This is a genomic window from Novosphingobium sp. Gsoil 351 (assembly GCF_009707465.1).
GTDB lineage: Bacteria > Pseudomonadota > Alphaproteobacteria > Sphingomonadales > Sphingomonadaceae > Novosphingobium.
On sequence record NZ_CP046120.1, the window covers coordinates 3,612,202 to 3,668,842 of the forward strand.

Here is a 56,641-nt window from a genome sequence, read left to right on the forward strand (position 1 = left end):
ATGCACAAGGATATGAGCGGGGCGATGAAGCAGTTGCGCAAGATGGGCGGCCTGAAGGGCTTGGGCGCCTTGTTCGGCAAGGGCGGAATTCCCGGCATGGGCGGCGGCGGAATGGGTGGATCGCCCGGCCTCGGCGGAGGAGGCGGCCAGCTGCCCGGCCTGGGTGGCGGCGGGCTTCCCGGCAACCTCAACGATCTTCTCAAGAGATAATCGACTTTAGCGAATTCAACGACCAAGATTTTCAGGAAAGGTAGAATACAATGTCTGTTTCCATGCGTCTGTCGCGCGGCGGTTCCAAGAAGCGTCCTTATTACCGGATCGTGGTGGCCAACAGCCGGGCCCCGCGCGACGGCAACTATCTCGAGCAGATCGGGACCTACAATCCGTTGCTCGCCAAGGACGACGCCAACCGCGTCAAGCTGACTGAGGATCGTGCTCGTTATTGGCTGGGCGTCGGCGCGCAGCCGACCGACCGCGTCGCGCGGATGCTCGACAAGGCCGGGATCAAGGAACGCGCGGCGACCAACAACCCGAAAAAGGCCGAGCCGGGCCAGAAGGCCAAGGATCGGGCCGAGGACCGCGCGACCAAGCTCGCCGAAGCCGAGGAAGCCAAGGCCGCGGCAGCTGCCGCTCCGGCGCCTGAGCCCGAGCCGGAAGTCGAGGTCGCCGCAGAGGAAGCAGCTCCGGAGGCGCCCGCCGAGGAAGCCGCTCCCGAGGCGCCGACTGAAGAGCCCGTCGCCGAAGTCGCCAGCGAGGACGCGCCGTCGGACGCCGCTCCCGAGGCGGCTCAGGAAGCAACCAACGAAGCGACCCCAAACTCCGATGCGGGTGACGATGCCCAAGTAGGCGAGGGCGAAAGCGCTCAAGCTCCGGCCGAGGGCTGACGATTGATCCCGGACAAGCCCGTCACGCTTGCCGCCATCATCGGCGCGCACGGCGTGACGGGCGAAGTCCGGCTCAAGCTGTTCGGCGAGGGCGTAGCGTCTTTGAAGCCGCACAAGGCATTCAACGGCGGTGCGCTGACGATCCTGAAACTCAAGGACGATGGCAAGGGCGGCGCCATCGCCCGCTTCGCTGGAGTGGCCGACCGCACCGCCGCCGAAGCCCTGCGCGGCACCGCACTGACCGTCCCCCGCTCGGCGCTGCCGCCGTTGGGCGAGGGCGAGTACTACCACACCGACCTGATCGGCCTTCCCGCAGTCTCGACCGAGGGCGAGCCGCTCGGGTTGTGCGTCGCGGTCGAGAACTTCGGCGCGGGCGATGTGATCGAAATCGAGAAGGCTGACGGCATGCGCTTCATGGTGCCGATGACCGCCGAGGCCGTGCCGGAATGGGGAGATCGGCTGCTCATCGACGCAGCCTTCGCCGCGGGATGACCTTCTCCGCCGCCGTTCTCACTCTCTATCCGGAGATGTTTCCCGGGCCGCTCGGCATGTCGCTCGCTGGGCGGGCGCTGACCGACGGCGCGTGGTCGCTCGACGCCGTCCACATCCGCGACTTCGCCACCGACAGGCACCGCACCGTCGATGATACCCCAGCGGGTGGCGGGGCGGGGATGGTGCTGCGCGCGGATATCGTCGCGCGAGCGGTCGATCATGCCACGGTGCTCCACCCCGCCAACCCGGTCATCGCGATGACCCCGCGCGGCGCACCGCTGACCCAGGCGCGCATCCGCGAGCTTGCCTCCGGCCCTGGCGTCACCATCCTGTGCGGGCGCTTCGAGGGCTTCGACGAACGCTTGTTCGAGGCCCGCCCCGCCATCGAACAGGTCAGCCTCGGCGACATCGTCTTGTCCGGCGGAGAGCCCGCTGCGATCGCGTTGCTCGACGCTTGCATTCGCCTGCTCCCCGGCGTAATGGGCGCGCCTTCCAGCGGGACCGAGGAATCGTTCGAGGACGGACTTCTCGAGTACCCGCACTATACCCGGCCCCAGCAATGGGAAGGGCGCACGATCCCCGAAGTGCTGCGATCGGGGGATCATGCGAAGATCGCGGCCTGGCGGAAACGGCAGGCGGAGATCGACACACGGTTACGCAGGCCGGACCTTTGGGAGCGCCACACCGGCGCTCGGGACCAGCCTGCCTCTGGCGCGCGGCGTGAAAAGAAGGACCAGGTCGAATGAACCTGATTCAGACCCTCGAGGCCGAGGCCATCGAGGAATTCAAGGGCCGGAAGGACATTCCGGAATTCCGCGCGGGAGACACCGTCCGCGTCGGCGTGCGCGTCGTCGAGGGCGAGCGCACCCGCGTCCAGGCGTTCGAGGGTGTGTGCATCGCGCGTTCGAACCGTGGGCTCGGTTCGAACTTCACCGTGCGCAAGATGTCGTTCGGCGAGGGTGTGGAACGCGTATTCCCGCTGTACTCACCCAACATCGACAGCATCGTCGTGGTCCGCCGCGGCGTGGTCCGTCGCGCCAAGCTCTATTACCTGCGCGGCCGCACCGGCAAGCGCGCGCGTATTGCAGAGCGCAAAGTCATTAAGACTACGACGGCGGCCGCGGAATGAGCTGAAGACCGATCACCATAGCGATCGGGCTGCAACACAGACCGAGACGGCCGGCTTCCCACACAGGAACGCCGGCCGTTCTCGTATTTGAGGAATGAAACGATGGGTTACCGGGTGGTGGTTGTCGGCGCGACGGGGAACGTCGGCCGTGAAATGCTCAACGTCCTGGCGGAACGCGAGTTTCCCGCCGACGAGATCGCCGCTGTCGCCAGCGCGCGCTCGCAGGGCACAGAGGTCGAGTACGGCGAGACCGGGCGGCGCTTCAAGTGCCAGAACATCGCCAACTTCGACTTCACCGGCTGGGACATCGCGTTGTTCGCGGCGGGCTCGGGTCCGGCCAAGGAATACGCGCCCAAGGCCGCGGCGGCGGGCTGCGTGGTGATCGACAACTCGTCGTATTACCGCATGGATCCCGACGTGCCGCTGATCGTGCCCGAGGTGAACCCTGATGCGATCGACGGCTATACCGCGCGCAATATCATCGCCAACCCCAACTGCTCGACCGCGCAGATGGTCGTCGCGCTCAAGCCGTTGCACGACGCCGCGACGATCACGCGCGTGGTGGTCAGCACGTATCAATCGGTCTCGGGCGCGGGCAAGCCGGGGATGGACGAGCTGTTCGAGCAGAGCCGCGCCATTTTCGTGGGCGACCAGGTCTCCATCAACAAGTTCACCAAGCAGATCGCCTTCAACGTGATCCCACACATCGACGTCTTCCTCGACGACGGCTCGACCAAGGAAGAGTGGAAAATGGTGGTCGAGACCAAGAAGATCCTCGATCCCAAGATCAAGGTCGTGGCGACGTGCGTGCGCGTGCCCGTCTTCGTCGGCCATTCGGAGGCGATCAACCTCGAGTTCGCCAACGAGATCGGCGCCGAGCAGGCGCAGGACATTCTGCGCGAGGCGCCCGGCGTGATGCTGATCGACAAGCGCGAGGACGGCGGATACGTGACCCCGATCGAATGCGTCGGTGATGGCGCGACTTACGTCAGCCGCGTCCGCGAGGACTCGACGGTCGAGAACGGCCTCGTGCTGTGGTGCGTTTCGGACAACTTGCGCAAGGGAGCGGCACTAAACGCCGTCCAGATCGCTGAACTCCTCGGAAGGCGTCACCTCAAAAAGGGCTGAGCGCCACAGCGAGGAATTTTCGATGCGCCTTGCCCTGCCGTTCGTCGCGCTCATCGTGCTCGCGGCGTGTGATCGCTCGCCGGAACAACCCGTTCCGGCGGATGCGGCCACCACCGTGCCTGCCTCGGAGGCCAGTGTCTTGCCGATCGCGTCCGCTGCACCGCAAGCTCCGGCCAAAAAGACGCCTCGGGTGACGCTGGCGGCCGACGGCATCATCATGGCTGGCGCGGTCGATGGGCGGGACACCGCCGCCACGCTGAAGTTCGGACGCGATCAGGCGGAAACGTTGGAGGCGATGACCGTCGAATTCGGCAAGCCGAAGTTCGGCAAGCTCGCCGAATGCGGTGCGGGTCCGATGGAGTTCGCCGCGTGGGGGCCGCTGACGCTCAATTTCCTCGGTGGGAAGCTCGTCGGCTGGCGGGCGGAGAAGGGCGCGCCGGTGGTAACCGTCGATGGACTGCAACTGGGCAATACCCTCGCCGAGATTAGCGCCGAACGCTCCGCCCGGCGGGTGCCCGGCACCACCTTGCCCGGCGAGTTCGAGTACGCATCCGGCGACGGCGGGACGATCGGCGGTTTCCTCGATGGCGCAGGCGATGGGGCCAAGGTCGTCAGTTTCCACGCCGGGACGACCTGCTTCTTCCGCTGACCCGAAGTCTCAGCGCCCTTTGGTCAGCGCGCCCGCTTTGTGCGCCGCGCGTTTGCCGTCCTCGGTTTCGACCAGATATTCGGGATTGTCCTTGCTCGCGGCGACGTGGTGGCCCTTGATCTCCATCGGCGCGGTGATCTTTTTCACGACCTTCCCGTGCGCGGTTCCGCCGTGGCTTTTCCAGCTGACGGCATCGCCCTTGGAAAGCGACTTGGGCATGGCTGTTCTCCGATCGGGGTGGCCGTTCAACCGGTGGCGGCGGCGCCAGTTCCGCCTGCCTTCGCCCAACGCTGTACGTGTCGGGCCGAGTTGAGATGCGCTCCGCATTCCAGCCTCGCGCAGCGTCCCTCGACTTCGCTCGGGATGAGCGGCATTGTACCGCAGGGAGACATACGATGGCTCGAATGAAATCCTGGGGGATGCCTGGTCCATGACCCTCGCCGCCGACATCTTCTGGTCGTTCCGCAGCCCTTACAGCTACCTCGCCACGCGCCGCTACCGGGCGCTGGCTGACCAATACGATCTCGCGCTCACCCTGCGGCCGGTCTATCCGTTGGCGATCCGCCAGCCCGATTTCTTTGAGCGCAACCATCCCAGCTGGCTGCGCTACCTGCTCACCGATGTGGTGCGGCTCTCGCAATCTCTGGAGATACCGTTCGCGCCGCCGCGCCCCGATCCGATCGTCCAGGACATCGCCACGCGCCGGATCGCGGATGACCAGCCGCATATCTATCGGCTCACCCGGCTGGGCCAGGCCGCAGCGCGACGGGGGCAAGTCGCTGGCGTTTGCCGACGAGGTTTCGCGGCTGATCTGGGGCGGGACCGCGGGATGGAACGAGGGCGACCACCTTGCCGGGGCGACTCAGCGGGCTGGCCTCGACTTCGCCGAGCTCGAAGCCGAAATCGCCAGCGAGCCCGAGGCGCTGGACGCCGAGATCGCCGCCAACCAGGCTGCGCTCGAAGCCGCCGGGCACTGGGGCGTGCCGACGCTGGTATTCGAGGGCGAGCCTTTCTTCGGCCAGGATCGGATCGATCTGGCGGTATGGCGAATGCAGCAGAAAGGACTGGCCGAACGATGAGCGTGCAGACCGGCGGGTGCCAGTGCGGCAAGGTGCGTTATCGCGTCGAAACCGAGAAGGCGCAGGCGTATCTCTGCCACTGCCGGATGTGCCAGAAGGCGACCGGCGGGTTCGCCGCCGCGTTCGTCCAGGTTCCCGCCGGTGCGTTGACTTGGGAGAGCAAACCCGACTGGTATCAAAGCTCGCCGATCGCGCGGCGGCCGTTCTGTTCGCACTGCGGCACCCCGCTCGGGTTCCACTTCGCCGATGGCAAGGGCAATCCCGACATCACCTTCGGCAGCTTCGACGATCCTTCCGAGTTCACGCCGGAGGCCCACGCGGGGTCGGAGAGCATCCACGAAGCCTGGCTCGATACGCGCGCTCTGCCGCGCCACCACTCCGCGACGACCGAAAGCATCGCCAAGCGCTGGAAGGCGGCCGGGCGCGAGGTTCCCGAGTGAGGGGCGAGTTCTTTGAGGGTTTCGGCGGGGCCAAGCTGGCGCTGCATCGGTTGGGGGCGGGCCGCCCGGTCATACTGCTGCATGGCCTGTTCTCCAGCGCCGAGATGAACTGGATCAGGTTCGGCCATGCCAAGCGCCTCGCCGAGGCGGGGTTCGAGGCGCTGATGCCCGATCTGCGAGCCCACGGAGAGAGCGCCAAGCCGCATGATCCGGCGAGCTATCCGCCCGACGTCCTCGCCAACGATGCCGCCGCGCTGGTCACATACCTTGGCGTGACCGACTACGATCTCGTCGGCTTCTCGCTCGGCTCGCGGACAAGCGTGCGCGCGGTGCTGGCGGGACTCGCGCCGCGCCGTCTGGTGCTGGGCGGGATGGGACTCGAGGGTTTGGCCGGGTGGGCCAGGCGGGCCGCGTTCTTCCTCGACGTGATCGCCCGCTTCGGCTCGATCCGCCCCGGCGACCCGGCCTACATGGCGCAGCAGTTCATGAAATCGATGAAGGTCGATGCCGAGGCGGCGCGGCTGTTGCTGGGGTCGATGGCCGACACCCCGCCCTCCGCGCTGGCCGCGGTGACCATGCCGACACTGGTTCTGTGCGGCGCGCAGGACGATGACAACGGCGATCCCGACGCGCTGGCCGCGGCGCTGCCCGATGCACGCCGCGCGACCGTTCCGGGCACGCACATGGGCTCGGTTACCCAGCCGGAGATGGCTAGCGAGATCGTTTCATTTCTAACCACTTGACGCTGTCCCGGACCGCCGTAACGTGAATTCGCGCCGCGAAGCCTAAGCTTCGGGCACTCTTTGCCGTCACGCCGGAGTCGCTTCCCATGAAAACCATTGCTTCCGCCCTTGCGCTCGCCGCCAGCCTTGCCGCCTCGCCCGCGCTGGCCGAGGATATGGCGCCGCCCGCCACCCCCGCCGAAGTCACGCAATGGGTGAAGTCGGCGGACGCGGCCTATGCCGAGCAAACCGTGGCCCAGGGCCACGCCGACTGGGTCTACCAGACCTATATCAACGACGACTCCGAGTTCGTCTCGGCGCAAGCCGGAGCCACGACGACCAAGATGCAGGTGGCCAACGCCTTGGCCGCGGCGCGTGCCGCCGGCGTGGCCGGGCTGGACAAGGACACCCAGCGCCAGCTCACCATGTTCCGCACGCAGATCACCTCGCCCGCATCGACCAAGCCGGGGGCGGCGGAGGAGGTCGCGCGGCGCACCGCATCGATGCAGGGCGTCTACGGCAAGGGCAAGGGCACGCTGAAGGGTCAGCCGATCAACGGCAGCGACATCGAGGCGGCGATGGGCACCAACCGCAACCCCGACGAGCTCAAGGAGATGTGGGCGAGCTGGCATGACAACGTGGGCAAGCCGATGAAGGCGGACTACGAGCGTACTGCGGCGCTGATGAACGAGGGCGCCAGGGAACTCGGCTTCGCCGACGCAGGCGCGTTGTGGCGGTCCAACTACGACATGGACCCCGACGCCTTCGCCGCGCTGACCGACAAGATCTGGGGTGAGGTCAGGCCGCTCTACGACCAGCTCCACTGCTACACCCGGACCAAGCTCAACGAGAAATACGGCGATGCGGTTCAGGCCAAGACCGGCCCGATCCGCGCCGATCTGCTCGGCAACATGTGGGCGCAGGAATGGGGCAACATCTACGACATCGTCGCTCCTCCGGGCGCGGGCGACATCGGCTACGACACCGGCGAGCTGCTGACCGCCAAGGGCTATGATCCGATCAAGATGGTCAAGGCGGGTGAGGGTTTCTACACCTCGCTCGGCTTCCCCGCGCTGCCCGAGACGTTCTGGCAGCGCTCGCTGTTCGTCAAGCCGGCCGACCGCGAGGTGATCTGCCACGCCAGCGCGTGGGACGTCGACAACAAGGACGACCTGCGGATCAAGATGTGCATCAAGGTCAACGCCGACGACTTCACCACGATCCACCATGAGCTGGGCCACAACTTCTACCAGCGCGCCTACAACCAGCAGCCGCTGCGGATCTATCAGGAGGGCGCCAACGACGGCTTCCACGAGGCGATCGGGGATACGATGGCGCTGTCGATCACGCCCGAATACCTCGTCCAGATTGGCCTGCTCGAACGCAGCCAGGTTCCGCCGGCGAGCAAGGACACCGGGTTGCTGCTGCGCCAGGCGATGGACAAGGTCGCGTTTCTGCCGTTCGGGTTGCTGATCGATAAGTGGCGTTGGGGGGTGTTCTCGGGCAAGATCCAGCCCGCCGACTACAACACTGCGTGGGTCGATCTAAAGCGGCAGTACCAGGGCATCGTCCCGCCGGTCGACCGCCCGGCCGATGCGTTCGATCCGGGAGCGAAGTATCACATCCCGGCCAATGTGCCCTACACGCGCTATTTCCTCGCCCGCGTGCTCCAGTTCCAGTTCTTCGAGGCGGCGTGCAAGATCGCCGGGTGGAAAGGGCCGCTCCACCGCTGCTCGTTCTATGGCAACAAGGCGGTCGGCGCGAAGCTCAACGCGATGCTCGCGATGGGCGCGTCGAAGCCGTGGCCCGATGCGCTGCAGGCCTTCACCGGCAGCCGCGAGATGAGCGGCAAGTCCATGGTCCGCTATTTCGCCCCGTTGACGAAGTGGCTGCAAACGCAGAACAAGGGCAGGACGTGCGGCTGGTAGCTGGCGGATGGTGAGGGCAAGCTGACATGCGATTGGGGCGGGCGATTTCGATAGCGGTGGCTATGGGGCTCGCCGCCCCGGCCATGGCCGCCACGGTTGCGGCGCAGAAGCCCGAATCGCTAGCCGAGGCGCTCAAATCCGCAGGTTACGACGTGACCACCGGCGTCGACGACACCGGCGATCCGGTGCTCGACCTCGTGATGAACGGGTTCAAGGCGCGGCTGCTGTTCCTCGATTGCGACGAGGCGCGGCACGACCAGTGCGGCTCGGTCCAGTTCTTCTCCGCGTTCGATGCCGAGGGCGCGGGGATGAGCCTGGAGGACGCCAACCTGTTCGCACGGCGATATCGCTACGGCGCGGTGAGTGTCACCGCCAACGGCGATCCCCGCCTGCGCTGGGATATCGAGACCGGCGACGGCATCCCGCGCGAGGTGTTCCTGGCCAGCGCGGCGCGCTTCGCCACGACCGTCCAGGCGATGGCGGCGACGCTGTTTCCAAAGGTTGCGGCGGGGCAACAGCCCCGAAGTTGATTGACGCCGATTGCCGATCGCGGATTCGAGCGCTATGGAAGAATTCTTCCCTGGAATGGAAGAATAGATCATGAACCTCAATATCAAGAGCGCCGAAACGCACCGTCTTGCCGTTCAACTCGCCAAGGAGACGGGCGACAGCATCACCGGGGCGGTCACCAAGGCGATCCGGGCCGAGCTTCGCAAGCGCGAAGACAAGCAAGCCAAGCTTGCAAGGATCGAGAAAATTCTCGAGTACACTTCCAAGGCGCTGCGTGGCGGGCCGGGCTCCGCCGATATCGACGCGCTGCTCTATGATGAGGCGGGGCTGCCCAAGTGATCGTCGATTCATCGGCGCTTATCGCGATGTTGAACAAAGAGGCGGGCTACCAGCGATTGGCGAGAGCTTTGGTTGATTCCGAGGCGCTGCCCCAGATTGCTAGCGGCAATTTTCTAGAGACGGCGATCGTGGCCGACGGCCGACGCGATCCAGTACTAAGCCGACGATTCGACGATCTTCTCGACCAGTTCGATATCGAGATTGTCTCCTTCACCCCCGAGCTCGCCGAAATCGCACGGCAAGCCTATCGTGATTTCGGCAAGGGCAGCGGGCATCCGGCAAAGCTCAACTTCGGCGACTGCATGGCCTATGCTCTGGCACGAAGCGAGGGAAAGCCATTGCTCTACGTCGGCAACGATTTCACCCACACCGACATCGAAGCGGCGTGATCACCTGAACGGCGGCTCGTTGAACGCCCTTAGCTTGCGGCTGTGCAGCCTTGGGCCCTCGGCACGCAGTAGTTCGCAGGCCTGCGTCCCGATCGCCAAATGCCCGGCGATGGCTTCCTCGTAGAACTGGTTGGCCTGGCCGGGCAGCTTGATCTCGCCGTGCAGCGGCTTGTCCGAAACGCACAGCAGCGTCCCGTAAGGCACCCGGAAGCGATAGCCTTGCGCGGCGATGGTCGCGCTTTCCATGTCGATCCCGACCGCGCGGCTCAGGCTCAGGCGGCGGGCCGAATGAGTGTAGCGCAGCTCCCAGTTGCGATCGTCGGTGGTGACCACGGTGCCGGTCCGCATCCGCCGCTTGAGGTCGGCGCCGCCCTGGCCGCTGACCAGCTCGGCCGCCTTCTGCAGCGCGACCTGGACTTCGGCGATGGCGGGAATCGGGATTTCCGGCGGCAGCACCGGATCGAGCACGTGGTCGTCGCGCAGATAGGCGTGGGCCAGCACATAGTCGCCGATCTTCTGGGTTGGCCGCAGCCCGCCGCAGTGCCCGATCATCAGCCATGCCTCTGGCCGCAGGACGGCGAGGTGATCGGTGATTGTCTTGGCATTGGACGGGCCGACCCCGATGTTGACCAGGGTGATCCCGCTGCGGTCTGGCGCGCACAGGTGATAGGCGGGCATCTGGTGCCGCCGCCACGCCGTGTCCGCAACCAGCCCGCGCGCGTCGGCGGTATGGTCGGTGACCAGCAGCCCGCCCGCACCGACCAGTTGCGAATATCTACCGTTGCCGAGCTGCTGCCCGGCCCACAGCACGAACTCGTCGACATAGCGGTGGTAGTTGGTGAACAGGATATAGCGCTGGACGTGCTCGGGCGCGGTGCCGGTGTAGTGCGCCAGCCGGGCCAGGCTGAAATCGGTGCGCAAGCCATCGAACAGGCTCAGCGGCAGGCTGCGAGCGGTGTGGCCCATGTCGTAGCCGTCGGCTAGCTCGTCGCCGATCATCGCCAGCTCTGTGGTCGGGAAATAGCGCGCCAGGTCCTGCGGCGAGACCGCGCCGAGCCCCGCGCCGTACGCGCCGTCAAGCACGTAAGGAAACGGCATCTCCTGGGTCGACGGGCCGACCTCGATCCGCACGTCGTAGCCGGTGTCGATAAGGCGGAGCTGTTCGGACAGGTAATCGGCATAGAGCGCCGGGCGGGTGATCGTGCACGAATAGGTGCCCTGGGTGGTCAGCCGTCCGAACGAATGGCTCGAACTGCCCGAGTGCTCCTCGCCGCCATAGTGGATGCGCAGCTCGGGATAGCAGTAGCTGCCGTCGCGGCGGCGTTCGGGGGGGCGCGCTGCCATTGGCGGCATAGGCGGCGATGTCTTCGCGCAGACACGCGACCGCGGCGTCGTAGATGCGGGAAAGTTCCGCGATGATCTGATCGGGCGATTCCATCGCGGGGCGATAGCGCGCGGCGGGGGGTTATTCAAACCGGACCCAAACACCCAAGTCCGCTTACCGGCGTGGCCCCACCGCTCGTGTCGAGCGAAGTCGCGACACGCAAGCGATGGCGTAAACTTGCGCGCGGTGTCTCGACGGTCGCCTGCTGCGCAGGCTGCTCGACATGAGCCGGACTTGGGGGAAGACCTAACCCCCAACCCCCAGCCGCCGCATCGCGCGCCACGCCAGCGCCTTGCCGCGGTTGGCTGCCGGAAACGCTCCCGGTCGCCGCGGGCGCATGCCCATGCCGCGCAAGACCCGGTTGAATGCTCGCGCATCGGCCTCGGCATAGCTCCATTCCGACCGCCAGGTGATCGACAGCGAAATCGAGGGTGCGGGTCCGTTCCGGACCCAATGGGGCGCCTTGACCGGAACATGGACCGCTTCGCCCGGGGCCAGGTGCACCGCCTCGCCCAGCGCGGCGAAGGCGTCGTTCCACGGCAGGTTGCGATGGTGCTGGCCAAGGTGGAACGCCTCTTGCGCCTCGGCTGAAAGCAGGCGCTCGTCGCCGCCGGGGAACACCGTCAACGTCTTGGTTCCCCGCAACTGGAGCAGGATGTTGTGCTCGGGATCGAAGTGGAACGGGGTGACCGATCCGGGTGAGCTGACGAACACGAACCCCTCGAGCTGGTGCATCGCCCCGGTGCGCGGGGTAGCGACGGCCTCCAGCTCGGCCAGCGCCGCGCGCAGCAGCGCGGCATAGGCGGGAACCTGCTCGATCCGCTTGAGCACCACCCACGAGGCGCTGGTGTCGATCCCGCGGATCGTCTCGCCCACGCCCAGCGTGGCCCGCGGCACGTCCCCCGGATCGACCCCGATCGGCAGCGTGCCGGGGTTCCACTCGGCGCTGCCGGCGGGCAACGCCTCGGCCAGTGCGGCCAGCGCGTCCAGCGTCAACAGCGGATGACCGGCCAGCCCATGCGCCAGCTTGCCCGCCCGCGTCGGATAGAGCGCGGCGAACGCAGCGCGCGCGTCGGGCGGAAAGATGGCTGCCTCGCTCAAGCCCGCGGCGTTAGCAGCGCGGGGTAAACAGACGGCAAAGGGCAGTTTTTCCTCGCCCTTTCAGGCGAGAGGATACGAAGACTTGCGAGCTTGCTCGCGAGTCGCAGTTGGAGAGGGCTCGCGGCAAGGCGCCATGCCGCTACCCCTCACCAAGCCGCGCTAGCTTCTTGAAGAAGCAAGCTTCGCTATCCTTTCCCGCAAGGGGAGAGGGGATCGTGGCGGATCCATTTTCCTACATCGTGCCGGCGGGCTACATGCTGGCGGATGGCGCGAGTTGGTTCTTTCTCGGGTGAAGCGCAGGGCTGGCGCTCGGGCTTGCACGGCGGAAGGTCACAACACCTCTGTCGCTCGTGGCCTACAAGCTATTGTTCTTACGACGATAGTCTGTCGAAAGTCACACAGTTTAGCGCGCCGTCTCGCGGTCCATCCGGCGGGGGCGCGCGGCGGTTGCATTCGCGGGGGAAACCTGTATGTGCCCCGCTTCCCCGCCGCCGTGCGCCGGGGATCACGAAAGCCGGAGGGGCCCCGCAATCCGCGGATCAGCCAGCGGTCGGCAACAAGGAGATGCGCAGCGATGCCGCTGTACGAACACGTATTCCTGGCCCGCCAGGACCTCAGCCAGGCGCAGGTCGATGCGCTGGCCCAAACCGCCACCGAGATCGTCGAAGCCGGCAAGGGCAAGGTCACCAAGACCGAGACCTGGGGCCTGCGCTCGCTGGCCTACAAGATCGCCAAGAACCGCAAGGCGCACTTCGTGCTGCTCAACATCGACGCCCCCGCGGGCGTGGTGGCCGAGCTCGAGCGCCAGACCGCGATCAGCGAAGACGTCATCCGGTTCATGACCGTGCGCGTCGACGAGCTTGAGGGCGGACCCTCGGTGATGATGCGCAAGCAGGATCGCGAGCGCACCCGCCGCCGCGAACGCGAGGGAGAATAAGCCATGGCACGCCCGTTTTTCCGCCGCCGCAAGTCATGCCCGTTTTCGGGCAAGAACGCGCCCAAGATCGATTACAAGGACGTCCGTCTGCTCCAGGGCTTCATGTCCGAGCGCGGCAAGATCGTCCCCAGCCGCATCACCGCGGTCTCGGCCAAGAAGCAGCGCGAGCTGAGCCAGGCGATCAAGCGCGCCCGCCAGATCGGCCTGCTGCCGTACCTCGTGAAGTAAGGAGCGCACGCCATGGACATCATCCTGCTCGAGCGGATCGAGAAGCTGGGCGGCATCGGCGACGTGGTCTCCGTCAAGGACGGCTACGCGCGCAACTTCCTGCTGCCCAACAAGAAGGCGCTGCGCGCCAACGAATCGAACAAGAAGGTCTTCGAGGCCAACCGCTCGAAGATCGAGGCTGACAACGCCAACCGTCGCGGCGAGGCCGAGAAGCATGCCAAGGACGTCGAGGGCAAGCAGGTCGTCCTGATCCGCGCCTCGTCGAACTCGGGCCAGCTCTATGGTTCGGTTTCGGTGCGCGACATCGTCGATGCGCTGAACGCCGATGGCGCCAAGCTGGCCAAGTCGATGGTCGTGCTCGAACGCCCGATCAAGTCGATCGGCCTCTACGACGTGCGCGTGGCGCTGCACCCCGAAGTCGCGGTGCTGGTCAAGGTCAACGTCGCGCGGTCGCCCGACGAGGCCGAATTGCAGGCCCAGGGCGTCGACGTAATGGCGGCGATGTTCGAGGAGGCCAGCGTGCCGTCGGGCTTCACCGAAGCACAGGACCGCAGCCTCGAGCCCGGCGAAATCCCCGCCGACATGTTCGAGGAGGCTCCGGCCGAGGAGGGCGAGGAAGCCTGAACGCTTCGTCGTCCGGCCGACTGTTCCAGAAGGGCGCCCCTCATCCGGGCGCCCTTTTTTGTTCGCAAGGCCGCGCGCTCGTTGCAACTCGTCGCCCAGGCGGCCGGCGCGTAACGCGAATTTAACTACTTTGTCGCGAGGTGAGGGCTCCACGCGAAAGCCAGACCATGCCCATCGCCGCCCACTTCGAACCCATTCCCCACAGCGACGACCCGCGCTACGCGGTGCGCTACACCCTCCGCCTCGAAGCTACCGGCGCCACCGCCGACGGCGAGACGACGCGAGTTACCGTGCATAACGTCTCGGCCGGCGGCCTGCTGATCGAGACCGCGGCGATGCTCGCGATCGGCGAGGCCATCACCCTCGATCTGCCGGAAGCCGGGGGTCGCCGCGCCACGGTCACCTGGGCGAGCGGGACATACTATGGTTGCCAGTTCGATACCCCGCTGAGCTCGGCGGAACTCAGCGGCGCGCAGTTGCGCAGCGAAGCCCCGGTTCCGCGCCCCGCGCTGTCCGCGCTCGATGACGATTTCGGCCACCGCCTGCAGCGCTTGCGCAAACAGCGTGGGATGACGCTGGCCCAGATCGCCGACCGGCTGGGGGTGAGCAAGCCGACGGTGTGGGCGTGGGAGCAGGGCCGCAGCCGCCCGGTCGGAAACCGTATCGACCCGCTCGCCGAAGCGCTGGGGGTGGCCCGATCCGAACTCTATCCAGACGTCGGCGACCGGTCGCACCTCCACGACCTGCTCGCCCGCGCCCGCGCCGAAATCGCCACTGCCGCCGGGTCGAGCCCCGACAAGATTCGTATCCTGATCGAACTGTGACCGGCGGGGCTCTCCCCACAAAAAATTACCGGGCAAGTCCACAAATCCACTTTCCCACAAATAAATTGATGGTAAACAGTCACATAAAGTCGATTCGCAGTAAATAGAAGTCAACTAACGACGCTTTACTTCAAATCGTCTTTTTAGGTACGTCGAGTTGCGATGTGCAGGCCGCGGTGGGGCAAATACCGCGGCTTGCGATTGAACTGGCGAGGGGTGTGTTTGCTAAACCAGTTTGTGAGACGCCTAACGGGGGGCGCGGAGGCACAGGTCGCATGGGAGTACATTTTACGCCCGAGGAGAGGAGCACTCTCTATCGGTTGTGGTCCGACAGCACCGACGACATCATTCTGAAAACGGATTGCAGCGGCAACATCCTCAGCGCATCGCCGGGGCTGGAACGCGTGCCCTTCGCCGGGATCAACGGATTGTTCGGGCGGCATATCCTCGATCTGGTTCACCCTTCGCGGGCGGCGGCGGTGATGGCCGAGCACGAATCGGCGGTCGCCGGGCGACAGGACGGCAACTGGGTAGAATTCCCGGCGCGCACCACCGATCGCCAGGAACGCTGGTTCGAAATCCAGTCGCGCTGCCTGATCGACGATAGCGGCAAGGTCAACGGCGCAGTGAGCCTCATGCGCTCGATCCAGGAACGGCGCGTGTTCGAGGAACGCCTGTTCGTGGCGGCGATGACGGACCACCTCACTGGCCTCACCAACCGCAGCGCTTTCGTCTCGATGCTCGAGCACCTGGTCGAAGCGCGTACCGGCGGCAGCATGGCGATGTTCGACATCGACCACTTCAGGGCGATCAACATGCGCTACGGCCACGCCGTGGGCGACAAGCTGCTGGTGGCGTTTGCCGAACTGGTCCGCACGTTTGCCGGGAACGACGACATCATCTCGCGGATCGGCGGCGAAAGCTTCGGAATCCTGTTTCCGGGAACGTCGATGGATCACGCCGAGACCATCTGTAGTGGGATTGTCTCCGCGCTTGCCGAGTCGAGCGGAGCATCCGGGGTCGATTGCCTGCCGATCACGGTCAGCGCCGGACTCACGATGATCGGGTCGTCGCTCGATGCCACGATCAAGGCAGGGGAACTGGCACTGACCGTGGCCAAGGCCAAGGGGCGCAACCGGCTTGAAGTGGACTCCGGTATTCCGGCCTACTTCTTTGGGACGGCGAAGGCGAGCTAGCCGACCCGCGCAAGGATATCGGCGGCAAAAGAACTGAGCGTGTCGTCGCGCGCGCCCATCACCACGATGCGGTCGCCAGGGCGGGCGAGAGTGACGATGCGGTCCGCGCAGGCGGTGCGTTCGGGGATATGCTCGGCATGGCCGCCGGCCGCCTCGATCCATGCGGCGACGTGTTCACTGGAGACCGAGCGATCGACGGTGCCGCCGAAATAGACCGGGTCGCACAGCACGGTCAGGTCGTCCGGGCCAAGGCGAGTGGCCAACACTTCGGCCAGCTCGGCGCCCATCTGGCGAAGCGGCCCGAACCCGTGGGGCTGGAAGAAGGCGATGATCCTGCCCGGGTGCATCCGCAGCGTGTCAAGCGTCGCCGCGACCTTCTCGGGATTGTGGCCGAAGTCGTCGATCACGACGATGCCCTGGGGGCTCGTGCCGACGATGTCGAAGCGGCGGGCGAGGCCGGCGAAGCTGCCCAGTGCCGTGACACCCTCAGCCACTGGCACGTCAGCTAGCGACGCACCTGCCAGCGCGGCGAGCGCATTGGCCAGATTGTGCCGTCCGGGCACGCGCAAGGCGAGCGCATGGCGCGAGCCGTCGCGGGTGTCGACCACCGTTCCTGAAACCCCGTTGGGGCGATCGGCGATCGAGCCAGGCGCAACATGCAGCACGGCCTCGCCGCGATCGATGGCGAAGGTCATCGCGTCGCGCGCCAAATGCAGCAGAGCCGCGCTTTCGGCATCGTCGAGGTTGAGTGCGACGCGGTCGCTGGCCGCCAGGAAGCCGCCGAACAGCGCACGCAGTTCCTCGAGGCTCTTATGGTCGAGGCTGACGTTGTTGAGCACCGCGATGGCCGGGCGATACAGTGCAATCGAGCCGTCGCTCTCGTCGACTTCGCTGACGAAGACGTCGCCGCCGCCGACACGCGCGCTGGCGAAGGGCGCATCGGCGGAAACGAAGTTCTTCATCACCGCGCCGTTCATGATCGTCGGGTCGCGTCCCGCCTGGGCCATGATCCAGCCGAGCATGCCGGTGACGGTGGATTTGCCGCTGGTCCCGCCCACCGCGATCCCGCGGCCGCTGGCGTTGAACAGCGTGGCCAGCAGTTCGGCGCGGGTCATCCGTGCGCAGCCGAGTTCGGTGGCGCGGACGACTTCGGGGACGGTATTTTCAACGGCGGCGGAGGCGACGAGCGTCTGGTCGGCGCTGGCGATTCCGCTGCCGTCTTGCGGAAAAAGGCGGATACCCTGCGCTTCGAGCCAGGCAAACTTCTCGGCACTACGGCCCTGGTCGCGGCTACGGTCGGACCCTGCGATCTCGGCGCCGTGGCCGCGCAGGATCAGCGCGAGCGGGAGCATGCCCGATCCGCCGATGCCGCAAAAAAACCAGGGGTGGGCGGTGAGGTCGTCGGCGTGCGCGGTCATGGCGGAAGCGGTCATGGGGCCGGGGGTTAGGTTTGGCTTTGCGACAATACAACCGCGAAGCTACGGACGGGCATGGCCCGCATCGCAATCTGCGCCCCGTCCACCCCGTTCACCCGCGACGATGCGGATCGCGTCCTGGGATTGGCAAGCGCGGAATATCCGCAACATGACCTGGTGTTCCACGAGCAATGCTTCGCGATCGACGGCCATTTCGCAGGGCCGGACGCCTTACGGCTGGCCGCGCTGGTCGAATGCGCGAACGATCCGGGCTTCGACGCGGTATGGTTCGTGCGCGGCGGCTATGGCGCCAATCGCCTTGCCGGTGAGGCCGTCCTGGGCATGAACGAGGCAGCGCGGGCCAAGGCCTTCGTCGGGTATAGCGATGGCGGCACGCTGCTCGCGGCGCTCTATCGCGCCGGGATCGGCCGCCCGGTTCACGCGCCGATGCCTGCCGACATCCGGCGCGCAGGCGGCGAGGATGCCGTCCGGAGGGCGCTTGGCTGGCTGGACGGTAACGTTGAAGGCTGCGAACCGTCCCTCGACGATCGCCCGGCGGTGGCGTTCAACCTGATGACGCTGGCCATGCTGGTAGGGACCGATCTGATGCCCGACCTGAGGGGGCACGTGGTGATGGTCGAGGAAGTGGCGGAGCACCTTTACGCGGTCGACCGGCTGCTGTTTCACGTGACTCACCATCTCGCCGCGCACCGAATCGCCGGGCTTCGCCTCGGGCGGGTCAGCGATGTTCCCGAGAACGACCGCCCGTTCGGCTCCGAGCCCGAGGCGATGGCGCGTTTCTGGTGCGAAAAGCATGCCATTGCGTGGCTCGGGCGCGCCGATATCGGGCACGATGCTGCCAACAAGATTGTGCCCTTCGGGGTAGCCGGCGGGGTCTGAGGCCCATAATCGGCACGACAAAGGAGACTTAGATGAGAGCGTTCGTTTTTCCGGGACAGGGCAGCCAAAAGGTCGGCATGGGCGCGGACCTCGCCGCCGCCAGCGCCGCGGCGCGTGCGGTGTTCGAGGAAGTCGACGATGCGCTCGGGCAGAAGCTGTTCGCATTGATGCGCGAGGGACCCGAAGATCAGCTTACGCTGACCGAGAACGCCCAACCGGCGATCATGGCCAACGCCATCGCCGTGCTGCGCGTGCTCGAGAAGGAAGGCGGCATCGCGCTTGCGGATAAAGCGGATTGCGTGGCTGGGCACAGCCTGGGCGAATACACCGCGCTGTGCGCCGCCGGAGCGTTCAGCCTTGCCGACACTGCGCGGCTGCTCAAACTGCGCGGGCAGGCGATGCAGGCGGCGGTTCCGGTGGGGATCGGCGCGATGGCGGCTTTGCTCGGCGCCGACGTCGAGAAGGCGCAGGCGCTGGCGGATGCGGCGGCCGAGGGGCAGGTCTGTTCGGTCGCGAACGACAACGACCCGACCCAGGTCGTCATCTCCGGCCACCGCGAGGCGGTCGAGCGAGCAATCGCGCTGGTCAAGGACCACGGGATCAAGCGCGGCATTCTCCTGCCGGTTTCGGCCCCGTTCCACTGCCCGCTGATGCAGCCCGCCGCCGATGCGATGGCCGAGGCGCTGGGCCGGACCCCACCGGGTGCGCTGCGCCTGCCGTTGTACGCCAACGTTACCGCGAGCGCGGCTAGCGATCCCGCGGAGATCCAGCGCCTGCTGGTCGAACAAGTCACTGGCCGCGTGCGCTGGCGCGAGAGCGTGCTCGCCATGGCCGCAGCGGGAACCGAGCAATTCGTCGAACTGGGCGGCAAAGTCCTCGGCCCCATGATCGGCCGGATCACGCCCGATGCGAGAGGGACGAGCGTCGTCACGATGGCCGACATCGAGGCGCTGGCGGGACAGTTGTAGGATTGTCTCACGCTGGGTCCAGAAGGCGTAGAGAAGAGGCAAGACGATTTGATTCACACGAAGCCACGAAGATGTCGCTGCTGCGCCACACGCTCTTGAATCTTCCCGGTGTGGCCGCATAGGCAGGCATCGATATTGAAAGGGGCTTCGCCCCACGCGCACCATCTACGTGGCTTCGTGTGAACCTTCTGGCCTCTCCGCGCCTTCGCCCCTCCGCGTGACAAATATGGAGTCTAAGATGTTCGATCTCACAGGAATGACCGCGCTCGTGACCGGCGCCAGCGGGGGATCGGCAGCGCCATCGCGCGCGCGCTCGCCGCCCAGGGCGCTCGGCTTGCGGTTTCCGGGTCCAATTCGTCCAAGCTGCGCGCGTTTCGCGACGAGCTGGACGAGCATACGCCCCAGCATCTGCAGAAGGTCGACCATCTCGCGATTACCTGCGACCTGTCGAAGGCTGACGATGTCGAAAAGCTGATCCCCGCGGCGGTCGACAGCCTCGGCAAGCTCGACATCCTCGTCAACAACGCCGGGATCACCCGCGACAACCTGGCGATGCGGATGAAGGACGAGGAGTGGGATGCGGTGATCCGGGTCAACCTGGAGGCCGCGTTCCGGCTGATGCGCGCCGCGGCCAAGCCGATGATGAAGGCCCGGTTCGGGCGGATCGTCACGATCACCAGCGTCGTCGGCGCCACTGGAAATCCCGGTCAGGTCAACTACGCCGCCGCCAAGGGCGGGCTGACCGCGATGACCAAGAGCCTCGCGCAGGAACTTGCCAGCCGCGGCATCACCGCCAATTGCGTCGCGCCCGGTTTCATCCGCACCGCGATGACCGACAGCCTGCCCGATGGCCAGAAGGAGGCGCTCAATGCGCGCATCCCGATGGGGCGGATGGGCGAGGGCGAGGACATCGGGGCAGCGGTCGCCTATTTGTGCAGCCGCGAGGCGGGATACGTCACCGGCCACACGCTCCACGTCAATGGCGGGATGGCGATGCTGTCCTGACGCCCTTTGGGGGCGCAAAGGCGCAGTTTTGCACAGTCTTTGCGGGGCGTTCACCGCTTGACGCTTGCCGGACGAATGCCCTGCGTTAAGGAAGGTGGTCCGTATTCCGGGCCCGCCAAGCGCGCCCGGTCCAGCGTCCGTTTGAGGGGCACGACAAGACCATGAAGGCCACGATCGAACGCGCGACCCTGCTTCGCTGCCTGTCGCACGTCCAGTCCGTCGTTGAGCGGCGCAACACCATCCCGATCCTGTCGAACGTGTTGATCGAGGCTTCGGCCGATGGCTCGGTCAAGCTGATGGCGACCGATCTCGACCTTCAGGTGGTCGAATCGATGGCAGCGGTCACCGTCGACAGCGCCGGCGCGATCACCGTCTCCGCCCACCTCCTGTTCGATATCGCGCGCAAGTTGCAGGATGGCAGCCAGGTCAGCTTCGAAACCGCCGACAACCGGATGACGGTCAAGGCCGGGCGCAGCCGTTTCCAGCTGCCAACGCTGCCGCGCGACGACTTTCCCGTCATCGTCGAGGGGGATTTGCCCACCAGTTTCGAGATTCCTGCTGCCACACTCGCGCAACTGATAGACCGCACGCGGTTCGCGATCTCGACCGAAGAGACGCGGTATTATCTCAACGGCATCTTTCTCCACGTCACCGACGAGGAGCTGAAGGCCGCCGCAACAGATGGCCACCGCCTCGCGCGCTACACAGTCGCCCGCCCCGATGGCGCGGCGGGAATGCCCGACGTTATCGTGCCGCGCAAATGCGTCGCCGAGCTGCGCAAGCTGATCGAGGAAGCGCTCGACACCAACGTCGAGATAGACCTTTCGGCGAGCAAAATCCGCTTCACCCTGGGCGGCGAAAACGGCGTGGTGCTGACCAGCAAGCTGATCGACGGTACCTTCCCCGATTACACCCGCGTGATCCCGACGGGCAACGACAAACTGCTCAAGCTCGATCCGCGAAGCTTCTTCGAAGGGGTGGATCGCGTTGCCACGATCGCCACCGAAAAGACCCGCGCGGTCAAGATGAGTCTCGAGACCGACAAGGTCACGCTTTCGGTGACCAGCCCCGACAACGGCACCGCTGCGGAAGAGATCGCCGCCGACTATAGCTCGGCAGGGTTCGAAATCGGCTTCAACGCGAACTACCTCAAGGACATCCTCGGCCAGATCGAAGGCGATACGGTGGAACTGCACTTGGCCGACGCTGGTGCGCCCACACTGATCCGCCAGGACGAGAAAAGCCCTGCGCTCTACGTGCTGATGCCGATGCGGGTTTGAGGATCGATTCGCCCCCGGCGAACAACCCTTGGACCACTTGGACCACTGTCCTGGGCTAAAAAATCCTTCCCACCCGCGCCACATTTTCGAGGTGGCTGTACGTTGGACGGGGCTGGGCATGGCTTTGGAATACCGGGCTGGTCCGATGTAGGAAAATAGTCTGTGAACAGCCGCCGGCGGGGAGAGATTTCGATGAGCAGGACGGTGCAGGTCCGGCGCGCTGCGTTGAACCAGATGCGTATTGTCGAGGCGCCGTTGCCACCGCTCGGCCAGGACGAGGCCCGGCTAAGAGTCGAGAGCTTCTCGGTTACCGCCAACAATGTCACATACGCCGTTGCGGGCGATGCCTTCGGCTATTGGAACTTCTTTCCAGGCGAGGGCAAGTGGGGCGTTGTACCGATGTGGGGGCACGCCGTGGTCGAGGCGTCGAACCACCCCGGTATTACGGTGGGCGAACGGGTTTACGGCTATCTGCCGATGGCGACGCATCTCGATGTTCTGCCGGTGAAAGTCGGATCGGGCGGCTTCGTGGATGGCGCCGCGCATCGTCAGCCGATGAGTCCGATCTATAACCAGTACAGCCGACTGGCGGCAGATCCCGAGCATGATCCGGCCAGGGAAGCCGAGCGGATGATCTTCGGCCCGTTGTTCAAGACCGGTTTCCTGATCGAGAGCATGTTCCGCGGCAAAGGCTGGTTCGGTGCGGAGGCCGTGATCAGCACTAGCGCATCGTCGAAGACGGCCATGGCGCTGGCCAGCGTCGCGCGCGACAAATCGCCGCAGGTCGAGCGGATTGGCCTGACCTCGCCGGGCCGGGTCGATTTCGTCAAGGCGACCGGGTTCTACGATCGAGTATTGGCCTATGATGCGGTCGCCAGCCTGCCACAGGCGCCCAGCGTCTCGGTCGACTTTGCGGGGAATGCGGCGCTGCTCCACGCGATCCACAGCGCGCTTGGCGACAATCTCCGTTATTCCTGCACAGTCGGGGCAACCCACGTCGGCCAAGGCTTCGGTAGGGAGAACGGTGCACTTCCCGGACCCGCGCCGGTGCTGTTTTTCGCCCCGGACCATGCCGTGGCGGCGATCGCGGAGCTGGGTCCCAAGGGTTTCGGCGATGCCGTGGCGGCGAGCTGGGCCAAGTTTGTGCGCGAAACCGAGGGTGCGGTGAGGGTAGACGAACGGCACGGGCTTGCCGCGGCGCAAGCGGCGTTTGTCGATACGCTCAACGGCGTTGCCGATCCGGCGGTGGGAATCGTGATCCTGCCCTAAATGTCGATCACGATCTTCCCGAAGTGCTTGTTCGCCACCTGATGGCAAAAGGCGTCGGCCAGGTCCGCCAGGGGGAAGCGGTCCGAGATAATCGGCTTGATCCCGGTCGCCTCTACCCCCGCGATCATCGCTAGTTGCTGGGCGCGGCTGCCCACCGTCAGACCCTGGACGCGCAGGTTTTTGGCCATGAGCAGCACGGTTTGAACCGTCCCGCCATAACCGGCCAGCACCCCGATCAGCGCGACGTGGCCGCCCACTTTGGCCGCGACCATCGACTGGTCGAGCGTTCCCGCGCCGCCGATCTCGACCACGGTGTCCACCCCCGCGCCGCCGGTCAGCTCGAGCGCTTTGGCGCCCCACGCCGCGGTTTCCTTGTAGTTGATCAGTTCGTCGGCGCCGAGATCGCGCAGTTTCTCGAGCTTTTCGCGCGACGAACTCGTCGCGATCACCCGCGCGCCCGCGGCCTTGGCCATCTGCAGCGCGAAGATCGAAACACCTCCGGTGCCCTGGATCAGCACCGTCGATCCCGGCTTGACCGCGCCATCGACGAACAGCGCACGCCAGGCGGTGAGGCCGGCGCACGTCAGCGTCGCGGCCTCGGCGGCGGAGTAGCCGACGGGCGCGCGGGTGAACCAACCGGCGGGAGCGACGATCGCCTCGCGAGCGTAGCCGTCCATCCCGTCGCCGGGCACGCGCCGAAACGCGGTGGCGGGCGTCGCGCCGTCGTCCCATTCGGGAAAGAACAGCGACAGCGCGAGGTCGCCTGGCTTGAACGCGGTGACGCCCGCTCCGACCGCCTCGATAACGCCTGCGCCGTCGGACATCGGGATGCGCCCCGGCTCGGTCGGGATCATCCCCGCGACCACCGCGAAGTCGTGATAGTTGAGCGACGAGGCTTGCAGTTTCACTCGGATCTCGCCCGGACCGGGCTGGCCGGGATCGTCGAGCGTGGCGACGCCGAGCGTATCGAGGCTGGCGGGCGAGCCCACGCGGATGCCAGTGATGGTCATTTCATGTCCTCGATCCGCTCATGTCGAGCGAAGTCGAGACATCCGGCGCCGGCTGTCTCGACTTCGCTCGCCATGAGCGGGCTGGTTTTCGGTTACTGGGTTTATTCTGCCGCTTCGAGCATCTCGGCCCGCTGCGGCCCGCGGATCAGGCCGCCGGGGGTTTCGCCGGTCCATTCGCCATCGCGGAAAGTCACCACGCCGCCCTTGATCGTCGCGACATAACCCTCGGCCTTCTGCAGCAGGCGTTTGCCGCCCGCGGGCAAGTCGAACGCCAGCCAAGGCTTGCCGAGCTTGACCCGGTCGAGATCGATCACGTTGAGATCGGCCATATAGCCCGGCGCGATCACCCCGCGATCGTCGAGGCCATAGAGCCGCGCGGTGTCGCGGCACTGGCGCTTGACCGCATTCTCCAGCGTGATCTTGCCCTCGGGGCGGCCCTCGGCGCGCTTGCGGTCGCGAACCCAGTGCTGGAGCATGAACGTCGGGCTCGCCGCGTCGCAGATCGTGCCGCAATGTGCGCCGCCGTCGGACAGCGAGTTGACGGTGTCGTCAGCGGTCTGCAACGCCTCGAGGAAATCGAGGTTGCCGTCGGCATAATTGAGGATCGGGAAATAGATGAAGCCTGTGCCCTCGTCCTTCATCAGCAGATCGTAGGCATATTCGGCCGGGTCTACCCCCGCCGCGGCCGCTCGGGCGAGAATCGCCTCGGAAGCGGTTGGTTCGTAGTCGAAATCGGGATCCATCTCGAATTGAAGGAACCACCCGGTCGCGACGACGCGCAGGAAATCGATGATGTCGCTCTCGGGATAGACGTTTTCCTCGGCCAGCATCCGCGCCTTGAACGCCGGGTCCTGGAGCCGGGCGAGCTGTTGCTCCCACGGCAGCGTCTCGATTTCGACCCAGGCGGGCTTGAAGCGGAACGGATGGACCGTGCCGCGCCAGGCCATGACGATGCCGTTTCCGCGCAGCGCGATCTGCGCAACGATGTTGGCTCCGTTCGCGTTCTCCTTGCGCATCGTGGCGATCTGTTCGTCGAGCGGTAGCTCCTTGGCGATCGACTGGAGCGCGGCAAAGGTCACCGGCAGTCCGGTCTCGCGGCTGAGCGCGCCCATCCACTCGAACTCGTTCCATTCGCGCTTTAGATCGCTCGCCATCTCGAACACGCCGTGGCCGACCCGGCCCATCGCCCGGCCGATCGCGATGAGTTCCTCGGCGGTGGCGGTGGTGCCTGGGACCAGCTCGCCGTCGATCGACTTGTGAAGCACCGTACGGCTCGTCGAAAAGCCCAGCGCGCCGGCGCGAATCCCCTCTTCGACGATCGCCGACATTTGCGCGACATCGTCATCGGTCGGCACCGCGCCGGGCTTTTCGCGGTCGCCCATGACATAGGCACGGACCGCCCCATGGGGTACGTGGGTGCCGACATCGATGCTGCGCGGCATGCGCTCCAGCGCGTCGAGATATTCGGGGAAGCTCTCCCAGTCCCACTTCATCCCTTCGGCCAGCGCGGTGCCGGGGATGTCCTCGACGCCCTCCATCAGCGAGATCAGCCACTGGTGGCGTTCGGGTGCGGCAGGCGCGAAGCCGACCCCGCAGTTGCCCATGACCACCGTGGTGACGCCGTGCCACGACGACGGCGCCATCTCCGCATCCCAGGTCGCCTGACCGTCGTAATGCGTGTGAATGTCGACCCAGCCGGGCGCCACGACCTTGCCGGCGGCGTCTATCTCTTCGGCGCCATCACCCTGAACCCGACCGACCGCTGCGATCAGTCCGTCCTTGACCGCGACATCGGCGGAAAAGCGCGGCGCTCCGGTGCCATCGACGATGGTGCCGTTGCGGATGACCAGGTCGTATGAAGGCATGAGTCGTTCTCCCAACTTCGCCGGGAGAATGTCAGGCCTGGAGACCCAAGTCGAGCGATTTAATCGCGCGATTAAACCAGTTCATCCCCGCCGAGCCGCGATCATGCTGGCGACATCGACGAACTTTTCGCGCGGGGCGCCTTCGCGAGCGGCCTTGGTCTCGGCTTCCTCGATCAGTTTCCAGTCGGCGAAAGTGACGACGTCGAGTTTCCGCTCGGCGGCCAGCCGGTCGAAACCCGCGCGTCCCTGCTTGCCGCCGCCGGCGCCGATGTCCTCGACAATCTTGTCGATGACGCCGAAGCCGTCGGGACGGTTGGTGCCGATCGTGCCCGACGGACCGCGGCGAGCCCAACCGACGCAGTAGAGGCCCGGCAATATCCGGCCCTCGTCGTTGGCGAAACGGCCCGCGCGTTCGTCGAACGGAACGCCGGGGATGGGCGAAGTCTGGTAGCCGATGCAGCTCACCACAAGGCTGGCGGGAATTGTATAAGTCTCGCCGGTCGGGACCGCACGCCCCGCCTCGACCCGGGTGCGCTCTACCGTCACGCCGGTAACCTGCTTGTCCCCCTGCAACGCAACCGGTGAGGCGAAGAAGTCGAACTCCAGCTCGATTGCCATATCGGCGCGGTGGCTTTCAGGGATCGCGGCAAACCCGCGCAGATGGGTGACCGACTTGCGCAAGCCAGGCTCCAGCAACGCATCGTCGCCGAGGTCGGGCAGGTCGCCGGGATCGACCCGTGGACAAGCGCGCGCCAGGTGGCCCAGCTCGCCGAGCTCCTTGGGCGTCATCATGATCTGGTGCGGTCCCCGGCGCCCGAGGATGACGACCTTGTGGATGCGTGAGCAATCCAGGGTGTCGAGGGCGTGGGCCACGATGTCAGACCCATCGAATTCGGTGCGGGTCTTGGCGAGAATCCGCGCAACATCGAGCGCCACGTTGCCCATGCCGATCACCACCGCCGTCTCCCCCGACAGGTCCGGCTTGAGATCGGCAAACTGAGGGTGACCGTTGTACCAGCCGACGAACGCCGCGCTGCCGAAGACATTGCCGAGATGTTCGCCGGGAAGGGCGAGGGGCCGGTCGTGCGGAGCACCGGTCGCGAGGACCACGGCGTCGTAGAGCGACTGCATTTCCGCGATCGACACGTCGCTACCCACCGACACGTTGCCGATGAAGCGAACGTTGGCGCTCTGCGCGGTCGCCTCATAGCGGCGCGAGACGGCCTTGATCGACTGGTGATCGGGTGCGACCCCGCTGCGGATCAGGCCATAGGGGACGGGCAGTTGGTCGAAAATATCGACTGCGACCTCGTCTCCCCAGTGCTTCAGCGCGGCTTCGGCGGCGTAGTAGCCCGCCGGACCCGATCCGATGATCGCGATGTGCCGCATCGAAGCTCCCCGCTTGTCTGCGGCGATCTAAGCGGGTGGTGCCCTGTTTGGGAAGGGGTCTCAGGGACTGTCGACAGGTTCGTGCGCGACGAGGAAGGCGTTCAGCTTTTCGAGGAACTGTTTGCGATGGCTGAATGGAAAGAGGTGACCTCCGCCGCGGATCAAGGCCAGCGTGCTGCCCGGGATCAGCGCGTGGAGGAAGCGCGAGTTGACCGGCGGCACGACTTGATCTTCGTCGCCCGCGAGGATCAGCGTCGGGACGTCGAGCAGGGGCAAAAGCGGCACGCTGCTCCAACCCGCCAGCGCCGCCAACTGGTACATAAATCCTGCGGGCGAGGGCGGGGTCGCCGCGTTGAGCGAGACCGGGTCGCCCGTGCCACCGCCATTGTAGAGTAGCGCCAGATTGCGTTCGAGAGCCTTGCCCATGCTCCACTCCGCAGGGTCGGCCAAGCGCGATAGAGCGGGCAGGCTTCCCGGCGCCATCGTCATCCCCGCGCTGGTCGCCGCAAGCACCAGCCTGCCGACCCGGGCGCGGTGCTGCAGCGCAAACTGCTGGGCGATGCCGCCGCCCCAGCTAATTCCCAGAACATCGACCCTTTCCAACTCAAGTCGATCCAGCATCGCGGCCGTGGCCAGCGCCATGCTCACCGCATTGTAGGGCATCACCGGATCGGGCGATTTGCCGATGCCCGGCATATCGAAGCACAGCACCCGCCGGGGACCCATGGCGCGTGCCAGCGGATCGAGCAGTTCCAGGTTCATCCCGATCCCGTTGAACACCAGCAACGGCGGCAGCCCGCGATGTTGGCCAGCAAAGTTCCACTGCGCCACCCGCAAACGGCGACCATGAATGCGAAGCGAGGAAATGATCGGGTCCCGTACTGGCATGATCCAGCGCTAGCACGATTATGCTGCAATGCAACATCGAGTGTGAGGGCAAGCGGTGCTGGACGTGCCGGCGCGTTTCCGGCGAACGCTCGATTTGATTTATATTAACCTCGATCCTCTAACCGGACTTGTCGCGCGATATGGATCGCCGGGAGTTGCGGGTCAAAATGTCCAGCGGTCACTCCGCCCTTACGCGCCTCAAGCAAGCCATCCCGCGATCGCGCGCCTCGCGTCCGGTCGAGGTTGCGGGGCAGACGGGCGCTCCGCTCGCACTCTACCGCAACTACGAAGACGCGAAGCTTGGCTGGTTCTGGGCGACTGATGCCCAAGGGCTCCTCACATATGTCTCGCCGCAAATTGCGGAGGACTTGGCGGCCGAGGTCGGCGATCTGATCGGCAAGCCCTTCGCCGCCATCTTCGCCCTCGATAAGGACCCGGAACGTGCCAGCCAAAGGACGTTGCCGTTCCTGCTGGGGACGCACACGAGTTTCGTCGAGCTGGCGGCGAGCATCGCCGGCAGTTCCAATGGGCGCTGGTGGGCCCTGTCGGGTCTCCCGCAAACCGATGACCAGGGCGAGTTCGCCGGCTATCACGGCCATGGTCGCGATATCACCGCTACGCTGCTCAACCAGCGCGATGCATCGCAACTGGCAATGTACGATTCGCTTACCGGGCTGGCCAATCGCCATCACATGGCCGGACGCCTGGCGACCACGCTGACCGCGTATCAGGTCGCCAAGCGCAGCTGCGCGCTGATGATGCTCGATCTGGATCGGTTCAAGCACGTCAACGACACGCTCGGTCACCAGGCCGGCGACGAGCTGCTCAAGCAGGTCGCGCGCCGCCTGCGCCGGGTCGTCGACGAAACTTGCGAGATCGGCCGCTTGGGCGGAGACGAGTTCCAGATTGTCTTGCCCGATGTCGACGATCGCGGCGCGTTGGGCGAGCTCGGCCACAAGATCATCACGATGCTGACGCAGCCTTATTCGATCGACGGGTCGCGCTGCGTGATCGGCGCATCGGTAGGCATCGCCATCGCGCCCTACGACGGGCTCGACAGCGAGGAACTGGTCCGCAATGCAGACCTCGCGCTGTACGCGGCGAAGGGCGCGGGCCGGGGCCAATACCGCTTCTATTCCAGCGATCTGCACTCGGTCGCCGAAGAGCGCCGTCAACTCGAGGAGGACATGCGCGATGCGCTGGCCAAGGGGCAGATGCGCCTGGCGTACCAGCCGATCGTCGCGCTTGGCGAAAACCGCATAACCGGGTTCGAAGCCCTGTTGCGCTGGGAGCATCCCGAGCGTGGCAGCATTTCGCCCGCGCTGTTCATCCCGATCGCGGAAGATGCGGGTCTGATCGGTGCGCTTGGCGAATGGGCCTTGCGCCAGGCCTGCCTCGAAGCGGCCGCCTGGGAGGGCACTGCCCGCGTCGCGGTCAACGTCTCGCCGATCCAGTTTGCGCACATCGGGTTGCCCGCGCTCGTCTCCTCGGCGCTCGCCAACTCGCAGTTGGCGCCCGAACGGCTCGAACTGGAAATCACCGAAAGCGTCTTCCTCGGGGAAGGGGCGGATACCCAGGCAATGTTCGATGCGCTCAAACGCCTTGGCGTGCGGCTGGCGCTCGACGACTTCGGAACCGGCTACTCCTCGCTCGGCTATCTGCAAAAGGCGCCGTTCGACAAGATCAAGATCGACCAGAGCTTCGTGCGCAGCGCGACCGAGCCAGGCAATCGCAACGCGGCGATCATCACCGCGATCGTCAGCCTGGCTACTGCGCTCGACATGGAGACCACCGCCGAGGGGATCGAGGCGCGCGATACGCTGGATCTTATGCATTCGCTGGGGGTCAGCCACGGCCAGGGGTTCATCTTCAGCCGGGCGATCGATCACGACCGAATCGTGGAAATGCTTCGCGCCGGCCAGCTCGAGCTGGCTCCCGACGGACCATCGACGCATCGCTCGGATCGCAAGACCCTGTTTCGCAAGGTCGGGTTGATCCACGAGGATCATCGCTATGACGTGACGATGCGCAACCTGTCGAAGACCGGGGCGATGGTCGAGGGTCTGATCGACATACCGCTGGGAACGCGCTTCGTGGTCGATTTTGGCGAAGGCCAACTGGCGATCGCCGAAGTGCGCCGCTCCAACGGGCAGCGCCAGGGTCTGGAATTCGACGTGCCGCTCATCAGCGACGGCGCCGATGGGCTGTGCACCCGCCATCGCGTTTCGCCCTACATGCTCGCCGCCGCGGGCATGCCGCTGGCCGCGCTGCCGCCGGGCAACTACCCGCTGGTCGGGCTGGGCGAGAACCGCGCGTTCAGCCTGCCTCGCTTCGCCCAGGCCGATGCCCCGGGGGAAAGCCGCCGGGTCGCCTGAGACGAGAGGCTGACTTTCGCGCCAAGCCCGGCTAACGGCGGCGGATGATCGACCGTTCCCTCATTCGCAACTTTAGCATCATTGCCCATATCGACCATGGCAAGAGCACCTTGGCCGATCGCCTGATCCAGCACACCGGCGGGCTGACCGAGCGCGAGATGAGCGCACAAGTGCTTGATAACATGGACATCGAGCGCGAGCGCGGAATCACGATCAAGGCTCAGACGGTGCGGCTGAGCTATCCGGCGGCGGATGGGAAGACGTACGAACTGAACTTGATGGATACGCCGGGTCATGTGGACTTTGCGTATGAAGTCAGCCGCTCCCTCGCCGCCTGCGAAGGCGCGCTCCTCGTCGTCGACGCCGCGCAAGGGGTCGAGGCCCAGACGCTCGCCAACGTCTACCAGTCAATCGAGCACGACCACGAGATCGTGCCCGTCATCAACAAGATCGACCTCCCTGCCGCCGAGCCCGAGAAAGTCCGCGCCGAGATCGAGGAGATCATCGGCCTCGACGCCAGCCAGGCCGTCCTCACCAGCGCCAAGTCGGGCATCGGCATCGCCGACGTGCTCGAGGCGATCGTCACCCGCATCCCGCCGCCCAAGGGCGACGCCAACGCCCCGCTCAAGGCGATGCTGGTCGATAGCTGGTACGACCCCTACCTCGGCGTCGTCATCCTCGTCCGGGTGATCGACGGCACCATCCGCAAGGGCCTGAACGTCCGCTTCATGGCCGGCGACACCGAGCACCTGATCGACCGCGTCGGCTGCTTCACCCCCAAGCGCACCGACCTGCCCAGCCTCGCCGCGGGCGAGATCGGCTTCATCACCGCGCAGATCAAGGAAGTCGCCCAGGCCCGCGTCGGCGACACCATCACCACGGTGAAAGGCGGCGCCATCGAGCCGCTCCCCGGCTTCAAGGAAGTCCAGCCGGTGGTGTTCTGCGGGCTGTTCCCGGTCGACGCCGCGGATTTCGAGAAGCTGCGCGAAAGCATCAGCCGCCTGCGCCTCAACGACGCCAGCTTCACCTTCGAGACCGAGACCAGCGCCGCGCTCGGCTTCGGGTTTCGCTGCGGCTTCCTCGGCCTGCTCCACCTCGAGATCATCCAGGAACGCCTGACCCGCGAGTACGACCTCGACCTCATCACCACCGCCCCCAGCGTCGTCTACCGTATCCAGTTGCGCAAGAGTCGCACCGATGACGCCCAGGAAATCCTCCTCCACAACCCCGCCGACTACCCCGATCCCAGCCGGATCGAGCAGATCGACGAGCCGTGGATCAAGGCGGTGATCTACACGCCCGACGAATACCTCGGCAGCATCCTCAAGCTGTGCCAGGACCGCCGCGGGATCCAGACTGACCTGACCTACGTCGGCGGCCGCGCCCAGGTCAGCTACGAGCTGCCCTTGAACGAGGTGGTGTTCGATTTCTACGACCGCCTGAAGAGCATCAGCCGCGGTTACGCCAGCTTCGATTACGAGCAGATCGGGCTGCGCGAAGGCGATCTCGTCAAGATGAGCATCCTCGTCAACAACGAGCCGGTCGACGCGCTGAGCATGATCGTCCACCGCGGCGTCGCCGAGGAACGCGGCCGCCACATGTGCGAGCGCCTGAAAGACCTGATCCCCCGCCACCTGTTCAAGGTGCCGATCCAGGCCGCGATCGGCGGCAAGGTGATCGCCCGCGAGACGATCCAGGCGATGCGCAAGGACGTGACCGCCAAGTGTTATGGGGGCGACATCAGCCGCAAGAAGAAGCTGCTCGACAAGCAGAAGAAGGGCAAGGCCCGGATGCGGGAATACGGCAATGTGAGCATCCCGCAGGAAGCGTTCATCGCGGCGTTGCGGATGGGGGAGGAGTGACCCCATTCTGAGGACGCGGGAGCGCCGCAGGGGGCCTGCCCCGGCGAAGGCCGGGGGCTGATGACGGGCGCGGGTAGAGGCGCACTGCTCGCGGCGACGCCGGTCAGCTCGCCATTGACGCTGCACCCGTCAACGACGCGGGTTGCGAGCGCTGCCGAGCCTCCAAGCAATCGACAAATGGCAGAATTTGACATGGCTGGATGCTGTGCGTTAGTTGGCTCCAAGCCTGCCGTCCCATGCTCTCGAGGATCACGTGGTCGTAGCAGCCCCGAAGAAAAGCCAAGGAAATCAGACTCCCCAGCCTCGGCTCCCCGCGCTCCTGCATCTGTGCGCGTTGGAAAGTTTGCATCGGACCGGGAGTTCCCGCGACGCAGCGATTGACCAAGCTGTTACGGTCGCTTGCGTCTCGCAAAGGTTGAAGGCTCTCGAGAGGGAGCTAGGTCAGGTCCTGGTCATTCGTTCCAAAACAGATGCGCGCCGGTTCGCGTTTACGAGGGAAGGGCGGGATTTGGCGGTCTTTCTCCACGGATGGCTGCAGGAGCTATACCAGAATATTCCGGAAGGAGCCCACATTGCTCGTCGCACCCGTAGGGTCCGAACTCGGGGCTCTGCGGCCGACTTGTAAAATGCTCGAGGTGGATGGCAAACCTGCCTAGGTCTAGGTTTCGGCTGGCTCAATGGCATGCATTCCTATTGGACCGCGCCGATCAGAGGCAGGCAAGTTGCGGCTCGCCCGACTTCATTTCCTACGCCGCGGGCCTCCGCGCGGCATTTCCCCGCGTCAGCGGCGGACCTAACGTCTTACCTCCGGAATGATATATACCAAATCTCCGCGGGAAACTGCCGTGAAAAGACGTCGCGCGAACGCTTCGGGTATGCCAATGCAGCCGTGCGTCGCCGCATTGGAGCGAACATCACTGCCATGAATGGCGACGCCATCGCCAGTCAACTGGAGGGTGAAAGGCATGGCTGCGTCGTAGAGGCTCGAGCGGTGATTCGCGAATTTGGCGAGGATCGGGAAGCGCCCGGTTGGTGTCAGATGACTGTCTGCGCCGTAGAGAATTACCGCAGTGCCAATCTCATGCTTGCCGCGGAAAACCGACAGCGTTTGGGCGCTTAAGTCGATGCGGATCCACGCGTGGCCTTTCGGCACACCGACGTCGTTCCAGGCGAACTGACCGTATTTGAGCGGCGACGGCACCGCGAGCAAGCTGTCGATCGGTCGGCGTTCCCCGTTGGGGAGGACCAGGCTACGTCGATCACCCGCGTGAAGCCAGATCCTAGCCTCGCCTAAATTTGAGTCGACAGTTGGGGGTTGCAGGTTTGGTGCAGCGGGTTCCGCTGCGCTTTGACTGCATCCTGCGCTCAGCAGAAGCAGTAGCGCCACTCCGATCGTTCGCATTTAGCTTCAGACTGCAAGAGCCGCGATGCGGCGCCGCCGGCGCAGTACCGCGGCGGTTAGCGATAGACCCGCGATCATGATCATCCAAGTCGAGGGTTCGGGAACCGGAGAGGAGGGACCCGGGGTCGGGCCAGTCATTGGGGGCGTGTCTGGTGTAATGACGGGCGGCGCCTCATCGGTCGGAAGGCCGCCACCACTACCTTGTCCCCCACCGGATGAGCCGCCCATCCCACCCGCATCGCCGATGAGTATCATAGGGAAGGCCGACGGAGCCGAGAGCGGCCCAAGTTTCGGAGCGTCGGCTGTTTCTTCCAAGCCGGCCAACGGCCCAAGCAGGGCGGAAATGTCGGGGGGAATCACCTCGTGCTCGGAATCGACCGGACCTGACGGGTGTCGAATTAGACGACTTCGCGTTACCACTTTAGGGTTAGTTACCGGACTTCTGGGCGAGTCTTCCACAGCAATCAAACCGATAGCCTTTTTGATCTTGTTCAAAATGGCTCCGGACGACCTTTCGCCCGGTGAGCGCGCGGTCAAGATGTCTTCGACATCTTTAGCGGCATACTGTCCGACTGGCACCGCCCCGGCGCGCAGCGAGGGTATCAGGTTGAGCGTGACGCCTATGAAAAGGAGGGCAACCAGGATCCCCACCGCCAAGCCGTTCTTGCGCGCAAACGCTTGAGTTAGGGAGCCCACGGTTCGGCTTGGATGGTGCGGCGATTCCACTCATACAATCTCGCACAGTTTCAATGCCTTGGCAAATTAGTTAACCACTCATAAATATGGCGGAAATCTAGCGATTTGCAGCCGCAAGCGTCTGATGTAACAGCTGATTGTGCGTGGGTTCCAGATGAGACGGCGAAATATCGGCTGTTCGTCGGGAATGAGATCAGAAGTATGCTCTGCCCCAATGTAATCCCGTCATTCGATCAGCGCCGCGCATCGCATGGCGCTCTCGCAATATGCGGGACCTCGGCTTGCGGAGGTTCAACCTCACCCTCTTACCGATCAAGTTCCGATTGCCCGTCGGCGTCTTCGCAAATCTCAGGGGCGCTGTAATTCTGAATGGCTCATGATTCTGATCTGGCCCTTCTGATAGACGCAGCAGACGTCCTCGCCCAGCGCATTGAGATTGACGTTGGCGATCGGCGAGAGATTATCACAGCGAGAATTAATCCTTCGGACGCATTGCCTGAGACGATTGCAGCGAGCGAGCGCCCACGAGTCGAACGCTCGCGAAATCGAAACGCGCGACAAGACGGCGGGCAGCGAATAAAATGCCTATTGGCGGTCGAGAAGGTCAGGGGAGTCGCTGAAAGGACCGGACGACCGTCCATCAGGTGTCGTCCAGTCGCCCCGATCGTTGAGGCAGGTGGTGAAACCCGTGCTCACGCCCGACCCAGGCCGATTCTCCGCCCATAAGGCGACGCGATGGCAAGCTTGGCCTTCGTCCATCTCAAGCGGGCCGGCGACGACTACGCCCGTCAGCCCGCCATAAGCCCACGACTGCGCGATTCCGGTCAGCACCGCGCGTTGCGCCGCTGCCTGGACGGGTTCGGCGCGGTAGAATTCGCCGGAGTGGCCACCGCCTGGCCGTGACGCAATATTGGGTGGTGCAACCGCGGGCGTTGCGATGAAAGCGGAGGTGTTGCCAGGGGAGGGCACCGGTCCTCGACCCGTTGGCGAAAGTGAGAGCGATCGCTTTGCAGTGGCGTTTGACAAGCTCGCCCGCTCGATAAGAGCCGACGGCGCAAGCGTCACCGCGGGTCGCGCAGGGCGCAGGACAATGCGAATCGGACGATCGGGCTGGGTTGCCCCGGCGGCCGCGGCGATACCGCCGGCCAGCGCCAATGCGATGAGTGCACCCAGCCAAGAGCTGCGCCACGAATAACGCGCCCGCCGCCCGTGCACACGACAGGAATAGGGGATCTCCGTCATCAGCCGCGCCGGACGCCCGAACGCGTCGGCGTGTCCGGCTGGAAGCACGACGACAAAAACGTCGAGGGTTTTGCGGCGCGAACGTCGCAATAATAGTGCTGCCGCTGGAGGGCTGTCGCGGTGTGGGATCGACGGCTGGGTCATGGTGCCACCTTGGGCGGAACCGGCCCAGGGTTGGCACTCGGTTCCTGCCTGCCAGGTTATTCCCGACGTCTTTGGTTCACAAGTTGGCTAACGGATCAGCCTCGCGCAATCGTGCTGATTGGCAGAGTCAACTGGGGAAGAACGGTGGATAAGTTACCGGAGCGAGTAGCGAAGAGCTCCGTGCCTGGATCGAGTTGGCGTGTGGAGAGACCATCCGAGCGCGAAAAAAACGGGCCGCCGTAATTAGGTCCGGCGACCCGTTTTGTTCGGTGGGTTGGGCGTCAAACGAAGCGGACGCGCGCCGTTTGGGAGTAACGCTGCTTGCGCATGGCGAAACCGACGCCGGCAAATCCGACAATCATGAGCATCCATGCTGCCGGTTCGGGCACCGGCGAGGTCGGGATACCGACGCCCGACGTGTCTGGGGTGAGAGCAGAGGACTGATAGCGATCGATAAATTGGTCGAGAGTGATGCTTAGGGGGTTGGACAGGGCGGGGCTGAAATTCAATGCGAATGTGCCAGTCGCGGATCCATTCGGCCCAACACCTCCGCCAGCACCGCCAGCACAAGTTGGCCCAGCCCGGAAGCAGATGTCTACGTTAAAGCCATTGGAGATCGAACCGCTGCCAGCGCCGGTGAACGTGCCTCCGGTCAAAAACTGCCCGGTGGCGTCCGGTGCAACATTAAAGCCGAAAGACGTGACCCGTGCGGTGGAGTCGGTGCCAAGGTTGTTCAGCGTATAGCCAAACACAAATTGCGAAGCACTCTCGCTGACGAGATTCAGGATCAACTGGCTGGCCAGATTAGCATATTGGATGCCGTTTTCCTGCAGGTTGAAGTTGACCGTCGTGCCCGGGCCACCTGCGGTGAGGACCACCGAAGATCCGGGTATGTTGATCGTTGCCGCAGCATTGGCTGGCGCTGCGACGAGCGCGGTGGCCGCCACGGCGCTCAGCACTAGTGCGTTATTGAGATACCGTGACATAAAAACTCCTCACTGACGCGTTGAAGCAACCCATCCCTGTCGGGACGAGTTGCAAGATTACTGCTATGTGCGATGCCCAATGTGGCGGTCGCATTCGGTGCGACTCACCTTATCAACTAATTTTTAGCCGGATTCGGTTGGGGCATGCAACTGGATTCGGATCGCACAGCCACTACGTCTCGAATCGGGACGATGAGAATGGCTGCTATGAACCGCCCGATGGCGGCGACCAGCCGAGCCAGTTCCGCTTTACGAGCCCTTGCAAAAACCTTGCGGTTAAGGTTTGGCCCTGAGCGAATGCTCCTCGCTGGTTAACACGCCCCGCGCATCATCGGCGATAAGCCCCCCATGGTCGCCGTCGGCAGCGAGGGGAGCCTTCTGTGCCGCTTCGCTCGGTAAGGTCAGCTGTCCAGAATGCTGGTCAGCAAGAAGACGCGGAAGCGGTGCCACTGCGCTGCCGATCTGATCTGGCAATCCCGTGGCCTGGCCGTCAGACGCCAAGGGCGCCGGAATTTCCTCTATCGTCTGGTCTTCGCCAACATAATGCCCCGTGAAGGCCGTTCGGCGACCCCAAAAACCCCGCCATCGGTAAAAGATATGCGCGCCAACAACGCCGATCTTGGACAGCGAATCGGCCCAATATGGCACAACCCATACGGTATGGTAGTGTGTCGCCATTCCTACTGAGCGTTCAACTGATCCGCCCAGGGCGGCCGCAGCCACTGCCGTTGCGAGTTGCCATGCACGCGGGGATGGCCGCCGGGCCAGGCTACCATCGCAAGTGAAGGTAAACTGGCAGCCGGTTCTCCGTTCAGAGCCCTGGTAGACCACGCCACATACGCTTTTGGGAAAAGCAGGATGCCGGACCCGGTTAAGCACTACCTGCGCTACCGCTCGCTGGCCCTCAAGCGTTTCGCTTGCCGCTTCGAAATAGACTGCCGCGGTCAGGCAATCGAGGGCTGACTCGCGCGATAGCTCGCCCGCTGCCGTTTTGGGAATCGCAAACGCTGGAGCGGGCTCGACGGGCTCTGTCGACGGCGGGAGAGCCGCGTTGGCCGCAAGCGCCTGCTCAGGGGTCAGTGGCTTGTTTCGATTTACCGGCGGCTCAGGGACTGGCACGGAATGAACGATGCCCTGCACTCCGCGCGGCGGCTCAACGATGGCGGCATACCACGCCGCTATCCCCAGCACGGCCGCCGCCACGGCGGCCATCAACAGGAGCCACGGCCAAGGCCGCAACATCGCCCTTTTGCCCGTTTTGACTCGCAATTGCGGCCCCTGGTTGCTCAGATCTTTCATCAGCTAGCGACCATAGCGCAACATGATGCGGGAGCTATACGCACCGGTAATGAGGCGTCGCTTGACCGACCCAGGATCGGACACTTGCTTACATCGGTATCGCCGTGATTGCGCTCGATAGCGGGCACCCTTATATCGTTCAAAGATGACGGGCACCCGTCGGCCCGAGATTGTCCTGATTTTATGGCGATGTATGCAGAGATTGCCGACCCCGCACCGGACTGGGCCGACAATCGGCCACGCAAAGATGGTGCGGTCGACGCAACAGCAGTTTCGGCTCCGGACCCCATCCTGAGGCGCAGTCTGCCCGTCGCGCTGCTCGTGCTGATAGCCGGCGCGCTCGCCATAGCATTGCCGACGATGTTTTTCGTCGCACGCGAAAGCTGGAGCACTGAACAGGGCGCCCATGGACCGATCGTCTTGTTTACCGGTCTTTGGCTGCTGACCCGACTGTGGCCCGCCGCCAAGAAGCGCGCAGTTCTGCCTAGGCCGCTGCTTGTTGCCCTCGCACTGGCCGTCTTGCTGCCCCTCTTCCTACTCGCCCGGATCACCCACATCGTCGAGTTCGAAGGTTACCTGATGTATGCAGTGCTTCTGACCGCGCTGTGGAGCGCGATCGGAAGCGCCGCGATGCGCGTGCTATGGTTTCCCTTGTTCTATTTGGCTTTTATCTTCCCCCCGCCTGAGACGCTGGTCGCAGCCGCAACGCTGCCGATGAAGATGGAGTTATCGCGAATGGCGGTGTGGTTCCTCGCACTCTTCGGATATCCGATCGGCGGTCAGGGAGTATCGATATACATCGGACAATACGAACTCTTGGTTGCGGCTGCTTGCTCGGGCCTCAACTCGATCGTCGCCCTGTCCGCCATATCGCTGTTTTACATCTACATGCGCCATAGGGCCGAGTGGCCATACGCCGTGGTCCTCGTGTTGTTCATCGTGCCGGTCGCGCTGTTGGGTAATTTCGTGCGTGTATTGATCCTGATCCTACTGACGTATCACGCGGGCGAAGCGGCCGCTCAGGGATTTTTGCATAACTTTGCCGGCCTTGTCATGTTCGCCGCGGCGCTCCTGGCGATCTTCGCTATCGATGCTGCGCTAAGACCCCTGTGGGAGCGATTGCGGGCCTCCATACATGACTGACTCGTCCGAATCCCGGCCTGACACTCCCCTCGTACTTGGACGACGGCACGTCCTCATCGGAGGGGCGATGCTGGCAGCATCGGGTTTGGCGTTGGCTAGGATGCCCTCGGCTCAAGCCGCGCCGATTGCCAAGGACCGGTTCGACAGCTGGGTCCCCGACATAGTTGGTCCATGGAGTTTCGCCAGCGTAAGCGGCGTTGTCCTTCCGCCGCCTGATGCCCTTTCGGATCGGCTCTATGACAACATTATCGCACGGGTCTACGAAGCTGCGGAACTGCCTGCGATCATGCTGATGATCGCCTACAACAATATCCAGGACGGCGTGCTCCAGGTACATCGCCCGGAAATCTGCTATCCAGTGGGCGGTTACGAATTGAGCCCGACACGTCAATACGAGCTGTCTCTGGGAAATCGCGCTCTGCCCGCTAATGTATTTACTGCTAGCGGGCCCAACCGCATCGAGCAGATCCTGTACTGGACCAGACTGGGCGATGCGTTTCCACGAACCTGGATCGAGCAGCGACTGGCAGTAGCGCGCGCGAATGTCGCCGGTCGCATACCCGACGGAGTGCTGGTGCGACTTTCTTTACTCGGCAACGACCCGGGCGGCGCAATGCCCTTGCTCGAACGTTTCACGCGCAGTTTTCTCGATGCCAGCCCGCCGCCGTTGCGCCGAATCCTGATCGGCTGAACTGGGTAGCCGCTCGCAAGTCGAAACGATGTTGATTTAAATAGGGGTTACCATGCAAGTTCATTCCAAAGCCGCCGCCGCGCTGACCTGCGTCTTGATTCTCGCGGCTTGCGGCCGTGAGCCCGGCGGCCAGGTCGCCGCGGTGGTTGGGGACGACGAGATCACGCTTCAGGAGATCAACGCCGAGATCGGTAGCGCGCAAATCCCCAAGGGCGCAGACGCGAAGGTAATACAGCGATCCGCGCTACAGCGCATTGTCGAGCGGCGGTTGTTGGCCGACATGGCTCGCGACGATGGGCTGGACAAGCAGCCTGAATTTATCATCCGCCGGCGCCAGCTCGAGGATGCGCTCCTCCTGCAATTGCTGCGCAACAAGGCGGGGCGCTCCATTCGGATCCCGAGCGAGGCGACGCTGGACAAATATGTCGCCGCGCATCCGGCTCGCTTCGCAGAGCGCGCACTTCTGAAGCTCGACCAGATCCGCTTTCCGATGCCGGCGGACCCCACCAAGCTTCGCGCGCTCGAGGCAGACCACTCGATAGATGCTGTCGCGTCCTCGCTAAAGGGGTTGGGGATTGCCTACGAGCGGGTTCCGGCCACTTTGGATTCGTCTCAACTTCCCCCAGCGGTGCTGGCCCGGATCCAGGCATTGCCTGCAGGCGAGCCGTTTATCGTGCCAGCTGGCGGGATCGTCAGCGTGTCGGTGGTAAACGGACGTCTGCCGGCTCCAATCGTTGGCACCGCTGCGAGGCCGATCGCAGTGCAGATGATCCGCAATGAAGAACTGGAGAAGAGTCTCGAACAGCGGTTCAAGGCCAAGAAAGCCGCGGTCAAGATCGAATATCAGCCCGGCTTTGAGCCGCCCAAGCCTGGCAAACCGGCAATGGGGAACTGATCGGGCGCCAGCCGATCCGGCGACGGTCGCTTCTCTGCGCGCGAATGCACTCACGCGATCCGGGCGAACAATAGACAAGCTCCTGCGAATGCGGGTGAAGGGCCTTCCTATGCGCATCGGCTTCGCCCTGTCGGGATTTCATCGATATGATCGCGGCGCAGAGGTGGCACTGCTCGAGGTCGCAAAGCAGCTAGCTCTGGGGGAGACGATATAACGGTATTCGGCTCTGGCCGACCGAGACCGGGGACGGCCTACTCTTTTCGTTATGTCCCGGCGGTTGATCGCAAACGCTTCGAGCGCTGGCCGGCCTTTCCTCCGTTTCGCAACGAGACGGCGTGGGAGGATGCGAGCTTCGCGACGGCATTTCTGGCCAGATATCGTCCGGCGGAATTCGACGCTGTGGTCACTTGTGCATTCCCTTTCACTCACCTTGCTCTGCGTCGACCGTCACTAGGCCGTCGGCCACGGCAGGTGTTTGTGACGCAGAACGGTGACTGGCCCGCCACTGCCAATCGATTTGAATACCGGCTTTTCGGCTGCGATGGACTGGTCTGTACCAATCCCGATTTTTTCGAGCACAATCGCCTGCGCTGGCCCTCTGCGCTCATCCCCAATGGTATCGATCCTGCGCGATTCGGCGGCCAGGACGCCGATCGGGGGGAATTCGGCCTGCCGCAAGGTCGCCCCGTAGTCTTGATGGTCAGTGCGCTGATCGAGACAAAGCGGGTGAGCGACGGAATTCGTGCGGTTGCGCGACAACCCGGGGTGCACCTGGTGGTCGCTGGTGACGGACCCTTACGCGACGAAATCGACGCGCTCGCGGCAGACGTTCTGCCCGGTCGCTTCACGCGCTTATCGCTCCCCGCGGCGCAGATGCCGCTACTCTATCGGGCCGCCGACGTGTTTCTTCACATGTCGTTGCTCGAATCGTTCGGGAACGTATTTTTGGAGGCAATGGCGAGCGGATTGCCAGTGGTCGCCCATGACGCGGCGCGCTTGCGCTGGATTGTCGGCGACGACGAGCCCTTGTGCGACACCGAGGATGCTGATGCCCTCGAAAGGGCGCTTGTAAGAGCGCTGGCCCGCGGTCGCGGCGCAGCGTCGGCGCGGATCGACCGTTTCGCCTGGCCAGGGATCGCTGCGGAGTATCGCCGATTCCTGGTTTCGCTCGAAGCGTTATGAACGGATTCTGATGACACTCGCCGACACCTCCGCGTGGATTCTTGCGCTGCCGCCTCTGATCGCCTTGATGATCTACATACTTGAAGTGCTTATCGGCCTAAAGCCTTTGCCCTCACTACCTGGCCACACGGCCCCGCCGAGCATTGCGGTACTGATTCCGGCTCACAACGAAGCAAGGGGGATTGTCGCGACCATCGAGCGCTTGCAGCAGGAGATGCCAGCAGGATCGCAAATCTTGGTGGTTGCCGACAATTGCAGTGATGAGACCGCTTCGCACGCGCGACAGGCTGGCGCAGAAGTAGCCGAGCGCACCGATCCGTCACGGCGAGGAAAGGGATTCGCGCTCGCCTTCGGGCGTGACAGGCTAGCTTCGGATCCGCCCGAAGTCGTCGTGGTGCTCGACGCCGATTGCGGATTCGGAGCCGGTGGCCTCGCGGCCCTCGCGTCCGCGGCCAGGGAGGTACCGGCCCAAGCCGTCAACCTGCTGGCTCCAGATCGCGCGGCACCGCCGCTAGTGCAAATTTCGAGTTTTGCCTTAGTGGTCAAGAACCTGCTACGCGCCAGGGCGACCAGCAGGATCGGCGGCGCAGCGCTGCTTACTGGCACCGGCATGGCGTTTCCCTGGAGTGTGTTTGCCGATGCGCCGTTGGCGACCGGCGATCTGGTCGAAGACCTCAGCCTGGGTCTGACGCTGGTTCGTGCCGGGGTGCGGCCCCAGCTCGTCGAGGGAGCGCACGTGCGCAGCAGGCCCGCTGCTCAGACGGACGCGCTGACCCAGCGCAAGCGTTGGGAACACGGCTTCCTTTCCACTGCACTGCGCACCGCGCCTCGGCTCATCGTCGAAGGGGTGAGGATGGGCTCGCGTCCCCGGCTAGCAGTGGGCGCGCATCTGCTGGTTCCCCCATTGGCATTGCTGTTCGCGATGACATTCCTGGTCCTCGCGGTGGTCGCGGGGCTCGGCCTCCTGAGCGGGAATTGGGTCCCTGCACTTGCGTTACTCGCCGCCCTGGCGGGAGCGTGTGGTGCGACGTTGCTCGCATGGTTGCATGTGGGACGCTCCTGGTTAACCCCCGTGGCGCTGCTGCGTGCGCCTCTGTACATATTGTGGAAACTGCCGCTGTACGCTCGCTTCGTGGTCGCGCCAGAGACCCGCTGGTTGCGAACGAGGCGTGACGGGGAAAGCTAGCTAGGCTCGACTTTGCCGCTTCCATTCGCGCCAGATCCCGAAGATCCGCGGCCCCTCGATCAGATAACGGCGCCAAAGCCGACGCGGCTCGCTGGCCAGCCGGAAGGCCCACTCAAGCCGCAATCGCCGAACCCAGAGCGGCGCCCGGCGCTTGGCGCCGCTAAGGAATTCGATCGATGCGCCGATACACAACCCGACTCCACGCGCCAGCCCGCGATCGGCAATTTTTTGGCAGAGTAATTCGCTCTGCGGCGCACCCAGCGCGAACAGCACGATGTTGGCATCCGCTCGTTCAACGAATTCAACGATCGCATCCTGCGCTGCCGAGTTGGTGGCGACCCCCATCGGCGGGATATTCTGGGAGAAACCAACGTCTGGCCGAGTGCGGACGAACCAGGCATGTGCGTCGCTCTCTGCTCCGATAAGCGCAATCCGCATCCCGGCAAGCCGTGGCTCACGAAGCAAGCTACTCGTGAGGTCGCTCCCAGCCACTAGGGTTAGGTTGACCTGGGACCAACTGGCAAGCAATTGCAGAATTCGGCTGTCACAAAGCCGGAGCGCTGCCCCCAGGTAGGCGCGCTTTAGCTCTTGGGCAGCCGGGGGCGTGGCCTCGTGCAGCCGGACAATGTGATCGACATTGGGCGTGGCGACGTAAGTGAAGCGGCGCTCGTGAGCAAGACGCAGACATAATTCGATCGCAGACATTTCGTCGATCTGGTCGAAGTCGATCCCCAGGAATTCGATCCGGACGGGAGGAGCTACCGTCATCGCGGTGGCAATCTCCCGAACAATCCGTTGGGAGCTCGCTCATCGATCGGAAGGTCGATCCCGAGCTTCCGCAAAGCCTGGGTGCGGCCGGCCCGCGCCACGCTCGTACAGCCAGATTGCAATTGCCGCTCGCAAGCGGCAACATAGGCAGTCCAGGCGCTGACCTGCGCGGGCGTCTTGCGGGTAAGGCGGCGCGCTTCACCCATAGCCTGGCGAGTGGCACCATGTCGCTCCAACCAGTCAATGTATTCCGCACTGAGTTGGGCATTTTGCGGATTGCGGCTCACGGCATCGGCGAATGCGCGTCCTGCCTCTGACGGCTTTCCGCGGGCTTCGTTGGCCCTGGCGAGTTGGAGCCATGCAGCCGTGTTTTGGGGACATTCGGCGGCTGCGGTCTGTGCGGCGACGACGGCCGGCGCATTTTGTCCGCGCGCTAGCAAGCCTGCCGAACGCGCGATCAACGCATCGCATTGGGTCCTATCTGCTTCGAGAATCTTTTCGGCGCCTTCCGTGCCGCTAGGCAGATCGCCGAGCGCAATGGCAACTCTGGCCGCGAGGGCCCGTGCTGCCAGAGAGGGGTCGCCGGCCAATAGTTGTGCTGCCGGCTCTGCTCGCCCGGAATCGAGATAATAGCGCGCAACCTCTCCGCGAACCGCGCTCGAAATGCTTCTGAGGCGCATGCGTTCTGACGCGTCCAGTGGTTCGGTATCATATTCGCGCCAAAGCGACGCGATGCGAACGGCCTCGGACGCTCTGCGATTTGGGGACAGTAGGGCGTCGCGTAACAATCTCCTTCCACCCAACTTGTCGCCGGTTTTGTAGCGCAAGTTTGCCTCGTCGATTGTCAAGTCAAAATCATCGGGACGAAGCAGTCTTAGCTTTTCGAATTGGCCGAGCATACCAGCTTGATCGCCAGCCTCGCGAAAGAGTTCAAGCTTGGTCTGAATAAGGCCGGCGGTGTTCCCGACAAGCGGCACCGCTTGGTCGATCAGTTTTAGAGCCTGGCCGGGATCTCCACGCAGATAGAGTGCTCGAGCCTTGAGAATCACCCCGCCTTCGTTGCTCGGTGAGCCCGCCAGGATCTTGTCCGCATCCTCGATTGCCTCGGCAGGGCGGTTTCGAACGAGAGCAAGCAGCCCCTTAATCAGCAAGGCTTCGGGTTGATTGGGCTCGAGCGTCAGGATCCGCCCGGCCGCCTCTTCGGCCTCGTCAAGATGGCCCGTGCGAAGCCCCAACTGGGCGACCCCCAGAAGCGCTTCCGGGTTGGTCGCCTCCAGCGCGAGCGCAGCTGAGTAGGCATCAAAAGCGGCCGCATATCGTTTGCCGGCGATCTCGATCCTGCCGCGAAGTAAATGCAATTCCGCAAGATCGTCTCGCTCGTCGATGGCCTCGGCGATGCTCTTGCGAGCCGCTGTAAGGTCGCCCGAGGTAAGCTGTTGCTGCGCAACTGCGCCCTGGCTCATCGCACGTTCAGCATCGCCACTGCACGCCGCAAGCAAGAGAAGTAGGGGCAAGCCTGCTCTGCGCCGCCCGCGCAACAGTTGGTTAACCGGCTGGCGTCGTTGCACGGCGGACCTTATAGCCGCCTCCTGATTTGCGTCGACAACAATCGAGAGGCCTATTTTGTTTCAACTTTTGTTTCAACGAATTGTAGTGGCGGCAAGTGTTTTGCTGGCATTGGCCGAATTGCCCGCGCTTGCCCAGCCTGCCGGCCAGGTGCAGCAGCCTGCTTCGGAACCCTCGCCAGCCAGTCCCGCTGCCGGCCAGGTCGCAGGCGTCGCGGTCAGGGCCTCAGCCTACCGGATCAATCCGGGCGATGAATTGGAGATCTATGTCTGGGGCGAGGAGCGATTGCAGCGATCCGTAAGGGTGCTGCCCGATGGTACGATCGCGTTTCCGCTCGCTGGCCAGATCGTTGCGCAGGGTTTCCAGCCCCAGGAGCTTCAGTCAATCATCAGCGACCGGCTCAAGGGACAATATCGCGGACCAGTGCCCGAAGTGACGGTATCCGTCCGCGCCCCCGCGGGGATGCAGTTTTCGGTGATGGGCAGGGTCAAGTCGCCAGGGACATTCACTCCCGGTCGGTACGTCAACGTACTCGAAGCATTGAGCATGGCGGGGGGGCCCAGCGAGTTTGCGAACCTCGACAACGTTCTGGTTATTCGTAAAGTTGGGGACCAGCTCACGACTTTCCGGGTACGGATTGGCACTCTTTTCAAGAGCGGAGCGGACAGCGGCGATGTCGTGCGGGGCAATATTCGCCGGATTGAGACTGGCGATACGGTGATTGTGCCATGAGGGCTCTAGCGTGAAACTCCGCACGCTCCTTTTTGCTGGTATCGGCGTGCTTTCGCTGCAACCAACCCCTGTATTGGCGGGGGATCGCCTTCTCGTGGATGTTTCCGCCGGTATTAGCGCCAGCCGAAACCCCTTTCTACAAACCGGTGACAACACTGCAGCAGCAGCCGCATTCATCCAGGCCGATCCGCAATTTCAGATTTCCGACGAAGTCTCGACGATTTCCTTGAACGGAACATTCCGTCTCAACCACTACCTGAGCCGCTATGGAAGCGACGTGTCGGCGCGCGGTGGGCTCAACGTCGAGAGGCATCTCTCATCGGCTACATTGTTGCGCGCTCGCGCCTCGGCCCAAGTCGCCCGGACAAGCGCACTCGACTTCTTCACTGCGGTCGGGTCCGGACAATTCGACGGAACAGCACCTCTCATTCTTCCGGACGTCACGTTTGCGGGATCCCGGTCACGTACGACCGTTTTGAATGCAGGGGTGGGCCTTGATCATGAGCTGAATGAACGTGAGCGGGTTGCTTTCGATCTAGATGTAACGACAAGCCAGTTTTCACAGGCCGGGCAGAGTGATTACCGGTTCGCTTCGGCCAATTTCGACTATCGTCGCGCCGTTTCCGAACGCACGTCCGCATTCGCTGCACTGCGCGTGGGATATTCAGACTATCTGGGAGGCAGGCTCGACGACGGCACGATCCTTGAGCCGACGGTCGGGATCGCAACTCAGCTCAACTCGAGGCTTTCGCTCGAAGCGGGGATAGGGGTGTCACTAAGCCGGGTCAACGTTCTGAATGGACGCAAGGATTCGCGGCTGGTTCCTTCGGCCCATCTAACTCTTTGCGAGAGGCTCGTCGACAGCAAGGGTTGCATCAGCGCATCGCGTGGAAGCCAGCCGACGGCGCTCAGTGGCCTGACCACGGTCACGACTGTCGGGTTCAACTATAGCAGGCCGATCAGCCAGCGCGACCAATTGGTGGCGAGCGCCAACTACACCCGCACCGATCGGCCATCCATGCTGCGTGCCAGTCCAGGTTCCGATCTCCTGACGGCGTCGGCCACCTATGATCGCACGATTAGTCCGCGCTTCGCGGTCTTTCTCACTCCCAGCTACGCTCGTATCTTTGATTCCGGGCTATCGCGACGCGCTGACCTCGCGGTTCGCGTTGGCCTCCGCTACCGGTTTGGAAGCCAGGGATGAACGAGTCATTCGCTTTTGAAACGCGCGAAGATGAAGACGGTGGCGGAGGTTTCGTCGCCCATCTCCCCGCGATATTTTGGCAACGGCGACTGCTGATTCTTGCACCGCTGTTGATCGGCGTGCTCGCGGCAATCGTTGCAGTCGTTGTCATTCCGCCGGTCTATCGATCCAGCGCATTGATGCTCGTACAGTCGCCTCAACTTCCCAACGAGGTCATTGGCGATTCTGGCGGCGAAATTATCGACCGGCGAATAGCGCGGATCAAGGAGCAGATCACGAGCCGGCCTGACCTCGTCGCGTTGATAGACGAACACGGCTTGTTTCCCGACGATCGCAAACGGCGTCCGTTGTCGAAGATCATCAAGGACATGCGCGACGCAATCTCGCTCACTCCCACGACCATCGATGCTCCAGTTGGCCAGGCCGATCAACGTACCATCGCCTTCGAGTTGGCGTTCGAATACAAGGAACCGGTTGCGGCACAGGCCGTCGCGCAGGATCTGATGGAACGCATCGTCGAACTCGACGCGAGTGGAAGCGCCGAGCAAGCTACCAACACCGTCCAGTTTCTGACCGACCAGGCCAGCGGTCTTGAGCGCCAGATTGCAGAAATCCAGGGCCGAAAAGCGGCCATTAGCGCCCGCAATGGTGGAGCATTGGCGGGCGGGGGAATGATGATTGGAGCCGGCAGCGGCAGTTACGACATTCAAATCGCGGCACTGCAGCGCGACAATTCGACTTTGTTGTCCCAACGCGATCTCGCCAAGACATCGGACACGCGCGATCCGGCAGTAGTTACTGCCGAGGCCGCATTGGCCGGCGCGCGCTCGGTTTATTCAGAATCGCATCCCGATGTCGTGCTGGCCAAGCAGCGGCTCGCCGAGGCCCGCGAGTTTGCTAAAAGCGACTCGCGCAAGCCACCGATCGACACGATCGACCAGCAGATAGCCTTTAACAACTCGCAGATCGCGACGCTGCGCGCCGCCAAGGCACGAGAAATGGCGCAGGTTTCTTCATCGCTGGGCGCCCAGGCGCGGGCACCGATGCTGCAGCAACAGCTGGCTGACCTCGATCAAAGCCTGACCGGGCTCAACGCTCAATACCAGGAAGTGTCCAAACGCTTGCTGGCAGCCCGCGCGGGAGTCCGGGCGGAGGACGAGCAGATGGGTGAGCGTCTTACGGTGGTTGAACCGCCGGTTGTACCCGACACCCCCGCTTCTCCCAATCGACCGCTGCTGGCCGCGATTGGTATCGGCGGTGGTCTCGCGCTTGGCATCTTCCTCGCCCTCGCGGTAGAATTGATATTGCGCCCCATCCGGGATCCCGCCGCGCTTACGCGGCTGCTCGGCCATCCTCCACTTGGAATCATCCCCGTGATCGCGCCGAGATCGAAACCGGTTGCTGGCAGTTGGCGGCAGCGCCTACCACGCGTCTTGCGCCCTAAGGCGCGTTGACGATGTCGCAAAGAGATGTGCAAGGCGGGGCCATGACGCGCCGCCGTGACAATGCCATAGCCACGCCAATGCGGATTCCTGCGATTGAGGAATTAAACTCAGTCCGCGTGGACGGGCAAGCGCTAGCCGTCGGCGGCATCGTCGGGTTTGCCTCTCGCGATTTGCGATCGCGCCCATTCGCATTACTGCGCTCCCAGATTCAGCGACGGCTGGGTCGTAAGCACGCGCGCCTGATCGGGGTGACTTCGGCGGCTCCGGGCGAAGGCAAGTCATTCCTGTCGCTTAACCTCGCGGCGGCACTTGCCCGGGTAAGCGAGGCGCCGGTCTATTTGATCGATCTCGACCTCCGGCGCGGCACGCTTGCCTCAGCGCTCGGCCTGTCTCCTACCTCGGGTGTCGGGGCGATCCTGACCGGAGACGAGCAGGAAATTGCCAACGTAGGATGGCGAATCGAGGATGCAAACCTTGCGGTTTTTCCGACGCTGCCAATTGAAGAAGGTTCCGCCGAGCTCCTTGCCGGTGAGAGTTTTGCGCGTTTCGCTGCCGGATTGCGTGCCCTGCCAGACGAGTCAATCGTTCTGTGCGATCTGCCGCCAGTTTTCGCCGGCGACGACGCCATGATAACGCTCGAGCATCTCGACGGCTACTTGTTGGTAGTCGATAGCGGCAAGACCACCGTCAAACAGGTCGCTCATGCGATCCAGTTACTCGAGCCTACACCGTGCCTCGGTACAATTCTCAATCGCTACCAGGGCGGTGTCGCCGACCATTATAGTTACAATTATGGCTATGACGTTGACAATAAGACCTGAGCATCGCCGCAGACAACGGTGACGGATTTGCAGCGGGCGCTCCATTGGCCGATCTGCCAGTGTCGCCGCGCTAGGCGAAAATCGCCGAGCGGGAGAACGCTATTGGAAACGACCTGGGACTGGCTGACCGTGTTCGCATTCGCCGGACTGGCAACTTTGCTGCTTCAACGCTCTAGCGAGGAGACGCCGCGCGACGAACTGTGGCACTATGCTCCGCCGGCGCTTGGATGTGCGGCGTCCAACTGGCTGGGCAATCACGATCAGCCGATAATCGCCGGTTTGCTGCTGCTTGGGGTGGTGATTTACGCCTTAGTCGTGCTCAAGGTGCGTCTGCCCAAGTTCTAAGAGCACGATCGCGCCCGATTTCTGGGGCGCCAGGCGGCTCGACAGCGCGGACCACCGCAGCCCCGTCGCCTGTGCGGTGGGGTCGCCCGACAACGGGATGCCGTACTGTCCTCCGCCGACCCCGCCTATATCCCAAGGTGACGTAGAGCGTAACTGCGGCGATAATCGGGACGGATCACGAACCCAAAGATGCTGTCGAGCCATCGCATGCGGGCCAGCGCGCTGCCGCGCCAGACCCTCCACGCGAACTACATTGAGGCATGGAACGCCGGGCCAAGGCAGCGTGGGGGTTGAACTGCGTCGACGAGGCGCTGTTGTGTTCGGGCGGCGGCTTGGGCACCGGGTGGCAGTTTATCCGGGCATGACAAACTGAAGATGGTTGGGTAAATCTTTCGATGCTTAACCTAAGTCATTGTCATTGACACAAAATGATCCAACCAGCAGAACTGTCTTTGCAGGGGGCGGCTGACTTCCTATCTGATCTATCCAGGGCATCCGCCCGGACGAAGGCAGGCACAGGGGGCTGCTGCGAAACTGTGAACGCGCAAGCCAAAACGGACGGCGTGCCGCTTGGCTTTGGTGAGCCGCCCGTCTCCGGGGAATGCCGGCGCGCGACAAGCGCGCTCTGCTATACCTACTGTCGCTGGTGCTGGATTGCTGTGCCTTGATCGGCGGGTATTTCGTCGCGCTTAATCTGCGCGATCCGCGGTTTTTGGACACGGGTGGCCAATCGCTTCCGGTCCTTGCGATCCCGATCTTCGTCGCGCTGGCGATAGCTGGCGAAGCACAATCTGTCGAAGCGCTCGAGAGCCGCGCCATTGGCATGAAGCGCGCACTTCAAGCGCTTGGCGCAACCGCGGTCGCGCTGCTTTTGCTCGGGTTTCTGTTCAAGGCGGAGGATCTCTCGCGGATCGGGTTCGGGGTGACGTTCGTGGTTGCCGCACTGCTGATGGTGGCGGATCGGCTTCTCCTCGATCGAATATTCAAGGCCATGATGGGCGGGCGGGCGATCTCGCAATTGCTGCTCGTTGACGGCGCCGTTGCTCAACCCGAAGCGGAGATGGCTATCATCGACGTGGGTGAGCAAGGGATCTGGCCCGACCTTTCGCGCCCCGATCTCATTGACACGCTCTCGCGCATGATTGCCGATTACGACCGGGTGGTTGTCGCCAGCCGTGCCGAGCATCATCAGGCTTGGGCCAAGTTCCTCAAGGGCAGCGACGTAGGCGGCGAGATTCTTTTTCCTCGCGCCGAGCTTCTCGGTGCGGTTGCGATCGGCGCCTGCGGACACCATGACACGCTGGTACTCTCGCGCGGGCCGCTGAGCCTTTACAGCCGCCTCCAAAAGCGCGCGTTCGATCTGGCAATCACGGTTCCCTTGCTGCTGGTGCTGGCAATGCCGCTGCTGCTGGTGGCGCTGGCGATCAGGCTCGAAAGCAAAGGTCCGGCGCTGTTCCGGCAGATCCGGGTCGGGCATGGCAACCGCCAGTTCAGCATCTACAAGTTCCGATCGATGCGGGCCGAAGCGAGCGATTCCAGGGGCGACCGTTCGACCTCGCGCGACGACGATCGGATAACGCGTATCGGGCGTCTGATCCGCCGCACCAGCATCGACGAACTGCCCCAACTGTTCAACGTCCTGAAGGGCGACATGAGCCTGGTCGGGCCGCGCCCGCACGCGTTGGGTTCGCTGGCGGGGAACGAGCTGTTCTGGGAAGTGAACGACAGCTACTGGATGCGCCACGCATTGAAGCCCGGGATCACCGGTCTGGCGCAAATCCGTGGCTTTCGTGGCGCCACGGGCAACTCCGACGATCTCGAACAGCGGCTTCGCTGCGATCTGGAGTATCTTCAAAACTGGAGCGTCGGCAACGATTTCCTGATCCTGCTCAAAACCTTGCGCGTGGTCGTGCATTCGAACGCGTTTTAGGATGCGGGGGTTTTTTGAACGCGCCGCCAACGCGGTAATTGCCCGTACCTGGGATCTTGGTTCGAACGAACTGCGTCGATCTCTCGTCCGCACCGCCATGCGCGGGTTCGAGACTGCGACCTACGAGCGCTTGCGACATAACGGCCTGACTCTTGACGGAATAATCGATATCGGGGCGACTGCGGAGACTGGTCCCGCTCCGTGCGGACGATCTTTCCAAAATGTCCGTTTCTGATGGTGGAAGCGCAGACCTCGCTCGAACCTCAACTGGCGCGCGCCTGCCGGGAGATCGACGGGGCGCAGTATCGGATCGCCTTGCTCGGACCGGCCGAAGGCGAGGAGCGGGGGTTCTTCGAGATGGGGACCGGATCGTCGTTACTGCCCGAGAACAGCAACGTCGCTCGCACGCAAACAGTTTCGGTGACGCGGACACTCGACACCCTAACTGGCGAGGCCATGCCCGGCGCAGAGGCGATCTTCCTCACGCTAGATGTACAGGGTGCCGAACTAATGATCCTCGCCGGTGCTGAAGACCGACCAGGCGCGGCAGATGAAGGATCTGGAGAAGGAGAATCTTCGGCTACGCCGGGCGATCTCTGATCTGACGCTCGACAAGTTGATCCTGCAGGAGGCTGCGAGGGGAAACTCCTGAGCCCTGCGCGGCGCAGGCGCTGTATCAATCATGTGCGTGGCGCAGTGGCGGTATCCGAACGACGGATCTGCCAGGTGCTTGGCCAGCGTTGATCGACGTAGCCCAAGGTGCCGCGCGGTGCAGATGACGAAGATGCGCTCACTGAGGATATCGTGGCGCTGGCCCGCAAATATGGTCGCTATGGCTATCGCCAGCATCCGTGCCTGCAGAATGTCGCCCAGACCATCGGCGATCCGGCTCTGGTCCCGAGGGTCGGCAATGCAGTTGGCCAGACGCCCGGCAATGCCCATCCGGCGCTCCGCCTGGGCCAGCAACAGCACCCCGCCGTCCGACGTCAGTCGCCTCCCATCGAAAGCCGCAGTTACTTTCTTGCGGCAGATCGCTGGGAATCCAAAAGGAACAACGCTATCGTCGATCATGGCGGGCGTGGCACTTTCTGTCCGGTGTCAGAGGGCCGTCCAAGCTACTATTCTCTACCCTGAATCAGTAGTTTAAGCTACGATCGCCAACCAGTAACAACGCCGCTGATGACAATCCGCGTTATAGGCCTGCCGAAGTTCCGTCGCAGCAGGGGGGCAGCGCATGTTCGCCATTTTGGCTAATCGAACTGCCCTGCACCGCTAAAGCTTAACTTTCAGCGCGTATCGCATTGCAACAAAGGGCAAAGTCTCTATCGCCTCAGGGCAGACTTCGCCTCATGGTGGCAATGGAACTGCGCTCGCCTGGCGGCGTCGCACGTTCCTTGCGCACGGGGCGGATCGGGAAAGAAGAGTTCGAGATGGCGATCGACAAGGCGAAGGCATGGGACACTTCCATGCTCGGTTATGCTGACGAGTTGAAGCGCATCGTCGCCGCCTACCAGGACGCCCGCATCCTTGAACTCGGCGCGGGTCGGCGCGCCTCGTTCACGCTGGATGAGATGGCCGGCTCCGTCCAAAGTTACACGGTAAACGACATCGACGAAGAAGAATTGTCGCTGCTCCCCGGAGGGTATGACAAGGCCTGCTTTGACGTATGCGGCGATGCCTCGAATTTTGCCGACTCCTATGATGTCGTCTTCTCGAGGTTCCTTGCTGAGCACGTGCCCGACGGCGAGACGATGCACCGAAACGTGTTCGAAGTGCTGCGTCCGGGGGGAACCGCGTTTCACCTGATCCCTACCCTTTATGCCATGCCGTTCCTGATCAACAAATACATGCCTGAAAGGTTGACCCAGGCGATGCTCAGGCTTCTTAGTCCGCGGCGGTCGATCAATCCAAAATTTCCGGCGCCTTATTCAGGATGCTACGCAAATCCCAGCCGCATGACCAAGATGCTGAAAGGAATTGGATATCGCGAAGTGGAGTTCCGCAATTTCTACGGCCATTTTTATTATGAGAAGATCCCGGTTTTGAAGCAGGTGCATGAAAAATTCTCCGAAATTGCGGCCGATCGTGACTGGCATTTCGTCGGTACTTACGCCTACATCAAGGCATCCAGGTAGGACTGCGACCGCTAAAGGTTGGCACGGCACCGATGCGCAATCCTTCCTCATCGCCTCGGCGTTTTGAGCGCCTCACCCGGTCGTGGTTGTCGTGCCCACTGGCAAGCCAACTGGGCTGGGTGGTAGTCCCGTTCGGCGTGCAGCAGGTCATTCGCCTGGGTACCCAGATCGCGCTGGCACGAATGCTCGCGCCCGAAATGTTCGGGCTCATGTTGCTGGTTAACACTTTGCGGACGGGAGCGGAGTTGCTGTCCGATATCGGCATCGGTCAGAGCGTCGTGCGTTCTCCCAATGGCGACGCGCGCAATTTCCTCAATGTCGCTTGGACGCTTCAGGTTCTGCGGGGAGCAGGCTTGACCGCCTTAATGCTCGGGCTCGCCTACCCCATCGCGAGCATCTACCGACAGCCGGAGCTTCTGCTGATCATCCTTACCGTTAGCCCGATCTTCCTGATTTCCGGCCTGATGTCGCCATCGCTGTTCGTGGCGCAGCGTCAATTTAAACTCAAGACCCGTGCCATCTACGACATCCTCAACGTCGTTTTTGCCTGCGCGATAACCATCGCGCTGGCGTGGATAATGCCCAACGTGTGGGCTCTGGTCCTCGGGCTGATGATCAGCACGTTATTTGGCACGGTGATCAGCTTTTTCCTCGGCGACGGGTTTCGCCCGCGGCTTGCCTGGGACCGCAGCCACGTGGCGCAGATCCTTCATTTCGGAAAGTGGATATTCTTTTCAACCGCGCTCTACTATGCCGCCACCAGCTTCGACCGGATGTACTTCGTCGGTGTGCTCTCGCTGACGTTGGCGGGCGTGTTTGGGATTGCCCGAACTTTTTCCGACATGCTGGGTGCGCTGGCCCAGCGCGCTGGCGCCTATATCGTTTTTCCGAAGGTCGTAGCGCTTGTTGAACGCCGCAGCGAGGTCGCCCCGCGCCTACGGGCGACCCGCCGCAAGATGCTGATGCTTGTGGCGATCGTCACCGGACTTGGTATCGCGATGTCCGACGAGTTCATTCTGCTCGCCTACGATGCGCGTTATCATGCCGCGGCGTTCATGATCCCGGTTCTTCTCGTCAGCATGTGGTTCGGGATCCTGTCCACATTTGCGGATTCGATGTTGATGGGCTGCGGACGACCAGCACCGGGGGCTTGGGCAAACGGGGCGAAGTTCGGGGTCATGCTGGTCGGCCTGCCGCACGCGGTCGCTCGCGGCGACATGATGCAGGCTCTGGCGGTTCTGATCGCCGCTGAGGTTGCGCGGTGGCTTTTCCTCATACCTGCATCTCGTGCCGAGCGCTTCGCTAAGGTGCGAGACGACGTCTTTCTGACTGGCCTCCTGGTTTTCGTCGCCGTGGGCGCGAAAGTGCTTCTTGGCTTTGCGGGGATTGTCCCGAACCCGGCGCAGTGGTGGGCAATGCGCGAGCTGCTGTATGTCTGAAGCGGGTCCGCGCACCGGTGTTGTCGTGATCGGCCGCAACGAAGGCGACCGCCTGAAGCGATGTCTGCTCTCTTTGCAAGGTAGCGGCTGCCCGATAGTCTATGTCGATAGCGATTCGAACGATGGCAGCCGCGAAACCGCCACGATGTTTGGTGCGAGGACAGTGCGGCTCGACATGAGCAGCCCCTTCACCGCCGCGAGAGCTCGCGCCGAAGGTTTCGCCACGCTCGAAATCTCCCATCCCGACCTAGAGACTGTATTCTTCGTTGACGGCGATTGCGAGGTCGAGCACGGGTTCCTGGCCACGGCCGAGCGGTTCCTCGCCGACCATACCGATTTTGCCGTCGTATCCGGCCGAAGGCGCGAGCGCTTTCCCGAGGCTTCGCGCTACAACCGCGTGATCGACGGGGAGTGGGACACTCCCGTGGGAAAAGCCACGGCTTGCGGGGGGGGACGCGCTGTTTCGGTGTAGCGCCTACCGGGAGGCTGGCGGCTTCGATCCTCGCATTTTGGCTGGCGAGGAGCCGGAACTGTGCGCGCGGCTGCGCCGCAAGGGCTGGTTGATCATGCGCATCGATGCTCCGATGACGATTCACGATGCGGCGATGAAGCGCTTTTCGCAGTGGTGGATGCGGGCTATCCGTAGCGGCATGGGGTATGGTCAGGCATGGAGCTTGACCCGGCATGGGGAAGGCGAGGGCCTTTATCGAAGGGAGATTTGGCGCGCCTTGATCTGGGCAGGGTCGCTGCCGCTGATCGGCATGGCGCTCGCGGTGCTGGTTAAGCCGGCACTGATTCTGCTTTGGCCCGGCCTTACCGCGCTTCAGTTCTTACGCCTCGCGGTGCGAAAAGGCCCGTTCGCAAGCTTTCTATCGATCGTCGGCAAATACGCCGAACTGATCGGCATCGCGTGGTTCGCTGTCCGCAGGCTTCGCGGAAGGGTGGGGGGCACGGTGATGTACAAGTGAACGGCGCTGGGAGCAGAGCAAGCGCTGTTCGCAGCCCGGTGGGCTATGTACTCACGCACTATCCCAAGCTCGCTCAAACCTTCATTGCGGGCGAGATCGAGGCGGTGGAGCGCGCGGGGCAGCCGCTTTACATCTTCGCCATGAACGCACCGGAAGTATCCGAGACCTGCCGCCCCGGCGCCGAGGCGGAGGTAGCGCGAACCGTTTATCTCA

The 56,641-nt window shown here is 63.8% G+C and carries 54 protein-coding genes and 6 pseudogenes (1 of these 60 cut by a window edge); 44 read left to right on the forward strand and 16 right to left on the reverse strand.

Going from position 1 to position 56,641, the window contains the following annotated elements:
* From ffh to GKE62_RS17395, 7 genes and pseudogenes are all read left to right on the forward strand, one after another.
* Nucleotides 1–210: the end of a signal recognition particle protein gene (gene ffh, locus GKE62_RS17365; RefSeq protein ID WP_154693322.1), read on the forward strand. It extends 1,260 nt beyond the left edge of the window; 210 of the gene's 1,470 nt are visible here — the last part of the coding sequence; its start codon lies beyond the left edge, outside the window; it ends in the stop codon at nt 208–210.
* Between the two features lie 50 nt (nt 211–260).
* Nucleotides 261–716, forward strand: a pseudogene (gene rpsP / locus GKE62_RS17370) (30S ribosomal protein S16); the annotation flags it as partial.
* Between the two features lie 171 nt (nt 717–887).
* Complete coding sequence (rimM, locus tag GKE62_RS17375) at nt 888–1,376, forward strand: ribosome maturation factor RimM (protein ID WP_154693324.1); 489 nt, start codon at nt 888–890, stop codon at nt 1,374–1,376.
* Complete coding sequence (gene trmD, locus GKE62_RS17380; RefSeq protein WP_154693325.1) at nt 1,373–2,122, forward strand: tRNA (guanosine(37)-N1)-methyltransferase TrmD; 750 nt, start codon at nt 1,373–1,375, stop codon at nt 2,120–2,122. Before rimM ends, trmD begins: the two co-directional genes overlap by 4 nt.
* Entirely contained in the window at nt 2,119–2,505 is a 387-nt protein-coding gene (gene rplS / locus GKE62_RS17385; RefSeq protein ID WP_154693326.1) for a 50S ribosomal protein L19, read from the forward strand. The genes trmD and rplS overlap by 4 nt, the downstream gene beginning before the upstream one ends.
* A gap of 102 nt (nt 2,506–2,607) precedes the next feature.
* On the forward strand, nt 2,608–3,633 hold the full coding sequence (locus GKE62_RS17390) for an aspartate-semialdehyde dehydrogenase (RefSeq protein WP_154693327.1): 1,026 nt from the start codon (nt 2,608–2,610) through the stop codon (nt 3,631–3,633).
* A 22-nt stretch (nt 3,634–3,655) separates the two neighbouring features.
* Entirely contained in the window at nt 3,656–4,282 is a 627-nt protein-coding gene (locus tag GKE62_RS17395; protein ID WP_154693328.1) for a hypothetical protein, read from the forward strand.
* A 9-nt stretch (nt 4,283–4,291) separates the two neighbouring features.
* Here the strand turns inward: GKE62_RS17395 and GKE62_RS17400 are convergent, their stop codons facing one another.
* On the reverse strand, nt 4,292–4,501 hold the full coding sequence (locus tag GKE62_RS17400; protein ID WP_154693329.1) for a DUF2945 domain-containing protein: 210 nt from the start codon (nt 4,499–4,501) through the stop codon (nt 4,292–4,294).
* A gap of 211 nt (nt 4,502–4,712) precedes the next feature.
* Here GKE62_RS17400 and GKE62_RS17405 point away from each other — a divergent pair.
* The 7 genes and pseudogenes from GKE62_RS17405 (at nt 4,713) to GKE62_RS17435 (ending at nt 9,689) form a co-directional block, all read left to right on the forward strand.
* A pseudogene (locus tag GKE62_RS17405) lies at nt 4,713–5,361 on the forward strand (2-hydroxychromene-2-carboxylate isomerase).
* Entirely contained in the window at nt 5,358–5,801 is a 444-nt protein-coding gene (locus GKE62_RS17410) for a GFA family protein (RefSeq protein ID WP_154693330.1), read from the forward strand. The pseudogene GKE62_RS17405 and the gene GKE62_RS17410 overlap by 4 nt, the downstream one beginning before the upstream one ends.
* Nucleotides 5,798–6,544 (forward strand): alpha/beta fold hydrolase, encoded by a 747-nt coding sequence (locus GKE62_RS17415; protein WP_230206788.1) that lies wholly within the window; start codon nt 5,798–5,800, stop codon nt 6,542–6,544. The genes GKE62_RS17410 and GKE62_RS17415 overlap by 4 nt, the downstream gene beginning before the upstream one ends.
* A gap of 86 nt (nt 6,545–6,630) precedes the next feature.
* Entirely contained in the window at nt 6,631–8,451 is a 1,821-nt protein-coding gene (locus GKE62_RS17420; RefSeq protein ID WP_154693331.1) for a M2 family metallopeptidase, read from the forward strand.
* Between the two features lie 62 nt (nt 8,452–8,513).
* On the forward strand, nt 8,514–8,981 hold the full coding sequence (locus tag GKE62_RS17425) for a YbjN domain-containing protein (RefSeq protein ID WP_195908504.1): 468 nt from the start codon (nt 8,514–8,516) through the stop codon (nt 8,979–8,981).
* 70 nt (nt 8,982–9,051) lie between these two features.
* Nucleotides 9,052–9,300, forward strand: coding sequence for a type II toxin-antitoxin system VapB family antitoxin (locus GKE62_RS17430; protein WP_154693333.1), 249 nt, complete (start codon nt 9,052–9,054; stop codon nt 9,298–9,300).
* On the forward strand, nt 9,297–9,689 hold the full coding sequence (locus GKE62_RS17435) for a type II toxin-antitoxin system VapC family toxin (protein WP_154693334.1): 393 nt from the start codon (nt 9,297–9,299) through the stop codon (nt 9,687–9,689). The genes GKE62_RS17430 and GKE62_RS17435 overlap by 4 nt, the downstream gene beginning before the upstream one ends.
* Here GKE62_RS17435 and GKE62_RS17440 read toward each other — a convergent pair.
* Nucleotides 9,690–11,127 (reverse strand): annotated as a pseudogene (locus GKE62_RS17440) (AMP nucleosidase).
* A 192-nt stretch (nt 11,128–11,319) separates the two neighbouring features.
* Complete coding sequence (locus tag GKE62_RS17445; protein ID WP_154693335.1) at nt 11,320–12,174, reverse strand: cupin-like domain-containing protein; 855 nt, start codon at nt 12,172–12,174, stop codon at nt 11,320–11,322.
* 574 nt (nt 12,175–12,748) lie between these two features.
* On the opposite strand from GKE62_RS17445, the gene rpsF reads away from it, so the two are divergent.
* The 5 genes from rpsF (at nt 12,749) to GKE62_RS17470 (ending at nt 15,983) form a co-directional block, all read left to right on the forward strand.
* Entirely contained in the window at nt 12,749–13,111 is a 363-nt protein-coding gene (gene rpsF, locus GKE62_RS17450; RefSeq protein ID WP_154693336.1) for a 30S ribosomal protein S6, read from the forward strand.
* Nucleotides 13,112–13,114: 3 nt separating this feature from the next.
* The gene (gene rpsR / locus GKE62_RS17455) at nt 13,115–13,339 is read left to right on the forward strand and encodes a 30S ribosomal protein S18 (RefSeq protein ID WP_154693337.1); all 225 of its coding nucleotides are present in this window, start codon (nt 13,115–13,117) and stop codon (nt 13,337–13,339) included.
* A gap of 12 nt (nt 13,340–13,351) precedes the next feature.
* On the forward strand, nt 13,352–13,963 hold the full coding sequence (gene rplI, locus GKE62_RS17460; protein WP_154693338.1) for a 50S ribosomal protein L9: 612 nt from the start codon (nt 13,352–13,354) through the stop codon (nt 13,961–13,963).
* A gap of 167 nt (nt 13,964–14,130) precedes the next feature.
* Nucleotides 14,131–14,787, forward strand: a complete 657-nt coding sequence (locus GKE62_RS17465) for a helix-turn-helix domain-containing protein (RefSeq protein ID WP_154693339.1) — start codon at nt 14,131–14,133, stop codon at nt 14,785–14,787.
* Nucleotides 14,788–15,062: 275 nt separating this feature from the next.
* Nucleotides 15,063–15,983: a sensor domain-containing diguanylate cyclase gene (locus tag GKE62_RS17470; RefSeq protein ID WP_154693340.1), complete on the forward strand. Its 921-nt coding sequence runs from the start codon at nt 15,063–15,065 to the stop codon at nt 15,981–15,983.
* Here the strand turns inward: GKE62_RS17470 and GKE62_RS17475 are convergent.
* On the reverse strand, nt 15,980–17,416 hold the full coding sequence (locus GKE62_RS17475) for a Mur ligase family protein (RefSeq protein ID WP_154693341.1): 1,437 nt from the start codon (nt 17,414–17,416) through the stop codon (nt 15,980–15,982). The two genes, GKE62_RS17470 and GKE62_RS17475, sit on opposite strands and share 4 nt — an antisense overlap.
* Nucleotides 17,417–17,473: 57 nt before the next feature.
* On the opposite strand from GKE62_RS17475, the gene GKE62_RS17480 reads away from it, so the two are divergent.
* From GKE62_RS17480 to GKE62_RS17500, 5 genes and pseudogenes are all read left to right on the forward strand, one after another.
* Entirely contained in the window at nt 17,474–18,298 is an 825-nt protein-coding gene (locus tag GKE62_RS17480) for an LD-carboxypeptidase (RefSeq protein ID WP_154693342.1), read from the forward strand.
* Between the two features lie 32 nt (nt 18,299–18,330).
* On the forward strand, nt 18,331–19,266 hold the full coding sequence (fabD, locus tag GKE62_RS17485) for an ACP S-malonyltransferase (RefSeq protein ID WP_154693343.1): 936 nt from the start codon (nt 18,331–18,333) through the stop codon (nt 19,264–19,266).
* Between the two features lie 238 nt (nt 19,267–19,504).
* A pseudogene (gene fabG, locus GKE62_RS17490) lies at nt 19,505–20,271 on the forward strand (3-oxoacyl-[acyl-carrier-protein] reductase).
* Nucleotides 20,272–20,432: 161 nt separating this feature from the next.
* Nucleotides 20,433–21,551 carry a DNA polymerase III subunit beta gene (gene dnaN, locus GKE62_RS17495; protein WP_154693344.1) on the forward strand — a complete coding sequence of 373 codons (1,119 nt, stop codon included), beginning with the start codon at nt 20,433–20,435 and terminating at the stop codon, nt 21,549–21,551.
* Between the two features lie 192 nt (nt 21,552–21,743).
* On the forward strand, nt 21,744–22,820 hold the full coding sequence (locus tag GKE62_RS17500) for a DUF2855 family protein (RefSeq protein ID WP_154693345.1): 1,077 nt from the start codon (nt 21,744–21,746) through the stop codon (nt 22,818–22,820).
* Here GKE62_RS17500 and GKE62_RS17505 read toward each other — a convergent pair.
* The 4 genes from GKE62_RS17505 to GKE62_RS17520 all read right to left on the reverse strand — a co-directional run bounded on the left by GKE62_RS17505 (nt 22,817) and on the right by GKE62_RS17520 (nt 27,972).
* Nucleotides 22,817–23,830 carry an NAD(P)-dependent alcohol dehydrogenase gene (locus tag GKE62_RS17505; RefSeq protein WP_370516021.1) on the reverse strand — a complete coding sequence of 338 codons (1,014 nt, stop codon included), beginning with the start codon at nt 23,828–23,830 and terminating at the stop codon, nt 22,817–22,819. The two genes, GKE62_RS17500 and GKE62_RS17505, sit on opposite strands and share 4 nt — an antisense overlap.
* A 101-nt stretch (nt 23,831–23,931) precedes the next feature.
* Entirely contained in the window at nt 23,932–25,695 is a 1,764-nt protein-coding gene (locus GKE62_RS17510; RefSeq protein ID WP_154693346.1) for an amidohydrolase family protein, read from the reverse strand.
* Between the two features lie 81 nt (nt 25,696–25,776).
* Nucleotides 25,777–27,084 carry an FAD-dependent oxidoreductase gene (locus GKE62_RS17515; protein ID WP_154693347.1) on the reverse strand — a complete coding sequence of 436 codons (1,308 nt, stop codon included), beginning with the start codon at nt 27,082–27,084 and terminating at the stop codon, nt 25,777–25,779.
* Between the two features lie 60 nt (nt 27,085–27,144).
* Entirely contained in the window at nt 27,145–27,972 is an 828-nt protein-coding gene (locus GKE62_RS17520; RefSeq protein ID WP_154693348.1) for an alpha/beta fold hydrolase, read from the reverse strand.
* A gap of 167 nt (nt 27,973–28,139) precedes the next feature.
* On the opposite strand from GKE62_RS17520, the gene GKE62_RS17525 reads away from it, so the two are divergent.
* From GKE62_RS17525 to GKE62_RS19905, 3 genes are all read left to right on the forward strand, one after another.
* Nucleotides 28,140–30,347 (forward strand): bifunctional diguanylate cyclase/phosphodiesterase, encoded by a 2,208-nt coding sequence (locus tag GKE62_RS17525; protein ID WP_230206789.1) that lies wholly within the window; start codon nt 28,140–28,142, stop codon nt 30,345–30,347.
* Between the two features lie 44 nt (nt 30,348–30,391).
* Complete coding sequence (gene lepA, locus GKE62_RS17530) at nt 30,392–32,209, forward strand: translation elongation factor 4 (protein WP_154693350.1); 1,818 nt, start codon at nt 30,392–30,394, stop codon at nt 32,207–32,209.
* Nucleotides 32,210–32,462: 253 nt separating this feature from the next.
* Nucleotides 32,463–32,834 (forward strand): LysR family transcriptional regulator, encoded by a 372-nt coding sequence (locus tag GKE62_RS19905; RefSeq protein ID WP_370516022.1) that lies wholly within the window; start codon nt 32,463–32,465, stop codon nt 32,832–32,834.
* Between the two features lie 168 nt (nt 32,835–33,002).
* Here the strand turns inward: GKE62_RS19905 and GKE62_RS17540 are convergent, their stop codons facing one another.
* From GKE62_RS17540 to GKE62_RS17560, 5 genes are all read right to left on the reverse strand, one after another.
* A complete protein-coding gene (locus GKE62_RS17540) occupies nt 33,003–33,410 on the reverse strand; it encodes a L,D-transpeptidase family protein (protein WP_230206790.1) in 408 nt (135 codons plus the stop codon).
* 207 nt (nt 33,411–33,617) lie between these two features.
* On the reverse strand, nt 33,618–34,337 hold the full coding sequence (locus GKE62_RS17545; protein WP_154693353.1) for a PEP-CTERM sorting domain-containing protein: 720 nt from the start codon (nt 34,335–34,337) through the stop codon (nt 33,618–33,620).
* Nucleotides 34,338–34,892: 555 nt separating this feature from the next.
* Nucleotides 34,893–35,693, reverse strand: a complete 801-nt coding sequence (locus GKE62_RS17550; protein ID WP_154693354.1) for a hypothetical protein — start codon at nt 35,691–35,693, stop codon at nt 34,893–34,895.
* A gap of 281 nt (nt 35,694–35,974) precedes the next feature.
* Nucleotides 35,975–36,679, reverse strand: a complete 705-nt coding sequence (locus GKE62_RS17555; protein WP_154693355.1) for a cistern family PEP-CTERM protein — start codon at nt 36,677–36,679, stop codon at nt 35,975–35,977.
* Between the two features lie 276 nt (nt 36,680–36,955).
* Nucleotides 36,956–37,978, reverse strand: coding sequence for a cell wall hydrolase (locus GKE62_RS17560; RefSeq protein ID WP_230206791.1), 1,023 nt, complete (start codon nt 37,976–37,978; stop codon nt 36,956–36,958).
* 183 nt (nt 37,979–38,161) lie between these two features.
* On the opposite strand from GKE62_RS17560, the gene xrtV reads away from it, so the two are divergent.
* The 5 genes from xrtV to GKE62_RS17585 all read left to right on the forward strand — a co-directional run bounded on the left by xrtV (nt 38,162) and on the right by GKE62_RS17585 (nt 43,075).
* Nucleotides 38,162–39,121 (forward strand): exosortase V, encoded by a 960-nt coding sequence (xrtV, locus tag GKE62_RS17565; RefSeq protein ID WP_230206792.1) that lies wholly within the window; start codon nt 38,162–38,164, stop codon nt 39,119–39,121.
* Nucleotides 39,114–39,812, forward strand: a complete 699-nt coding sequence (epsI, locus tag GKE62_RS17570; protein WP_154693356.1) for an exosortase-associated protein EpsI, V-type — start codon at nt 39,114–39,116, stop codon at nt 39,810–39,812. The genes xrtV and epsI overlap by 8 nt, the downstream gene beginning before the upstream one ends.
* A gap of 94 nt (nt 39,813–39,906) precedes the next feature.
* Entirely contained in the window at nt 39,907–40,707 is an 801-nt protein-coding gene (locus GKE62_RS17575) for a peptidyl-prolyl cis-trans isomerase (RefSeq protein ID WP_154693357.1), read from the forward strand.
* Nucleotides 40,708–41,184: 477 nt separating this feature from the next.
* Complete coding sequence (locus GKE62_RS17580) at nt 41,185–41,889, forward strand: glycosyltransferase (protein WP_230206793.1); 705 nt, start codon at nt 41,185–41,187, stop codon at nt 41,887–41,889.
* Nucleotides 41,890–41,899: 10 nt separating this feature from the next.
* Nucleotides 41,900–43,075 carry a glycosyltransferase family 2 protein gene (locus tag GKE62_RS17585; RefSeq protein WP_154693358.1) on the forward strand — a complete coding sequence of 392 codons (1,176 nt, stop codon included), beginning with the start codon at nt 41,900–41,902 and terminating at the stop codon, nt 43,073–43,075.
* On the opposite strand, the gene GKE62_RS17590 is transcribed toward GKE62_RS17585, so the two are convergent.
* Together GKE62_RS17590 and GKE62_RS17595 are read right to left on the reverse strand one after the other, a co-directional pair.
* On the reverse strand, nt 43,076–43,843 hold the full coding sequence (locus GKE62_RS17590; protein ID WP_154693359.1) for a WecB/TagA/CpsF family glycosyltransferase: 768 nt from the start codon (nt 43,841–43,843) through the stop codon (nt 43,076–43,078). It lies immediately after the preceding gene.
* Nucleotides 43,840–45,306 (reverse strand): tetratricopeptide repeat protein, encoded by a 1,467-nt coding sequence (locus GKE62_RS17595; RefSeq protein WP_154693360.1) that lies wholly within the window; start codon nt 45,304–45,306, stop codon nt 43,840–43,842. Before GKE62_RS17595 ends, GKE62_RS17590 begins: the two co-directional genes overlap by 4 nt.
* 160 nt (nt 45,307–45,466) lie before the next feature.
* On the opposite strand from GKE62_RS17595, the gene GKE62_RS17600 reads away from it, so the two are divergent.
* From GKE62_RS17600 to GKE62_RS17635, 8 genes and pseudogenes are all read left to right on the forward strand, one after another.
* A complete protein-coding gene (locus GKE62_RS17600) occupies nt 45,467–46,141 on the forward strand; it encodes a polysaccharide biosynthesis/export family protein (protein WP_230206794.1) in 675 nt (224 codons plus the stop codon).
* Between the two features lie 10 nt (nt 46,142–46,151).
* Nucleotides 46,152–47,345: a hypothetical protein gene (locus tag GKE62_RS17605; protein WP_154693361.1), complete on the forward strand. Its 1,194-nt coding sequence runs from the start codon at nt 46,152–46,154 to the stop codon at nt 47,343–47,345.
* Nucleotides 47,342–48,799, forward strand: a complete 1,458-nt coding sequence (locus GKE62_RS17610) for a Wzz/FepE/Etk N-terminal domain-containing protein (RefSeq protein ID WP_154693362.1) — start codon at nt 47,342–47,344, stop codon at nt 48,797–48,799. Before GKE62_RS17605 ends, GKE62_RS17610 begins: the two co-directional genes overlap by 4 nt.
* Nucleotides 48,800–48,831: 32 nt before the next feature.
* Nucleotides 48,832–49,611, forward strand: a complete 780-nt coding sequence (locus GKE62_RS17615; protein WP_195908507.1) for a CpsD/CapB family tyrosine-protein kinase — start codon at nt 48,832–48,834, stop codon at nt 49,609–49,611.
* A 102-nt stretch (nt 49,612–49,713) separates the two neighbouring features.
* Nucleotides 49,714–49,956: an XrtV sorting system accessory protein gene (locus GKE62_RS17620; RefSeq protein ID WP_154693364.1), complete on the forward strand. Its 243-nt coding sequence runs from the start codon at nt 49,714–49,716 to the stop codon at nt 49,954–49,956.
* A 601-nt stretch (nt 49,957–50,557) separates the two neighbouring features.
* The gene (locus GKE62_RS17625; RefSeq protein WP_154693365.1) at nt 50,558–51,886 is read left to right on the forward strand and encodes an exopolysaccharide biosynthesis polyprenyl glycosylphosphotransferase; all 1,329 of its coding nucleotides are present in this window, start codon (nt 50,558–50,560) and stop codon (nt 51,884–51,886) included.
* A gap of 357 nt (nt 51,887–52,243) precedes the next feature.
* Nucleotides 52,244–52,486: a hypothetical protein gene (locus tag GKE62_RS17630; RefSeq protein WP_370516117.1), complete on the forward strand. Its 243-nt coding sequence runs from the start codon at nt 52,244–52,246 to the stop codon at nt 52,484–52,486.
* A pseudogene (locus tag GKE62_RS17635) lies at nt 52,413–52,732 on the forward strand (IS3 family transposase); the annotation flags it as partial. The gene GKE62_RS17630 and the pseudogene GKE62_RS17635, both read left to right, overlap by 74 nt.
* Here the strand turns inward: GKE62_RS17635 and GKE62_RS17640 are convergent.
* Nucleotides 52,721–52,957 (reverse strand): annotated as a pseudogene (locus tag GKE62_RS17640) (transposase); the annotation flags it as partial. The pseudogenes GKE62_RS17635 and GKE62_RS17640 sit on opposite strands and share 12 nt — an antisense overlap.
* Before the next feature lie 287 nt (nt 52,958–53,244).
* On the opposite strand from GKE62_RS17640, the gene GKE62_RS17645 reads away from it, so the two are divergent.
* From GKE62_RS17645 to GKE62_RS19255, 4 genes are all read left to right on the forward strand, one after another.
* Nucleotides 53,245–54,021, forward strand: a complete 777-nt coding sequence (locus GKE62_RS17645; protein WP_195908508.1) for a bifunctional 2-polyprenyl-6-hydroxyphenol methylase/3-demethylubiquinol 3-O-methyltransferase UbiG — start codon at nt 53,245–53,247, stop codon at nt 54,019–54,021.
* An 86-nt stretch (nt 54,022–54,107) separates the two neighbouring features.
* Nucleotides 54,108–55,460 carry an oligosaccharide flippase family protein gene (locus GKE62_RS17650; protein ID WP_230206795.1) on the forward strand — a complete coding sequence of 451 codons (1,353 nt, stop codon included), beginning with the start codon at nt 54,108–54,110 and terminating at the stop codon, nt 55,458–55,460.
* Nucleotides 55,453–55,932 carry a glycosyltransferase family A protein gene (locus tag GKE62_RS19250; RefSeq protein ID WP_230206796.1) on the forward strand — a complete coding sequence of 160 codons (480 nt, stop codon included), beginning with the start codon at nt 55,453–55,455 and terminating at the stop codon, nt 55,930–55,932. Before GKE62_RS17650 ends, GKE62_RS19250 begins: the two co-directional genes overlap by 8 nt.
* Complete coding sequence (locus GKE62_RS19255; protein ID WP_230207100.1) at nt 55,919–56,428, forward strand: glycosyltransferase family 2 protein; 510 nt, start codon at nt 55,919–55,921, stop codon at nt 56,426–56,428. The genes GKE62_RS19250 and GKE62_RS19255 overlap by 14 nt, the downstream gene beginning before the upstream one ends.
* The last annotated feature ends 213 nt before the right edge of the window (nt 56,429–56,641 follow it).

Coding starts and splice junctions, on each gene's coding strand:
- GKE62_RS17425 (WP_195908504.1), top strand. CDS start 8,514: ATGGGGCTCGCCGCCCCGGCCATGGCCGCCACGGTTGCGGCGCAGAAG.
- GKE62_RS17595 (WP_154693360.1), bottom strand. CDS start 45,306: ATGAGCCAGGGCGCAGTTGCGCAGCAACAGCTTACCTCGGGCGACCTT.
- GKE62_RS17610 (WP_154693362.1), top strand. CDS start 47,342: ATGAACGAGTCATTCGCTTTTGAAACGCGCGAAGATGAAGACGGTGGC.
- GKE62_RS17555 (WP_154693355.1), bottom strand. CDS start 36,679: ATGTCACGGTATCTCAATAACGCACTAGTGCTGAGCGCCGTGGCGGCC.
- GKE62_RS17465 (WP_154693339.1), top strand. CDS start 14,131: ATGCCCATCGCCGCCCACTTCGAACCCATTCCCCACAGCGACGACCCG.
- GKE62_RS17505 (WP_370516021.1), bottom strand. CDS start 23,830: ATGACCATCACTGGCATCCGCGTGGGCTCGCCCGCCAGCCTCGATACG.
- GKE62_RS17500 (WP_154693345.1), top strand. CDS start 21,744: ATGAGCAGGACGGTGCAGGTCCGGCGCGCTGCGTTGAACCAGATGCGT.
- GKE62_RS17480 (WP_154693342.1), top strand. CDS start 17,474: ATGGCCCGCATCGCAATCTGCGCCCCGTCCACCCCGTTCACCCGCGAC.
- GKE62_RS17645 (WP_195908508.1), top strand. CDS start 53,245: ATGGAACTGCGCTCGCCTGGCGGCGTCGCACGTTCCTTGCGCACGGGG.
- GKE62_RS17395 (WP_154693328.1), top strand. CDS start 3,656: ATGCGCCTTGCCCTGCCGTTCGTCGCGCTCATCGTGCTCGCGGCGTGT.
- GKE62_RS17590 (WP_154693359.1), bottom strand. CDS start 43,843: ATGACGGTAGCTCCTCCCGTCCGGATCGAATTCCTGGGGATCGACTTC.
- GKE62_RS17470 (WP_154693340.1), top strand. CDS start 15,063: ATGGGAGTACATTTTACGCCCGAGGAGAGGAGCACTCTCTATCGGTTG.
- GKE62_RS17430 (WP_154693333.1), top strand. CDS start 9,052: ATGAACCTCAATATCAAGAGCGCCGAAACGCACCGTCTTGCCGTTCAA.
- GKE62_RS17630 (WP_370516117.1), top strand. CDS start 52,244: ATGGGGACCGGATCGTCGTTACTGCCCGAGAACAGCAACGTCGCTCGC.
- trmD (WP_154693325.1), top strand. CDS start 1,373: ATGACCTTCTCCGCCGCCGTTCTCACTCTCTATCCGGAGATGTTTCCC.
- epsI (WP_154693356.1), top strand. CDS start 39,114: ATGACTGACTCGTCCGAATCCCGGCCTGACACTCCCCTCGTACTTGGA.
- GKE62_RS17390 (WP_154693327.1), top strand. CDS start 2,608: ATGGGTTACCGGGTGGTGGTTGTCGGCGCGACGGGGAACGTCGGCCGT.
- GKE62_RS17475 (WP_154693341.1), bottom strand. CDS start 17,416: ATGACCGCTTCCGCCATGACCGCGCACGCCGACGACCTCACCGCCCAC.
- GKE62_RS17515 (WP_154693347.1), bottom strand. CDS start 27,084: ATGCGGCACATCGCGATCATCGGATCGGGTCCGGCGGGCTACTACGCC.
- GKE62_RS17625 (WP_154693365.1), top strand. CDS start 50,558: ATGCCGGCGCGCGACAAGCGCGCTCTGCTATACCTACTGTCGCTGGTG.
- rplS (WP_154693326.1), top strand. CDS start 2,119: ATGAACCTGATTCAGACCCTCGAGGCCGAGGCCATCGAGGAATTCAAG.
- GKE62_RS17420 (WP_154693331.1), top strand. CDS start 6,631: ATGAAAACCATTGCTTCCGCCCTTGCGCTCGCCGCCAGCCTTGCCGCC.
- GKE62_RS17525 (WP_230206789.1), top strand. CDS start 28,140: ATGTCCAGCGGTCACTCCGCCCTTACGCGCCTCAAGCAAGCCATCCCG.
- GKE62_RS17550 (WP_154693354.1), bottom strand. CDS start 35,693: ATGACCCAGCCGTCGATCCCACACCGCGACAGCCCTCCAGCGGCAGCA.
- GKE62_RS17520 (WP_154693348.1), bottom strand. CDS start 27,972: ATGCCAGTACGGGACCCGATCATTTCCTCGCTTCGCATTCATGGTCGC.
- rplI (WP_154693338.1), top strand. CDS start 13,352: ATGGACATCATCCTGCTCGAGCGGATCGAGAAGCTGGGCGGCATCGGC.
- GKE62_RS19250 (WP_230206796.1), top strand. CDS start 55,453: ATGTCTGAAGCGGGTCCGCGCACCGGTGTTGTCGTGATCGGCCGCAAC.
- GKE62_RS17585 (WP_154693358.1), top strand. CDS start 41,900: ATGACACTCGCCGACACCTCCGCGTGGATTCTTGCGCTGCCGCCTCTG.
- GKE62_RS17615 (WP_195908507.1), top strand. CDS start 48,832: ATGACGCGCCGCCGTGACAATGCCATAGCCACGCCAATGCGGATTCCT.
- dnaN (WP_154693344.1), top strand. CDS start 20,433: ATGAAGGCCACGATCGAACGCGCGACCCTGCTTCGCTGCCTGTCGCAC.
- GKE62_RS17400 (WP_154693329.1), bottom strand. CDS start 4,501: ATGCCCAAGTCGCTTTCCAAGGGCGATGCCGTCAGCTGGAAAAGCCAC.
- xrtV (WP_230206792.1), top strand. CDS start 38,162: ATGGCGATGTATGCAGAGATTGCCGACCCCGCACCGGACTGGGCCGAC.
- fabD (WP_154693343.1), top strand. CDS start 18,331: ATGAGAGCGTTCGTTTTTCCGGGACAGGGCAGCCAAAAGGTCGGCATG.
- rpsR (WP_154693337.1), top strand. CDS start 13,115: ATGGCACGCCCGTTTTTCCGCCGCCGCAAGTCATGCCCGTTTTCGGGC.
- lepA (WP_154693350.1), top strand. CDS start 30,392: ATGATCGACCGTTCCCTCATTCGCAACTTTAGCATCATTGCCCATATC.
- GKE62_RS17510 (WP_154693346.1), bottom strand. CDS start 25,695: ATGCCTTCATACGACCTGGTCATCCGCAACGGCACCATCGTCGATGGC.
- rpsF (WP_154693336.1), top strand. CDS start 12,749: ATGCCGCTGTACGAACACGTATTCCTGGCCCGCCAGGACCTCAGCCAG.
- GKE62_RS17410 (WP_154693330.1), top strand. CDS start 5,358: ATGAGCGTGCAGACCGGCGGGTGCCAGTGCGGCAAGGTGCGTTATCGC.
- GKE62_RS17560 (WP_230206791.1), bottom strand. CDS start 37,978: ATGAAAGATCTGAGCAACCAGGGGCCGCAATTGCGAGTCAAAACGGGC.